Origin of the sequence: Micromonospora sp. DT43 (assembly GCF_049841645.1) — a bacterium.
Lineage (GTDB): Bacteria > Actinomycetota > Actinomycetes > Mycobacteriales > Micromonosporaceae > Micromonospora.
The window spans coordinates 55,354-110,356 of record NZ_JBNCKR010000014.1 but is presented as its reverse complement, the minus strand read 5'-3'; the positions used below and the strand labels follow the sequence as shown (position 1 = coordinate 110,356).

Sequence of the window (55,003 nt, the reverse complement as noted above, 5' to 3'; positions counted from 1 at the left end):
CGCCGCCGTCGTGGAACTGACCCGGTTGATGAAGTAGCCACCGTTCGTCGAGCCCACCATGTCGAAGTTGTAGTAGCCCTTGATGTAGCCGCGCTGGGTGCTGGTGAGCGAGTTCACGTAGAACCGGGAGCCGTTGAGCCCCTGCTCCTCGTCGGTCCACCAGGCGAACCGGACCTTCTTCGTCATTGTCGGGTTCTGCGCGGCGAGGACCAGCGCGTTCTCCAGCAGGGTGGCCGAGCCGGAGGCGTTGTCGTTGATGCCCGGGCCGGCCGAGACGCTGTCCAGGTGGGCGCCGAACATGACCACCTGGTCGGTCGGGCCGCCGGGCCACTCGGCGATGAGGTTGTTCGAGGGGTACGTGCAGCTGGAGCAGGTCTGCTCGCTGACGGTGTAGCCGGCGGCCTGGAGCCTGCTCTTCACGTAGCCGACCGAGGCGGTGTAGCCGGCCGAGCCGGCCCGCCGGTTGCCGCCGTTGCTGCTGGCGATGGAGTTGAACTGGGTCAGGTGCGCCTGGACATTGGTGACGGAGATGTCCGGCGCCGCCAGGACGGCGGCGGACCCGGCGATCGGCCGGGTCGCTGTCGTCGCGGCGGAGGGTGACGCGCTCACCGGCTGGGCGGCCAGCGTCACCGTCATCCCGGCGAACACGGCGAGCGCGATTCCCGCGCTCAGCGTTCTGCCTCTCATGGGGGCTCCTCGGGGGTTGGAGAGATAACCGAGACACTTACAGAGATCTATGTCTGCGGCATCGGACGTTCGTCCCGAACCCCCGACGGTTCGACGGTGGGTACCGGCGTCGGCACAGGTGAGTAGAGGTGCCAGGATGGGTAGGTAACGCCAGCAGGGGTCGTCGGGCCCGGAACGGGGGGCTTGCGATGAGGCCGGGTCGAGCGTGACACGACCCCGCACCGACCTGTTCGACGACGGGGGCGACACCGGTCGACTGATGGCGGAACTGGACTGGGCCGCCACTCCGCTGGGCGCGGTGTCGAGCTGGCCGCAGAGCCTGCGTTCCGCCGTGCGGGTGGTGCTCTCCTCCCGTTACCCCATGCTCCTGCTCTGGGGAGACCGCCTCTCCCAGCTCTACAACGACGCGTACTCCGCGCTGATCGGCGACAAGCACCCGGCAGCGCTCGGCGACGACGTACGGGTGACCCTGGCCGAGGGCTGGGACGTCCTCGCCCCCCTGATCGAGCAGGCCATGACGACCGGGGTGGCCAGTTGGGTGCCCGCTCTACAACTCCTGCTGGAGCGCGCCGGCTACCGCGAGGAGGCGTACTTCAGCGTCTCGCACGCCCCGGCCCGCGACGACGACGGCAGCACCGTCGGCGTGCTGACGGTGTGCAGCGAGGTCACCGAGCAGGTCGTCGGCGAACGGCGACTGCGACTGCTGCGCGACCTGAGTCTGCGCGGCGACGGGCGCACCGTCGACGTCGACGCCACCTGCGCCCGGCTGATCGACGCGATCGGCGGCCACCCGCTGGACGTGCCGTTCGCCGCGATCTACCTGCGAGACGGCGCGGTGCTGCGTCGGACGGCCCGCACGGGCGGCGACCCCAGGGTGGCCGGGGCGCTGCCGGACGTCGTCGACATGGCCGACCCCAGCCCGGCGGCCCGCGCCTGGGCGCTGGCGGACGCCGCGCAGGGTCGAGCCGTCGACGTGACAGGCGTCGCGGACCGACTGCCCGTGCCCGCCGGCCCGTGGGGCGATCCCACCCGCACCGCGCTGGTGCTACCGCTGCCCTCGGCCGCCGACGACCAGCCGCTCGGCGTCCTGCTGGCCGGCGTGAGCCCCAACCGGGAGCTGGACGAGGCGTACCGCTCCTTCTACCAACTGCTCACCCAGCAGGTCTCCATGGCGGTCCGCAACGCGAAGGAGTACGAGCAGGAGCGGCGCCGGGCCGAGACGTTGGCCGAGCTGGACCGGGTGAAGACCACCTTCTTCACAAACGTCAGCCACGAGTTCCGTACCCCGCTGACCCTCATGCTCGGGCCGCTCGCCGACGCGCTCGCCGACACCGCCGCGCCTCTGGCGCCTGCGCAGCGGGAGCGGGTCGAGACCGCCTGGCGCAACGCCACCCGGTTGTTGACCCTCGTCAACAGCCTGCTCACCTTCTCCAGCCTGGAGGCGGGCCAGGCTCGCAGCGATGCCCGCGAGGTCGACCTCCCCGCGCTCACCGCCGAGTTGGCAAGCGTCTTCCGGGCCGCCGTCGAACGGGCCGGACTGGCTCTGGAGGTCGACTGCCCGCCGCTACCCCGGCCGGTCACCGTCGACCCGGTCAACTGGGAACGCATCGTCACCAACCTGCTGTCCAACGCCCTGAAGTACACGTTCCTCGGCCGCATCCGGATCGCGGTGCACGCCGACCACGACGAGGTACGACTCACCGTCGCCGACACCGGAATCGGGATCTCCGAGGCGGACCTGCCGAAGCTCTTCGAGCGCTTCCACCGGGTGCAGGGGGCACGCTCGCGCAGCCACGAGGGCACCGGCATCGGCCTGGCCCTGGTGCACGAGCTGGCCCGGTTGGAGGGCGGCGAGGTCCGGGTGACCAGCACTGTGGGTGCCGGCACCACCTTCACCGTGGCCCTGCCCTGGTCGGCGGCGCGGCGTACGGCATCGGCCGGGCCAGCGCCGAACGGACATCGAGACATGGCCCGCGCCGCCGTCGCCGAGGCGGTGGGCTGGCTGACCGACCCGGCCGGCGGCGTCGCCGAGCCCGCCGTGGCTCCCGGACCGGCCACCGACGAACTGGCCGGGGCACGGATCCTGGTAGCGGACGACAACAGCGACATGCGCGCGTACCTGAGTCGGCTGCTCGCCGCCGAGGGTTGGCGGGTGCGGTCGGTCACCGACGGCCGGCAGGCCCTCGACGCGATCCACCGGGAGCCGCCGGACCTCGTGCTCACCGACGTGATGATGCCGGTGCTGGACGGCTTCGACCTGGTGCGCCGACTGCGTGCGGACCCGGCGACCCGGGCGCTGCCCGTGTTGGTGCTCTCCGCGCGGGCGGGCGAGGAGGCCAGCGTGGTGGGCCTGAGCCTCGGCGCCGACGACTACCTGGTGAAGCCGTTCGCCGCCGCGGAGCTGATCGCCCGCATCCGGGCCGCCATCCGCCGCGCCCGCACCGACGCGTCCGGCGACGACTCCGCCGCACCTGCCGCCGAGGACAGCCCGGGCGCGGCCGACACCCCGAGGTCGACGCGACCCGCCGGGGTCAGCGCCGTCGCGCCCGCTCCGCCGGTGGCGGAGCCCACCGGGAGCACCCCCGCCGTGCGCTCCGCCGCCGAACCGGTCAACGGGGAAGCGGCCGGCACGGAACCGGCCGGCGCGGGACCGGCCGGCGCGGGACCGGCAGGCGCGTCCGCAGTCGGCACGGCCGACGACGGGCTCGGCGACACCCTGGCGGCGGAATGGACGTACCCGTCGGTGTCCACCTCGGCGTCCGCCATGCGTCACGACGTCCGGCTGGCGATGGACGAGGTGGACGTCCACGCGGACGTGTTGGAGGATCTGCTGCTCGCCGCGTCGGAGGCGATGAACAACGCCGTCGAGCACGCACAACGACCCAGTCGCCCCGAGGTGCGGGTCCGGCTCCAGGTCGGTGGCGAGCGGGTTCGGATCTCGGTGCGCGACTTCGGCACCTGGCGGGACCGCCGGCCGGCCATGGACCGGGGCCGGGGCGCGCTGTTGATGAACGCCTACGGCGACGTACGACTGGTCTCCACAGGCGAGGGGACGACGGTGACCATCGAGCGCCGGCTGACCGATCCGGCCTGAGTCACCGCGGCCGGCGTCTCAGAGTCGACGGCCGTCCGGGGCCCGGGCGATGATGCCGTCCAGTCGCTCCCCCGGCGTGAGCGTGGCCGGGTCGAACCAGAAGATCACCACCTGCTTGTCCACGCTCCAGCGCGCCAGCCGGGCATCTATCTGCCGACCGCCCACCGTGCCGATGATCCGCTCGGCGGGGCCGACGAAGTAGCCGAAGGTGGGCGCCGGCGCGGCCGACGAGCTCTCGTCGTAGCCGATCTGGTGGAAGCCGGGGCTGCGGTCGGCGCCCTCGACGTCGTTGACCAGGATGTCCGTGTCCACCGTGCCGTCGGGGGCACGGCGACCGGCGGCCAACCCGATGGTCACCTTCGGCTGGCCGGGCACGGTGACCCGCACGAAGTAGTAGACCCGCCGATCGCTGCCGTGCTGCACCCCCGTGTCGACCAGCTGGCCCAGGGGCTTCGGACCCCGCAGGTCGCGGGCCATCGTCGGCGGTGGCGTGGCCTCCCGCGACGCCGTCGGCGCGACGGCGGCCGAGGGCGGCGCGACGGCGACAGGTGGTGCGGAACCGGTCGGTGCCGTACCGCCCGGCCCGGACGCGCCGACCGCCACCACGGCGACGGAGGCCAGCCCTGCCACGAGCGTCGCCGCGGCGCCGCCGGCAATCCGCCGACGGATACGCAGCCGCCGCCCCGCCCGCATGACGGTGGCCAGGTCGAGCATGGCGTCGGGGCGCTCCGTCGCACGCATGGCGTGGCGGAGCCGATCCAGCTCGCTCATCGGCGCGCCTCCTCGTCGGCGGTGCGTGGTACGGCGGTACGCAGCTTCTCCAACGCGCGCGAGCTGGTGCTCTTGACGGTGCCGACGGACAGGGCGAGTTCTCGGGCCACCTGCGCCTCCGGCAGGTCGAAGTAGTAGCGCAGCACGACGATGGCCCGCTCCCGAGGACTGAGCGCAGCGAGGATGGTGACCAACCAGCGCCGGGTCGTCACATCGTCGGCCACGTCGCCACGCCGCTGTTCCGGGACCTCCTCGGTCGGGTACTCCCGCATCGGCCGCCGCCACCGATCCACCAGGTGGTTGACCAGGGTGCGACGGGCGTACCCGTAGGCGTCGTCGTCGTGGATCCGCGACCACGACGCGTAGGTGCGAACCAGCGCGGTCTGCGCGGCGTCCTCGGCCTGGTGGTGGTCGCCGGTCAGCAGGAACGCGGCGTGCACCAGTCGCGCGGACGCCGCCCGCGCGAACTCGACGAACTCCGCGTCACCCCGCGCCACCGCGAACCCTCCCCCGTGCCACACCGCTTCAGACGGGTGAGACCCCGCAAAGGTTGAGTCCTCGCGAGCGCAACCTTTTGGCGGTCTCACCCGTCTTCTCTCCCGCGTCGCCGCAGACCGGCGCGCGAGGGGAGAGGAACATGTCGACGAAGGCTACCCGTCGGGGGTACCCAGCCTCAGCGGCGTTGCTGCTGGCCGTGGCGCTGCTCACCGCGTGTGGCCGGCCCGCCTCCGGCAACGGGCCGGCCGGTGGTTCCGGAGCCGGACCGGACCCCACGGGCCTACCCCCGGCGGTCGCGGCGGGACGGCCGGGAACGGCCGGGATCGGCGGCGTCGCGACGGCGGCTCCCACTGTCGTACCGGTCCGCTATCCCGCCACCGGCAGTAACCGCTGGTCGGTGGCGGCTGCCGAGACGACGGGTGGAGGTGGGAGCGAGGGTCAGTTGCTGCGCTACCGGGTCGCCGTGGAGCGCGACATCCGGGGCCTTACGGCGAGCGACATCGCCACGGCCGTCTCCGCGACGTTGAACGACAGCCGCGGATGGACGGCGGACGGGACGTGGCGGCTGCGCCGGGTCGGTGCTACCGAAGCGACGGACTTCACCATCTACCTGGCGACCCCCGGCACCCGTGACACCCTCTGCCAGGACGAGCCGGACGGCTACACGTCGTGCCGCAACGGTGCCCGGGTGGTGCTCAACGTGGCGCGCTGGGTCACCGGGGTGCCGGGCTACGGCGCGAGCCTGGCCACCTATCGGCAGTACATGGTCAACCACGAGGTGGGGCACAAACTCGGATTCGGTCACGAACGCTGCCCGGGTCGGGGCCGGCCGGCGCCGGTGATGCAGCAGCAGACGTTGGGCCTGCACGGGTGCCGCGCCGGGGCCTGGCCGTACCCGAACGGCACGACCCGCTACGACGGGCCGGTCGGGGCGTACGACGACGAGATCCCACGGCGCGAGGGCGCCTATCCGGCGCATTGACCCCGACGACCAGGAGGCCGTACGTCAGGTGCCGCGGCGGCGCTCCTGCTCCAGTCGCTCATCCAGCCGCCCCAGCTCGTAGATGTCGTTGAGGCTGGTCGGCAGGCGACGGACGTTGTCCGGCCCGGGGTCGGGATCCGGCTGTGGAGCGGGATCCGGCTGCGGGTCGGGATTCCGCCGTGGAGCGGGACCCGGTGTGGGAGCGGCGGAGGTGCCGGGCGCGCGGCGACGCAGGAGCAGCAGCGCCAGCACCGCCAGGACGGCCGCGACCAGCAGGTAGGAAACGGGCGGCCAGCCATCGCGGGCGGGGCTGGCGAGCGCCGGCGGGACCTCGGACGCCGGGGTGTCACCGGTGCGCTGGGGCACGGCCGCATCCTGGGCGTCGGTGCCGGAGCCACCGGCCGGGCGGTCGGGGGTGGCCGGACCCCGGGCACCGGCCGACGCCCCGGCGGGAGCGGCGGTCGCACCAGGCGCGGCGGGGTTGGGCTGGCCGGTCACCGGTGGCGGGCTCGGCGTCGACGTCGCGGTGGGGGTGACGCTCGCCGTCGGCGTCGCACTCGGCGTGCCGTGGCCGCCGAGCACACCGTCGACGACGCGGCCGACGCCACCGAGGATGTCGCCGACCGGGCCCGAGGGGGGCGACGGGGACGGCGCGGGCGCGAGGGCGAGGGTCAGCACGAGGGCGGCGACGGCAGGCACAGGCTCACCTCGGAGGTGTCGACTGTCCGGCACAGTACCGCGTGCTTCGACGCCGTGGGTGACCCGGCCACGCCGGGGCTGGGGAGGGTATCCGGACGTCGCGCGCTGCCCTGCGGTCGTCCGCGACCGTCGGCCACTGTTACCCGGCGGTTACGCGACGGCGAAACGCGCGTGCCGCGCGAGGACGACCGTGACGGCTGAGGGTCACCGGCAACGCTGCCGCGACGTGACCCCGGCATCGAGCGGAGAGATCACCATGAGGATCAGGAGCACACTCACCGCGTTGGCGGTAGTCGTCGCCGGTCTGGTCGCCAGCGCGGGCAGCAGCACCGCGGCAGGCAGCATGACCGGGTCGGCGTACTGCGGGATCACCTGGGGCAGCGCCGAGAAGTCGGCCGGCGCGCTGAGCGACGCCCCGCTGGTCGGCGTGCGGACCGGGCGGCAGGACTGCTACGACCGGGTGGTGTTCGAGTTCGCCGGCCTGGTCGACGGTTACGCCGTCGGCTACGGCGAGACGTGGACCGAGGGCGAAGGGCTGGCGCTGTCGCCGTACACCGCCGGGGACGCGCTGCTGCGGGTCTCGCTGCGGGCCCCGGCGTACGACGACGACCACCAGGGCACCGTGCCCTACGCGGTGGGCGAGCACGTCGCGAACGTGCTGCCCTGTTCGACGCTGCGCGATGTCGTCTTCGGCGGCAGCTTCGAGGGCTACAGCACCTTCGCGGTCGGCGTACGGGCCCGGTTGCCGTTCCGCACGTTCACGCTCGCCGGCCCCGGCGCGCACAGCCGGATCGTGCTGGACGTCGCCCACCAGTGGTGAGCGGAACCGCCCACTAGTCATGGTGGGGGCGGCGGGCCGTGCTGAACCGTCGTTGGTAGGCGGCGGGGCTGATCGACAGCTTCCTGGCGAAGACCCGCCGCATGCTCTCGTAACTGGGGAACCCGGCGAGGGTCGCGGCCTGCGTCGCCGTGTGGCCCTGGTCGAGGAACGCCCGGGCCAGGTCGAATCGGATGTTCTCCACGTAGCGGGCCGGTGTCGTGGACAGCTCGTCGTGGAAGAGCCGGGTGAGGTGCCGGGTGCTCACGTTGAGGTGTTTGGCGAGCTCACCGAGCGAGTAATCCCCGCGGGGGTTCGCGGTCACCACGTCGGCGATCCGCCGCAGCGCCGGCGAGCGGGGCGGCGGGCCCTGCAGCGGCGCGGAGAACTGGGACTGGCCGCCCGCCCGCTGCATGTACACCACCAGGGCGCGTGCGACGTCGCGCGCCACGTCGGGCCCGTGGTCCTCTTCGACGAGAGCGAGGGCCAGGTCGATACCGGCCGTCACCCCTGCCGAGGTGTACGTGCTGCCGTCGCGCACGTAGATCGCGTCGGGCTCGACGCGGCAGGTCGGATGCCTGGCGGCCAGCTCGTGCGCGACCTGCCAGTGCGTGGTGGCGCGCTTGCCGTCGAGGACGCCGGCAGCGGCGAGGACGAACGCCCCGGTGCAGATCGATGCGACCCTTCCGGCCACCGCCGCCGGTCCCCGTGCGGCCTCGGCCAGGTCGGCGGGGACGTGGGCGCGCGGATAGTGGTCGGACCCGGCAACCAGCAGCGTGTCGAAGGCCGGCTCGGAGGAGACGGCGCCGTCGACAGCCATCCGGACGCCGAGACTCGACGTGACGTCCGCGCCCGTCGGCGACAGCAGCACGATCTGGTAGTCGGCGCCGAAGCGGTTCGCCTCCTTGAACACCTCCGCCGGACCTGCGACATCCAGCAACGTCACTCCGTCATAGACGAAGATCGCGACGCGGTGGGGCGGCGTGGACACCGGGTATTGGTAGCACGCCACCACCGGAGATGACGGTGATCCTCAGGGAGCCGTCGTCCACCTCACGACTTGCCGTCCGAATGTGAGTGGTTCCTGGCCGGATGAGGGCGGCAGCGTACGACGATCGGTGGGCAGCATGGGGGCCACCAGGACGTTCGCATCGTGCGCCGGGAAGGTCGGAGGGCATGTCAGAGGTCATCGCGGGGTTGGAGATTCCCGATACGGCGGCGGTCGCCGAAGCGACCAGGCACATTCGGGAGACGACCAGACCGCTCATCTATCACCACTCCCGACGGGTCTTTCTCTTCGGCCTGACGCACGCGCACCGGCTCGGTGTGAACCCGGATCCCGAGCTGCTCTATCTGGCGTCGATGTTCCACGACAGCGGTCTCCTGACTCCGTTCTCCGACGTCGAACAGCGCTTCGAGGTCGACGGCGCCGACCACGCGCGCAAGTTCCTGCTGGACCGGGGCTTCTCGACGGTCGCCGCCGAGACCGTCTGGACCGCGGTCGCGCTGCACACCACACCGGGCATCCCCGACCGGATGGGCCCGGAGATCGCCACCACCTACCTCGGCGTGCTGACCGACGTGCTCGGCCTAGGCCTGGACGGGCTGGAAGCCGATCAACTGGACGAGATCCTCGCCGTTCATCCCCGCGGGGACTTCAAGAACGAGTTCCTGCGGGCCCACCTCGATGGGCTGCGGAACCGCCCGGACACCACGAACGGCACCGTGAACTCCGACATCCTGCAACACTTCATTCCCGATCTCGATCGCGTGACGACTGTCGAGCGCATCGTCGGCTCACCCTGGCCGAGCTGACCGGACACGGGCTCGCGCGGTCGGCGTCAGGCGTCGGCCAGCCACGGGGCCGCACCGCCGGGCCACGCCGACGAATCCTCCGAAAGGACTTGAGCATGCAAGCGATCACCGTGCGCGACCGCGACGCGGGTGTCGGCGGGCTCGCCCTCACCGACATGCCGTACCCGCACGCCGCGGAGAACGACGTCATCGTGCGCGTGCACGCCGCGGGCTTCACCCCCGGCGAGCTCGACTGGCCGGCGACGTGGACCGATCGTGCCGGCCGGGACCGGACACCCAGCATTCCCGGGCACGAGGTGTCCGGAGTCGTGGTCGAGCTGGGCTACGGAACCACAGGCCTCACCGTGGGCCAGCGGGTGTTCGGACTGACCGACTGGGCGCGCAACGGATCCCTTGCCGAATACACCGCGGTGGAGGCTCGCAACCTCGCTCCGCTCGCCGCCGACATCGACCACACCGTGGCCGCGGCGCTGCCCATCTCCGGACTGACGGCGTGGCAGGCGCTGTTCGACCACGCCCACCTCACGACGGGCCAGACCGTCCTCGTCCACGGCGTCGCGGGCGGCGTCGGCTCGATCGCCGTCCAACTCGCCCGGGAGGTGGGCGCCCACGTGATCGGCACCGGCCGAGCCGACGACCGCGAGCTGGCACTCACCCTCGGCGCGCAGACCTTCGTCGACCTGGACGCCGACGGCCTGGAGCACGTCGGCGAGGTGGACGTGGTGCTCGACGTCATCGGCGGCAACATCCTCCGGCGGTCGACCGAACTGGTACGCCCGGGCGGCACCCTCGTCACCATCGCCACGCCGCCCACCGTCCAGCCGAGGGACGGTCGCGCCATCTTCTTCGTCGTCGAACCCGATCGCGCCCGGCTGGCCGACCTCGCCCACCGCGTGCGGACCGGGCGGCTCAAGCCCGTCGTCAGCGCCGTGCTGCCGCTCTCCGAAGCGACCTCAGCCTTCGTCCGACACCGCCGCACCCCCGGCAAGACGATCATCCGGATCGCGGAGGAACACGGCACGGCGTACCCCATCACGGACAACGGGGCAGCGCAGCCAGATCGTCAGTAGTTCACGTAGGCGGTGAGGGTCGGTGCTGGGAGTACTCGCCGCCGGCCATGGACGACGTGACTGTCGCGACGTCGCTGAAGCCGGCGATCTCGGCGACGATGGCACTGGCGACCACCAAGATCGTCCCCACCATGCGGAACATCGTCGACGGATGCCTGTACGCGCCACCGGCCGTGAGCCGCCGGACCGGGAGGGTTGGCCCACTCTCCCGGTCCGGCTCTGCGCGGCGAGCTTCGACGCAGTTGGTCAGCGGGCCGTCGGGGAGTGCGACCAGGTGCCGATCGTGCCGGCCGGAACGGCGTCCGCGTCTGTCACGTCGGAGACCCCGATGAGGAGGGTGCCGACGACACCGCCGACCGCGTGCACAGCCACGACGTCGAGCGAGTCGTCGTAGCCGAACCGGTCCTTCAGGCTGACGGCCCCGGCGCAGCCGACGCCGGCGACGACGCCGATGGCGATCGCACCCCAGGGGCCGGTGCCTCAGGCGAGGTCGGCCGCCTCCAGTGCGGTGCAGCAGGTGTCGACGATGAGCCGGGTGACGGTGTACGGGTCGACGTTGGCGTTGGGCCGACGGTCTTCGATGTAGCCCTTCTTGTCGATCTCCACCTGCCACGGGATGCGGACGGAGGCGCCACGGTCGGAGACGCCGTAGCTGTACTCGCTCCAGGGCGCCGTCTCGTGGGCACCGGTAAGGCGGGCCTCGACGCCTGCGCCGTAGCTGCGGATGTGCTTCAGGGGCTTGTCGCCCCGGCCGAGGGACTCGCAGGCCTCGATGATCGCCGCGTAGTTCTCGCGCATCGCCCCGGTGGAGAAGTTGGTGTGGGCGCCGGCGCCGTTCCAGTCACCCCGCGCGGGCTTGGGTTCGAGGGTGGCCGAGATGCCGTAGTCCTCGGCCGTGCGGTGCAGCAGCCAACGGGCGATCCAGAGCTGGTCGGCGACCTCCAGCGGCGACAGGGGGCCGACCTGGAACTCCCACTGACCGGGCATGACCTCGGCGTTGATGCCGGAGATGGTCAGGCCGGCGGCCAGGCAGTTGTCCAGGTGCTTCTCGACCACGCCGCGGCCATAGATCTCGTCCGCGCCGACACCGCAGTAGTAGCCACCCTGCGGGGCCGGGTAGCCACCGTCGGGGAAGCCCAGGGGGCGGGAGCCCTGGAAGAACGTGTACTCCTGCTCGATGCCGAACAGGGGCTGCTGAGCCGCGAACCGGTCGGCCACCGGGCGCAGCAGGGCCCGGGCGTTCGACTCGTGCGGGGTGCCGTCGATGTTGAACACCTCGCACAGCACCAGCAGGTGCGCCCCACCCCGGATCGGGTCGGGGTAGGTGGCGACCGGCTCCAGGACCCGGTCGGAGCTGCGGCCCTCGGCCTGGTTGGTGCTGGAGCCGTCGAAGCCCCAGGTACCCGGCTCGACGCCGTCGGCGATGATCTTCGTCTTCGTCCGCAGCTTCGCGGTCGGCTCGGTGCCGTCGATCCAGATGTATTCAGCCTTGTACGCCATGTGTCTCTTTCTCCTGTGCTGGGCCGGATGGCCAGTCGAAATCGTGATCGGACGAGTGCGTGGCTCAGACCGCCGCGAGCGGCGCGTCCGTTCGCACGAGGTGGGTGTCCGCTGCCGGACTCGCAGCGCGCAGCGCCGACGTGAGCACCGTGACGACGCGGTCGTGTGCGCCTCGCTCGGCGTCGTAGAGCGGGGTGCCTCCCCAGCGGTCCCGCAGAGTTGGGTCGGCCCCGCGGTCCAGGAGGTACTGGACCACGTCGAGGTTCCCCTCGGAGGCGGCCAGATGAAGCGCCGTACGTCTGTCGTAGTCGGCGGAGTTGGGGTCCTTCCCGGCGGCCAGCGCGAGCCGGACGTACTCCAGGTCACCGTGGCTGGCGGCCCACAGCAACCGCGTGGTCGACGCCACCTCCTCCTCGTTCCGCCCGCGCCGCGGGTCGCGTTTGCCGGAGTCCTCGCCGGTGGCCAGGGAGTCGTAGACGTGGAAGTTGAACCTGTTGACGAGGGCCTCGCAGAAGGCGACCCCTCGGACGGAGTTGCCCAGCGCGTCGAGGCGCGGCGACCAGACGCAGATGCCCAGCACGCCGGGAACCACGATCATGAGTCCGCCGGAGACGCCGCTCTTCGCCGGCAGACCGATCGTGAAGGCGAACTCCCCGGAGTAGTCGTACATCCCGCAGGACGACATCAGCGACAGGCACTTGCGTACGGTGTCGGCCGAGAAGATCCGCTCCCTGGTGAGCGGATTGACGCCGCCGTTGGCAAGCGAGGCGGCGACAACCGACAGCGACCGTGCGTCGACCTCGATCGAGCAGCACTGGAAGTAGAACTCCAGCGTCTCGGTGAGGTCCGTCCCGTCCGGGAAGGCACGGTGCTCACGCATGAAGTAGCCGAGGGCGAAGTTCCGGTCGGCCGTGCGGCGTTCCGAGAGGTAGACGGCGTTGTTGAACCCGACCGCTCCGCCGCCGGCCAACCTGCGCCACGTCTCGGCAACGTGGTCGAAGCGGTCGGCCATCTCCCAGGTGGGGCGCAGCAGCGAGCAACACATGATGGCCCCGGAATTGATCATCGGATTATGCGGGAGCCCCTCGCTGTTCAGCGTCAGCTCGTTGAACCCGCGACCGCTGGGCTCCCGCCCCACATGCCTGTGGACCTGCTCGGCGCCGTGCTGTTCCAGCGCGAGACAGTAGTTGACGGGTTTGCAGACCGACTGGACGCAGAAGACGCTCTCGGCGTCTCCCAGCGCCAGGCGCTGCCCATCGGTGGTGCACAACGCGATCCCGAACTTCTCCGGATCGACGCGGCCCAGTTGCGGGATGTAGTCGGCGACCTGGCCCTCGTCGACACCCCGGAGCCCTTCGTAGATCGCGAAGATCTCCGCTCGGAGCGCGGCGAAGTCCGGAATGACGAGATCCCCGCGAAGCGACTTCTCGATGACGCCGCCGCCCGCCCTGCACAGTGCGATGAAGCGGGTCAGGTCGATGCGTGCTGGTCCCTCGGCGCCCACGGCGGGACGCAGCTCGCCCCAGACCTGGGCCAGACGCGGATCAGCCTCCGAGATCCCCGCCGCGCGCAGCCGGTTGGCAAGGTCGGTCAACGAGACAGTGCCCTGTGGGTCGACGGCGAAGGAGGCGAACAGTTTCCCGTATTCACCGGCTCCCGAATCGTCGGTGGATGGCATTTTGTCGGGGCTGCCCGACCACGCCTGCTCGATGCGACGCGCCGCGGTTCGGGGTTTCTTGATCGTGGGCATGACGTGGCTCGACCGCTCCGTAGAAAGTTTGCGTCAATGCGGCCACCGGCCTGGTTACTCGCGCCTCAAAGCATTCGGCCGGCCAGCCTCGCACATTCGAAAGGCTACGTGGGGCCAGTGCACATTCGCTTTATTCCGACTGACCAACGGCAGGTCAGAGGGTACGCATCGACATCGGTGCCGGGCCTTGCCTCTTGTCAACTATTCGTCAACCGCGGCCACGTACAACTACCAGGCCGTGACGGGCCTCATCCTCGGCCCAGGAATGTTCACGGCGAACCAGGGCACGTGAGAGTCAACTGATGAGGCAAGGAGTGGACATGACACGGGTACTGATGGTGTTGACCTCGCACGACAAGTTGGGCGACACCGGGCACAAGACCGGCTTCTGGCTCGAGGAACTGGCCGCGCCCTACTACCGGTTCCGCGACGCGGGGTGGGACGTCACGCTCGCCTCGCCCCGGGGCGGCCGGGCACCCCTGGACCCGAAGAGCGACGAGCCGGACTTCCAGACCGACCAGACCCGCCGGTTCACGGCGGACGCCGAGGCGCAACGCCAGCTCGAGACGACGGTACGGCTCGACTCGGTGTCCGTCGACGACTTCGACACCGTCTTCTACCCGGGCGGCCACGGCCCTCTCTGGGACCTCGCCGAGGACAACGACTCGATCAGACTGATCGAGCAGGTCGTCGCGGCGGGCAAGCCGATCGCGCTGGTGTGCCACGCGCCGGGCGCGTTGCGGCACTGCGCGACGTCCGAGGGCGAGCCCCTGGTCGCCGGGAAGCGGGTCACCGGGTTCACCGACAGCGAGGAGGAGTACATGGGCCTGACCAAGGTCGTGCCGTTCCTCGTCGAGGACGAGTTGGTCGCCAAGGGTGCCGAGTTCTCCAAGGCGGGTAACTTCGAGTCCTACGTGGTGAGCGACGGGCTGCTCATCACCGGCCAGAACCCTGCTTCCTCGGGTCCGGCGGCGGATCAGCTGATCTCGCTGGTGAGCCGGGCCGGCGCGTAACCTCGATCGTCGCCGTCCGGCGGGACCACCGTGCGGGCCCGCCGGACGGCCGACACCGATCGGAGACCAAGCTCAGCTGGCCCGTACGGCGTGCACCGCGGAGACCGCGGCGGCGCCTTCACCGACAGACCTGCTGCCCGGTGAGGAGACTCAGTTCGCCGAGGAACTCGCCCGGTCCGCGCCGGTAGATGAGACGCTCAGGCTCCAGCGCCGTCGCGTCGCGGACCGCCTCCGCGGTGGCCGTCCGCAACAGGAAGAAGTCGTAGGAGTTGTCGCCCGTGGCGTACAGATCCTGTCCCGGCTGGACTTCTTCCTCGGTGCCGTAGCTGGCGAGGCGGTCGAACTGCTCCGCGTCGAGGACAGGGCCGTCGGCGTCGCCGGTGCTCATGCTCGAACGATAGGTCTCGCATGTTGACGACAAGTGGATCGCGCCACTGATCACCTGGGACGGGCTGCCTCGGCAGCGGCTGCGCCAGCAGCAAACCTAGCCGCGGGAGCCCGGCTGGGGCTGATCGGGTGCCTCCGCACCCGACTCGTCGGCCAGGTGCCAGACCTCCCGCATCGGGGCCCACCAGTCTCCCGAACCGGGTTCGGCGACCGACTCCTGACACGGGTCGGTCAGCTTCCACCACTCCTGCGTCTGCGGGTCGGCGGCGATGTACCGCAGGTCGGCCTCGTAGTCGTCGCCGACGTACTCGTAGTAGCCGAAGAGCAGGTCGTCGTGGAGGAAGATGGTGTAGTTGCGGAAGTTCGCCTCGCGCAGCGTCTTCTCGACGCTCGGCCAGACCTCGGCGTGTAGGCGCAGGTAGGTCTCCCGGTGCTCCGGACGAAGCCGGATGACGCAGCCATGACGTTGCACGTCGTGTCCTCTCGGGTGAACTGGTCACGCGGTGGCGACGGTCCGGGGCGGGTCGGCCATCGCTGTTGGCGACCCGATGGTAGCCGTTGCCAAGATCGAGGAGCACCCCCCGGAGGTCGAGGACCGCCGTTCCGGTGCCACGGCCCCGACCGGCCGTCGACACCGACCGTTTCGCCAGGGCTGCGCAGCGACGCGGCGGGTCTACCCTCAGGTCGTGGAGGGCCGCGTACTGGTGGTCGAGGACGACGCCTCCATCCGGGAGGTCACCGCCCTCGGTCTGCGTCGCGCCGGTTTCCGGGTCGACACCGCCATCGACGGGCGGCAGGCGCTGCTGACCTGGCGAGCCCATCCGGTCGACGCGATCGTGCTCGACGTCATGCTGCCCGGTCTGGACGGTCTGGAGGTCTGCCGGGAGATCCGGCGGACGAGCCAGGTGCCGATCCTCATGCTGACCGCCCGCACGGACACGCTCGACGTGGTGGTCGGCCTCGAGTGCGGCGCCGACGACTACCTGCGCAAACCCTTCGACCTGCCCGAGCTGGTGGCCCGGGTCCGCTCGGTGCTGCGGCGGGCAAGCGTGCCTGTCGGTTCGCACACCATCGCCGTCGGCGACCTGGAGATCGATCCGGGTGGCTTCGTCGTACGCCGCGACGGTCGGGAGGTGACCCTGACCGCCACCGAGTTCCGTCTGCTGCTGGAGCTGGCCCGTCGCCCCGGCCAGGTCTTCACCCGGGAACTGCTGCTGGACCTGGTCTGGGACCACCGTTTCCTGGGCGACTCGCGACTCGTCGACGTGGCGGTGCAGCGGCTGCGCGCCAAGGTCGAGGACGACCCGGCGCACCCACGGCGCATCCGCACCGTGCGCGGCGTCGGCTACAAGCTGTCCACGGGCTGACGGGAGGTCGGCGATGGCCGGACGAGCGGTGGCACCGGGCCGCCTGCGGCGCCGGCTGACGATCGCGTTCGTGCTGGTCGCCGGGGTGTCCGCCGGCCTGCTCGCCGGTGGGGCCGGGCTGCTGCTGCGGCAGTCCTGGTTGGACGCCTCGCTGCACCAGGCCGCCGCCGACGCCCGCTACCAGCTCCTGCTCGCCGGTGAGTTCCTGCCCCTGACCGAGCAGCGCGGCACCGACCTGCTCACCAGCTTCGAGGGCAGTGGCCGGCACGTTCTCCTGGTCGACGGCCCCGTCCGCCCCTCCCACCCGGCGTACGCCCCCGCCCTGGGCACGCGGCTGCGGGCGGCGGTCGCCGACGGGCAGCTCGCCTACCAGCGTTCGACGCCGGCGCAGCGCCCTCGACTGCTGGTGGTCGGCGGACGCATCCCCGGCTCGACCGCGGAGCTGTACGTGATCACCGTGGAGGACGACATCGCCGCCGACCTGGGTCAGGTGCGCACCGCGCTGCTGGCCGGCTGGGTGCTCGTCGTGCTGGTGGCCGCCGGGGTGGGTCACCTCCTGGCTCGGCGCACCCTGGAGCCGGTGGGCCGGGCCAGCCGGGCCGCCCGGTCACTCACCGAAGGGCTGCTAGCCACCCGTCTGCCGGTACGCGGGCGCGACGAGTTCAGCGTCTGGGCGGCGTCGTTCAACGAGATGGCCGAGGCGCTGGAGTCGAAGATCGCCGCCCTGTCGGCCGCGCAGGCCCGGGAGCGGCGGTTCACCGCCGACGTCGCGCACGAGCTGCGTACCCCGGTGACCGCCCTGGTGGTCGCGGCCTCGCTGCTGGGCGAGCAGCTGGACCGGCTACCCGACGACGCCCGGCCGGCGGCGCGGCTGCTGGTGGGCGACGTGGCCCGGCTGCGCCGCCTGGTCGAGGACCTCATGGAGATCTCGCGGCTGGACGCCGGGCGGGAACGGCCGAGCGTCGAGCCGGTGGACGCGCCGGCGCTGCTGCGCGAGATCGTCGCGGCGCGCGGCTGGTCGGACCGTGTGCTGGTCGTCGGCGACCCGGTGGCGCTGCGCACGGACCCTCGCCGCCTGGAGCGTGTCCTCGCCAACCTGGTGGTCAACGCGGTCGAGCACGGCGGCGGCGAGATCCGGGCGACCGTGACCGGGGCCGGCGCGCTCGTCGTCGTCGAGGTCACCGACCAGGGGCCGGGCATTCCCGCCGAGCACCTGCCGCACGTGTTCGACAGGTTCCACAAGGTCGACGCGTCGCGGTCCGCGCCGGGCAGCGGGCTCGGCCTGGCCATCGCCCGGGAACACACAGCCCTCCTCGGCGGGGTGCTGAGCGTCCGCAGCGCGCCGGGCACCGGCACTCGTTTCCGTCTGGAGCTGCCGGCGCTCGGCACGGGCGGGCCGCCCACCGGCGTACCACGCCCGGCGGGGAACCCCGACGAGAGCAGCGAGGCGGCGCCCGCCGGCCCGCCGGGCGGTGTGGCGTGAGCGGGCACGGCCCGGTCGGGGTGGGCCGGCGCGGCGGGTGGCGCGCGGTGGGCGTGCCGGTGCTCGTCGCCGCGCTCCTGCTCGGCGCGTGCGGCACCCCCCGCTCCGGTGTCCTGGGCGCGGCGCCCACCGCGCCGCCGCTGATCGTCCCGCCCACCTCGACCGCCGCGTCCGCCCCGCCGAGCGGGCCGCCGACCGGGCCACCGCCGTCAGCGGCGGCCACCCGCACCGCGCCGCGTCCGCCGGCACCGACGTCCGTCGGCACCCGCCGGCCCGAGCCGGTGACGATCGAGCTGTGGTACGTGCGATCCGGCCTGCTCGTTCCCACCCGGCGCACCCGGCCGGCCACCGTCACCACGTCCCGGCTCGCGCTTACCGAACTGGCCGCCGGGCCCACGCCGGCCGAGGCCGCCACCGGCATGGTCACCCTGCTGCCGGCAGGTGTCGAGGTCACCCGGATCGCCGACGGCGTGGCGACGCTCGGTCCCGTCCCGTCCGGCGACGATCCGGCGGAGCGTCGGCGACTGCGCGAGGCGCAGGTGGTGTGGACGCTCACCCAGTTCCCCACCGTCCGGCAGGTCCGCTTTCCCGGCGGCGTGCCGGTCGGCCGGGCCGACTATCCGGACCTGCTCGCGCCGATCGTGGTCACCGCCCCGAGCGTCGGCGACCGGGTCACCGCGCCGCTCACCGTGACCGGCACCGCCGACGTGTTCGAGGCCACGGTGAGCATCCGGGTGCTGGACGCCGCCGGCCGGGAGGTGGCCACCGGCTTCGGCGCCGCCAGCTGCGGCAGCGGCTGCCGGGGCGCCTACCGGCTGGTGGTCGGCTGGCACACGGCCCGGGAGCAGCACGGCACGATCGAGGTGTACGAGGTGTCCGCGCGCGACGGCTCCCGGAGCAACAGGGTGGCGGTGCCGGTGATCCTCGCGCCGAGCGGCGGCTGACCGCCCCGTCTCAACGCCGTACGAAAACGTGACCGTTTCGTCTACCGGGTGCGACGCACCTCATAAAAGCCTGCGGAAACGGCCAGCAGCGAACTAGGGTCAGTACGACATCGTTTCACGGGGGGTCAACGAGTGTTGGATGGTCGACAGGTGAGCGCGGGTGCCGGGGTGCCGGCCGCCCGGGCCGCGCGGTGCACCGCCGACGACCTGTTCGCCGTGGTGATCGACCTGTTGCGTGAGGTCGGCTACGACCGGATGACCATCGACGCCGTCGCCGCCCGGGCCCACATCAGCAAGGCCACCATCTACCGGCGCTTCGACGGCAAGGCCGAGCTGGTCGTCGCCGCCCTGAGCGACCGCCAGGTCGGCGTGCACAACCCGCCCGACACCGGCTCGCTGCGGGGCGACCTGATCGAGCTGCTGCGCGCCACCGCCGCCATCTGCGTCGCCGACTGCGACCTGATGCAGGCGCTGACCTTCGCCATGCGGACCAGCCCGGAACTCGAACGCCTGGTGCGCCACCAGGTGCTGCCCGCCGGGCGGGTGGCCAGCACCGCCGTCCTCGTCCGCGCCGCCGCCCGCGGGGAGATCCCCCCGGACGCCGGCGAACGGGAGCTGTTCCACGACCTGGCGCCCGCCCTCACCATGTCCCGCGTCCTCGCGCACGGCCTGCCCGCCGACGACGCGTTCCTCACCCAGGTCGTCGACCAGGTGCTGATCCCGGTGCTCCGCTACCAGCACGACCGCCCGTCCCAGGCCTGATCCATCGACATCCGCACCACGGAAGGCTTCACCATGTCCGGAACCACCTCGACCTCCCCCGGCGCACCCGGCGCCGGAACGTCGACAGGCACGCCGCACCCGCGGCGCTGGATCGCGCTGGCGGTCATCGCGGTCTCCCAACTGATGGTCGTCCTGGACGCCACCATCGTGAACATCGCGCTCCCGCAGGCACAGGCCGACCTGGGGATCACCGACGCGAACCGGCAGTGGGTGATCACGGCGTACACGCTGGCCTTCGGTGGTCTGCTTCTGCTCGGCGGCCGGATCGCCGACTACTGGGGCCGCAAGCGCACCTTCATCGTCGGCATGGTCGGCTTCGCGTTGGCGTCCGCGCTGGGCGGCCTGGCCACCAGCGGCGAGATGCTCTTCGCCGCCCGCGCGTTGCAGGGGGCCTTCGGCGCGCTGCTCGCCCCGGCCGCGTTGGCGCTGCTCACGGTGCTGTTCACCGAGGCCACGGAGCGAGCCAAGGCGTTCGCCGTGTACGGCGCGATCGCCGGCGGCGGATCCGCGGTCGGGCTGCTGCTCGGCGGCGTGCTGACCGAGTACGCCGACTGGCGCTGGTGCCTGCTTGTCAACATTCCGGTCGCCGCCATCGCGATCGCCTTCGCGATCCCGCTGGTGCCGGAGAGCCGGGCGCACGGCAACACCCGCTACGACGTGCCCGGCGCGGTGGTCGTCACCGCCGGCCTGGTCTCCCTGGTGTACGGCTTCACGAAGGCCGCCGAGGACGGTTGGGACGCCACAGCCACGCTCGGCTTCATCGCCGCCGGTGTGGTGCTGCTCGCCGCCTTCGTGATGATCGAGCTGCGCTCCAACCACCCGTTGCTGCCGCTGCGGATCATCCTGGACCGCAACCGGGGCGGGGCGTACCTCGCCTCCACGCTGATCGGCGCCGGCCTGTTCGGGGCGTTCCTCTTCCTCACCTTCTACTTCCAGGTGGTGTTGCAGTACAAGCCGCTCGAGGCCGGTCTCGCGTCGCTGCCGGTCACCGCGGGTGTGTTGATCGCCGCGGGTGGCGCCAGCCAGCTCATGCCGAAGCTGGGCGCCAAGCCGCTGATGGTCGGCGGCGCGGTGCTCGCCGCCGTGGCCATGCTGACGCTCACCCAGATCGACGTGGACACCTCGTTCCTCACCCTCCTGCTGCCCGCCCAGGTCGTCCTCGGCATGGGCCTCGGCTTCACCTTCGTGCCGCTGTCCAGCCTGGCCCTGGTCGGGGTGCCGGAGCACGACGCCGGTGCGGCAAGCGCGACGCTGAACGCGACGCAGCAGATCGGTGGCTCGTTGGGCACCGCGCTGCTGAACACCTTCTACACCAGCGCGGTCGCCGCGTACCTGGTCGGTCGGGCCCCGAACCCGGTCACCCAGGTCGAGGCGCTCGTGCACGGCTACCGCGTGGCGTTCGCCTGGGGCGCGGCCCTGATCGTGCTCGCCGGGGTGGTCACCCTGCTCCTGGTGAAGGTTCGCAAGGAGGACATCCCCGCCGGCAACGCCGTGCACATGGGCTGAGCCGGATGACACGGCCGGCCCGCTCCCGACCCGGAGCGGGCCGGCCGCCGTACCCGTACCCGTCCGGTAGCGTCCGGACCATCGTCGAAGATCCGTTGAGGAGACACATGTCCACGGCTGCCGACCAGATCATCAACGCGCTACGCTCCGGCCACGAGGAGCTCGCCGCGCTCGTGCGCGACCTCAAGGAAGACGACCTGCGCCGCCCCTCCGGGGCCAGCGAGTGGCAGGTCTCCCAGGTGCTCAGCCACCTTGGCAGCGGCGCGGAGATCAACCTCGCGGCGCTCACCGCGGCCCGTGAGGGCACCGCCGCGCCCGACGGCGACTTCAACCGCACCGTCTGGGCGCGCTGGGACGCCATGTCCCCCGAGGAGCACGCGGCCGGTTTCCTGGAGTCCAACAAGCGGCTCGTCGAGGCGTACGAGGCGCTGGACGCCGACACCCGCTCGACGCTGCGGATCGACCTCGGCTTCCTGCCGGAGCCGGTCGACGTCGCCACCGCCGCCCGGTTCCGGCTCAGCGAGTTCGCCCTGCACCAGTGGGACGCCGAGGTGGCGTTCAACTCGTTCGCGGCGGTGACGCCGGAGGCGGTGCCGCTGTTGATCGAGCAGATCGGCGGCATGCTGGGCTGGACGAGCCGGCCGCAGGAGCTGGCCGGCCGCCAGGCCACCCTGCTGGTACGGCTGCGGGACCCGGAGCGGACGTTCGGACTGCGGCTGGGCGAGCAGATCGAGCTGACCGACGCGCCGGAGCAGCCCGACGGCGAGCTGTCCCTGCCGGCCGAGACGTGGCTGCGGCTGGTGGTTGGCCGGCTCGGGCCGCAGTACACGCCGGACGGCGTGCAGGTGACCGGCCCGCTGACCCTGGACGACCTGCGCCGGGTCTTCGTCGGCTTCTGACGGGTAACGCGCGGGCCGGGTGCACCGGCCCGCGCGTACCCTCGTCAACCCTTCACGCAGACGACCTGCTTGAGGTGCGCGACCACCTCGACCAGGTCCTCCTGCTGGGCCATCACCTCGGTGATGTCCTTGTACGCGCCGGGGATCTCGTCGACCACCCCGACGTCCTTGCGGCACTCGACGCCGGCGGTCTGCGCGGCCAGATCGTCGGTGCTGAACGTCCGCTTGGCCTGCGCCCGCGACATCCGCCGCCCGGCCCCGTGCGAGGCCGAGCAGTACGCGGCCGGGTTGCCCCGACCCCGCACGATGTACGACCCGGTGCCCATCGACCCGGGGATGATGCCCAGGTCACCCCGGCCGGCCCGGATGGCGCCCTTGCGGGTGACGAGCACCTCCACCCCGTCGTAGCTCTCCTCGGACACGTAGTTGTGGTGACACGAGATCGGCTCGTCGTAGCCGACGTGCGGGAAGTGCTCGCGCACCACGCCGCAGAGCAGCGCCAGCATGACCGCCCGGTTGCGCCGCGCGTACTCCTGCGCCCACCACAGGTCCCGCCGGTACGCGTCCATCTCGGGTGTTCCGGCGAGGAACACCGCCAGGTCCCGATCGGGCAGGTCGACGTTGTGCGGCAGCCGCCGGGCCACGCCGATGTGCCGCTCAGCCAGCTCCTTACCGATGTTGCGCGACCCGGAGTGCAGCATCAGCCACACCCGACCCTCGTCGTCTCCGCCCTGCTCCAGGCAGACCTCGATGAAGTGGTTGCCGCCGCCGAGCGTCCCGAGCTGCCGCTGGGCCCGGGTCTCCAGTTGCGCCACCCGCCGGTCCAGGCCGGCGAACCGGCTCCAGAAGTCGTCCCAGCCGCCCTGTTCCAGACCACGGATCCGGCGCGGGTTGACCGCCTCCTGCCGCTGGTTGAAGCCGACCGGGATGGTGGCCTCGATCGCCGAGCGCAGCCCGGCCAGGTCGTCCGGCAGGTCGGCGGCGGTCAGCGACGTCCGCACCGCCGACATGCCACAGCCGATGTCGACGCCGACCGCGGCCGGCGAGACGGCCTGCCGCATGGCGATCACCGAGCCGACCGTGGCGCCCTTGCCGAAGTGCACGTCGGGCATGACGGCGACACCCTGCACCCAGGGCAGCGCGCCGATGTTGCGCAGTTGCTTCGCGGCCTGCGGCTCGATGGCGTACGGGTCGGTCCAGACCCGGACCGGTGCCCGGGTACCGGCGAGAGGGGTGAATCCCATCGTGGTCTCCTCGTGTCGTGCCGACACCAGCGCTACCTGGTGACCGTAAATGATCGTGCGCCGGGGTGGAGCCGGCGGCACGCTCGTCGGAAAGGAAAACGGCCGCCGACCCCTCCCGGGGTGGGCGGCCGCGCTCGACGCGCGTGGCGTCAGCGAGGTCGCCGCCCCTGATACCGGCCCTGATTGCGGCCCTGCACGGGCTGACCGAGACACCGGCGCGACGCGCCGGACAGCAGAGCGGCACCGGCACCCGACGCGCGCCAGGTGGCGTTGGTGGCTGTGCGTTGCGACATGGCGTGCTCCCCCCGGGTGTGCTCGGTCGGCCGTACTCCGCATCACGGTAGGTGTGTCAGAAGCTGTCCGCAAAGGATATTGCGTCAGGCCCGGCGAGGCCGCGATTCGGACCCGGCGGGCCGCGCCGGCTCAGGTGTCGTAGCAACCGTCCCAGGGCGGGTCGAAGCCCAGGTCGTCGGGGAGAAACTCGGCGTGGTCCGCGCCGTCGTACTCCGCGGACCAGTCGACCAGCCCGAAGACGTGCCCGTCGACCTCGACCTGGAACAGTCCGATGGCGATGTCGCCGAAGACCCGGCCGGGGAGGCCGTCGAGCCAGTCGAGGAGGCGAGCCTCGGCACGGGTGATCGAGGCTTCCTCGTCCTCGCTGGTGCCGGCGAACCAGATGTCCGAGTCGGTGTGCACGCCGTCGTCGTCGAAGCGGTGCAGCACCGCGTACCACCGCTTGTGTCGGTACCAGTCGTCTTCGGCTCCGGCACCGTCGGCAAGTGTCGCGGTGACGGAGCCGAAGAACTGGCCCTTGTCGTACCGGCCGATGTGGCGGGTGCGGTAGTCGGACTCGTACGCGATGGGCACGCGATCGGGGATGGCCATGCGCGGACGCTACCGTCCGCGATCTAGGACTGCGGCACCAGGCGGAAGGACTGCGCGGCAGTGCCGTTGCAGGTGTACTGGATGAGCTGGACGCTGTCCGCCGTGGACGCTCCCGGCACGTCGAGGCACTTGCCGCTGCTGCGGTTGACCAGCCGGTAGTAACCGCCGCCCTCGGACTCGGCCCGCCACTGCTGGTTGTTGCCGCCACTGTAGGACCAGAGCTGGATGGGCGCCGAGTCGGCGGTCGACCGGTCCGTCACGTCGAGCACCTGGGCGCTGTTGCCGCGGTTGTTGACCCGCAGGTAGCCGCCGTTGGTCGGCGCGAACTGGTACTGCTGGGCGGCACTGCTGTTGCAGGCGTACTGCTGGATGGCGGTGCCGTTGACGGTGCCGGCGGCGCGGGCGTCCACGCACTTGCCGCTGGCCCGGTTGACGACCGTGTGCCAGGCGGTAGGCGAGATCGGGCCGGCGGTGCCCGTCGGGGTGGGCGTCGGGGTGGGCGACGTGCCGGCACCGGCGAGCCAGTGCAGGCCGTCGATCAGCAGCTTGTTCTGCTGCGGGCTGTCGAAGGTCGAGGACAGGCCGGTGTTGGTGCTGTAGTTCATCGCGTTGTGCCCGAAGTTGGCGTACAGCATCTTGTAGCGCTTGTTGCTCCACACCAGCGGGTAGTAGCCGCCGTACCAGGACTGGTTGGGGTCCGTGCCGACCGGGAAGCTGGACTGGTCGACGGAGGCCAGGATGTCGATGTCCGGGTTCTGGCGCAGGTCGTTGCTCCAGGAGTACCACTCGCTTATCGACGACGCGAAGGTCGCCGGGAGCGCCTGGGTGGCCGGGTGGGTGCGGTTGTCGGCGCGCATCGTGACGCGGGTCGGCCCCCAGGTGTTGGTCTGGAAGGAGCCGGAACCGAGGAACGTGTTGTAGTACCAGCTCCAGCTCGACGGGTTGTCGGTCCAGGCGCTGACGTGGAAGCCCAGCCACGCCCCGCCGTTGCGCATGTACTGCTCGAACGCGGGCCGCTGCGCGGCGGGCGGCGCGTCGTCGAGGAACATGACGACCTTGTACTGGGCCAGGTTTGCCGTGTTCAGCAGGCCCCAGTTGGTGGTGGCCTCCCAGGAGAAGCCGTACTGGGCGGCGGCCTGCGGGAACCAGGCGCGGGCGTCCCGGTCGAAGTCGATGTGCGCGGCGTCCCAGGTGCCGTTGTAGAAGGCCAGGACCTTGAACGTCGGCGCGGCCTGCGCGCTGCGCGTGACGTCGAGGCCGAGCCCGGCACTCACGGCGACGACGAGGGCGACGAACACCGACAGGATCCTTCGGGTACGGGAGGGAAGTTCTGCGATCACCTGATCGTCCCTTCGGTCGGGACGCGCGCCGACGCGTCGACGTGAACTATCTGTTCACAAGGTTTACAGATAGACGAAAGGTTATGCGGTGCCGACCGGTGCGTCAATCGCGGACCGGCCGATCGGGTGGGATTCCTGCGGCAGCGGGTACCCCGGCCCGATGACCAGCCCGGACGCCGTCGACGTCGACGAGCCGCTCGCCGTGGACGTGCCCGCCGCGCCGCACGACGCCAGCGGCGAGCGGGTGCCGACCCGTGACCTGGCCGGGCTCGCCCCGGCGGCGAGACCGGCACGCCGCTGGACCCCGAGCCGGGTGGTGGCCACCCCGGCCGCCCTGGACCACCCGCACGGGCAGCGGATCGTCGAGCGGGTGCGGGCGCTGGGCATCGAGGTGGAACGGCTGCGGTCCAACCGGCTCACCGGCGTACGCGGGCAGACCGACCGGGAGACGTACGCCCGCGCCAAGGCGACATTGGCGATCGTGGTGAGCCCACCCTCGCGGCGTGCCCTGCAACCCATCGCCCCCAGCGCCGACTGGCGCGTCGACCTCGCCGAGGGCTGCCCCGCGCACTGCCAGTACTGCTACCTCGCCGGCTCGCTCTCCGGCCCGCCGGTGACCAGGGTGTACGCGGACCTCGACGACATCCTGGCCGGGCTGGCCGCGTACGCCGGGCGCGGAACGGTGACCAGCCGCAACGCGCGCCGCGCCGACGAGGGCACCACCTTCGAGGCGTCCTGCTACACCGACCCACTCGCCCTCGAGCACCTGACCGGCAGCTGGCGGCGGGCGGTGCAGCACTTCGCCGACTGGGACGCGCCCGTGCAGTTGCGCTGGACCACCAAGTACGCCGACGTGGACACCTTCGTCGGCCTGCCGCACGCCTGCCGCACCCGGGTCCGGTTCAGCGTCAACTGTGCCCCGGTGAGCGAGCGGTTCGAGGGCGGCACCGCGCGGGTGCCCGACCGGCTCGCCGCGCTGCGCCGGCTCGCGCTCGACGGCTACCCCGTCGGGCTGGCCATCGCCCCGATCATGCCCCTGCCGGACTGGCGCGAACGTTACGGCGAGCTGCTCGACCAGGTCCGCGCGGCTGTCGACGGAGTTCCCGAGCTGGACCTGACCGCCGAGCTGATCACGCACCGGTTCACGCCGGGCAGCAAGGAGGTGCTGCTCGGCTGGTATCCGCACACCCGGCTGGAGATGGACGAGGAGTCCCGCAGCCGCAAACACGGCAGGTTCGGCGCGGTGAAGTACGTCTACCCCCGCGACACGATGGCGGAGCTGCGCGGCTGGTTCACCGCCGAGCTGGCCGCCCGCGTACCGGCCTGCCGCATCCTCTACTGGACCTGACGTTCCGGTCAGACGCCGACGGTGCCGTCGACGCCTTCGCGCAGGAGGTCGGCGTGGCCGTTGTGCCGGGCGTACTCGTGGATCAGGTGCAGCATCACCAGCCGCAGCGACACGGTCTCGCCGGAGCGGGCGTTGTGACCGGTCACGTCGAGCGACGCGGCCGCCCGCTCGATCCGCCGGGCGTGTTCGACCTCGCGCTCCCAGGCGTCGAACGCTTCGGCCCGGGTGGCCGCGCCGGCGTCGTACGCCTGCTGGAAGTCGCCGGTCTCCGACCAGACCAGGGGGATGTCCTCGCCGTCGATGACCCGCCGGAACCACGCACGTTCCACCTCCGCCATGTGCCGTACCAGGCCCAGCAGGGACAGCGTGGAGGGCGGCATGGACTGCCGGCGCAGCTCCTCGTCGGTGAGGCCGGCGCACTTGAGGGCCAGCGTCGCCCGGTGGAAGTCGAGGAAGGCGCGCAGCGTCTCTCGCTCGTCGCCGGTGAGCGGGGGGCCGATCCGTTCAGTGGTCATTGACGTGATCATTCCGGACGGCATCGCCGGCGCTGGTGCCGGGCCCCACCTCAGCCGACCGAGGAGCGGGCCACCGGCGCGGCGAAGAAGGTGTCCGGGTACGGCTCCTCGCGGAGGCTGTAGTGCCACCACTCGCGGTCGTAGTTGACGAACCCGGCGTCGGTCATCAGCCGCCGCAGCAACTGCCGGTTCTCCCGTGCCGTGCCGGTGATGCGCGCGTCGGCGGTGTGCGCCCGGGCGTCGAAGCAGTCGAACCCGGTGCCCATGTCGATGCTGTTGTCGGCGAAGCGCTGCCCCGGCGGGGCGGTGCAGGCGACGAGACGCTGCCCGGGCACGTACGCGGGTTGGCTGGCGGGTGGCTCGTCGACGAGGGTCAGGTCCAGCGTGCTGCCCCGGCTGTGCGCGGTCGGCGCGCCGATGTACCCGTCGGCGAAGAGCCGGTCCTTGGCCAGTTCCGGATAGAACTCGGCCTTGGTCTGCTGCTCGCCGGGGCGCTTCGACCAGGCGACGAAGTCGTCCACCGCCGGCTGCGGGCGGTAGCAGTCGTACACCTTGAGGCTGTGGCCGCCGCTGAGCGCGGCGTCCTGGACCCGGCGCAGCGCCTCGGCGGCCTGCCTGGTGAGCAGGCACAGCGGTTCGCGGTAGCCGACGATCGGCCGGCCCACGAAGTTGTGCGCCGTGGCGTAGCGGATGTCGGCGTGGATGCGCGGGTCGAGGTCGGTAAGCACCACGAAACCGGGCAACCCACCGCTCGGCGACGGGATCGGCGTCGGGGTCGGGGTCGCCGGGCTCGCGGGCATCGACGCCGGAGGCGCCACCGGGGCGGGCGGACGCGGACGGGGCTGCGGATGGGAGCAGCCGCCGAGCACCGCGACGAGCGCGAGCGCGACGCCGCCACCAACCCGCCCTGACCAGCGCACACCTCCTGTCTATCAGCAGCGGTCCGGGTTACGCGCCGGATCGGCGCTCGGCCGCCGCGAGCCCGTTCAACCGCCGGCCGTCAGCGGAGCCGGAGCCGCGTTACGGGATTCCACCAGGTGCGTGTCGAGGAAGCGCAGGGCCGCCTCGTCGTCGTCGATCCCACCGGCCTCGTGGCCGTTGTAGCGCCACACCGACAGTTCGGTCGGTCCGGCGTGCGCGTTGTGGGCGGCGTAGACCCCCGACGGCGGCACGATGTCGTCCATCAACGCCACCGAGTACCGGGCCGGCCGGCGGCAGCGTCGGGCGAAGTTGACGCCGTCGACGTACGACAGGGTGCTCAGCACCCGATCCTCGGCGTCCCGGTGGATCGCCAGGTAGTCGCGGATCTCCCGGTACGGGTGGGCGTCGGTGATCACCACGGCTCGCGGGATGTCGCAGAGGAACGGCACGAGGGCGACAACGGCGCGCACACCGCGTGCCAACGCACCGGCCGCGAGAGCGAGGGCGCCACCCTGGCTGTGCCCGAGCACCGCCACCCGGGTCGGGTCGACCATCGGCAGAGTCCGGGCCGCGTCCACCGCCCGCACCGCATCGGTGATCAGCCGTCGGTAGTAGTAGGTGCGGGGGTCGGTGATGCCCCGCGTCGCCACGCCGGGCGCCTCCGGGCCGGCCGCGCCCGGGTCCGCGGTGACGCCCCGGCTCCAGCCCGAGCCCTGCCCCCGGGTGTCCATCTGCAGGTGGGCGAACCCGGCCGACGCCCAGAGCAGGTTCTCCAACGCGTGCCCGCGCCCGCCGCCGTAGCCCACGTACTGCACGACTGTCGGCAGCGCCGTGCCGGCCCCGTGCGGCACCCGCAGCCAGGCCCGGACGGGCTGGCCGGCGAACCCGGGGAACGTCACGTCGTACACGTCGATGGCGGTCAGACCTGTCACCACGGGTTCGAGCCGGACCGGCCAGTTGGCGTCGCGGGCCTGCGCCAGGGTGCCGGCCCAGAACTCGTCGAAGTCAGCGGGGTCCGGCACCACGCCGCGGTACTCGCGCAGCTGCGCCTCGGGCAGATCCGTGTGCATGGCGCCCCTTGTCTGTCGCGTGGCACTGAACAGGGTGCGTTCACGGCGTGGCCGACGCCGGCAGCCGGGCGGCGGAGACGGGACCGTACGCCGATACGTATCCGACAAATTACCGGAACATTTCCGCAACTCAGCCGAACGCTAGAACCGACCTGGCGTGTCGTCAACCCCCGTCCGTGAGGCAAGATGGCGCGAGGGGCGGGCGTGCCGTTCCGGGACACTGGACGGACGACGCTCGTGGTCGTCCCTCCGGAGCGGTGAAGGAGACGCGGGTGGACGCGGACGACGGACGCAGGGTGACCATCACCGCGATCGCACGGGAGGCCGGGGTCTCGGTGCCGACCGTGTCACGGGTGCTCAACGGTCGGTCCGATGTGGCCCCCGGCACCCGGGAACGTGTCGAGGAACTCTTGCGCCACCACGGCTACCGGCGCCGCACCAGCCGCAGCGTCCGCCGCGCGGGCCTCGTCGACCTCGTCTTCAACGACCTGGACAGCCCCTGGGCCGTGGAGATCATCCGGGGCGTGGAGGACGTCGGGCACGGCGCCGGGGTGGGCACCGTGGTCTCCGCGATCCACCGGCAGCCCACGGCGGCCCGGCAGTGGCTGCAGAACCTGCGCACCCGCGCCACCGACGGCGTCATCTTCGTGACGTCGCACCTGAGCCCGCCGCTGCACGCGCAACTGCGCCGCCTCAACGTGCCGGTGGTGGTCGTCGACCCGGCCGGCGTACCGGCCATGGACGTCCCGACTATCGGCGCCACGAACTGGGCCGGCGGGCTGGCCGCGACCGAGCACCTGCTGGCCGTCGGGCACCGGCGGATCGGGTTCGTGGCCGGGCCGACGCACCTGCTGTGCAGCCGGGCCCGCCTCGACGGCTACCGCGCCGGGTTGGAGGCCGCCGGCGTGCCGGTGGACGACGCGCTCATCTACCCCGGCGACTTCTACCACGCCTCCGGCTTCGCCGGCGGCACGGCGCTGCTCGATCTGGCCGACCCGCCGACAGGCATCTTCGCGGCCAGCGACCAGATGGCGTTCGGCGTCTACGAGGCCATCCGCCGCCGCGGCCTGCGGGTTCCCGACGACGTCAGCGTGGTCGGCTTCGACGACCTGCCGGAAGCCCGCTGGGCGTCGCCGCCGCTGACCACCGTCCGGCAGCCCCTGGTCGAGATGGGCCGACTGGCGGTGCGGACGGTGCTGCGACTGGCCCAGGGCGAGGGCATCGACTCGCCCCGGGTGGAGCTGGCCACCGAGCTGGTCGTCCGGGACAGCACCGCCGTCCCGCCGACCGGCTGACCCCCTCCCTCCGACGGCCCGAACCGGGTCGGATTCCGGTTCCACCTGTTCCGGTCCAGTTACGAAAATTCCGGTCCGCCGCACCTTCCGGCCCGCCGGTCCGCCGGCCCGCCGGTCCGCCCGTCCGCCGCGCGGGTCACGGCGACAGGCGTGGACGCCTCGCGGCGCGGTGGACGACCCGGGGGCCGTCCACCACGCCGAGCGGCTCAGTGGTGGTGGTGTGCGCGGACGGCACGCCGGATGGTCACCGGCTGCGCGGGCGCGCCGTCGACAGGCGCCGGGTCCTCGGCCGTCGGCGCGATTCCCAGGGCGGCGATCCGGTCCAGGGTGGCGAGCCCGGCGGCGTCGACCGTGCCGAAGATCGTGTAGTTGGGGCGCAGCGCCGAGTCGGCGTACACCAGGAAGAACTGGCTGCCGTTGGTGTCCGGCCCGGCGTTCGCCATGGCCAGCACGCCCCGGGCGTAGAGCCGGCGTACGCCGGTCGGGTCGCTGGGGGCCGGCGGCAGGTCGGTGGGCAGCTCGTCGCGGTACCGGTAGCCGGGACCGCCCTCGCCGGTGCCGGACGGGTCGCCGCACTGCAACACGCTCAACGTCGGGTACGCGGTGAGCCGGTGACACGGGGTGCGGTCGTAGAAGCGCTTGCCGACCAGGTGCAGGAAGCTCTGGACCGTGCACGGCGCGGCGGCCCGGTCCAGGGTCAACCCGATCGGCCCCTGGTTGGTGGAGAGGGTCACCCGGACGCTGCCCCGGTCCGGCGTGCGGCGCGGGTCGGGCGGCAGCGGCACCGGCCGGGCGGCCGGCTCGTCGGGCGTCTCGGTGTACGCGCACGGGCCGTGGGTGGTACGCGGCGGTCGGGCATCTGCGGCGGCGCTCACCGCGTCGTCAGCCGGAACCGGCGCGGCCACCGCGGCAGCCGACACGCCGACGATGAGCGTTGCGGCGAACGCCGTCACACCCGCGAGACGGGTCAGCGCACGCACCGACCGGCGGGGTGCCGCCGCGCCGGACGGCGTTTCGAGTTCACTCGACACAGGGATCCTCCTGGGCTCGTGCTGGCCAGAAAGACCGGAGTCTATGGATGCCGAGCGCCGTTGTCGATCTGACCGGGCAACCGGCGGCGGCGGTGCCACAGCAACCCGCCCAGCAGCGCCAGCACTCCCGCGCCACTCAGTGCGACCACCCACCACAGCCATCCGGAGCCGGTACGCGCCGGGCCGCTGGCCGCCGCCGGACGCGGCGCACCGGGCGCGGCCAGCGCGGACGGCACGGCCGACGGCGTGGCGGTCAACTCGCCCGGCTCGACCAGGCGGCCGACGCTGGCGTCACGCGGCAGCGAGAAGCCCCAGTCCAGCAGGGCCGCCCCCTGCTCCCAGCCACGCGTCGGGGCCGGCTCGGCGCCCAGCAGCGTCACCACCAACCGACGGCCGTCCCGTTCCGCCGCACCGACGTAGGTGTGCCGTGCCAGGTCGGTGAAGCCCGTCTTGCCGCCCAACGCGCCCGGGTACCGGTAGATGAGCTGGTTCTCGTTCTGGATCTGGAAACCCTTGGTGCGCTGCGCCGGCTGGGCCGGAATCGTCGCCTGCCGGGTGAGCGCGTACCGCCGGAAGGTCGGCTGGGCGAAGCAGGCCCGGGCGATGAGCGCCAGGTCGTACGCGCTTGTGAACTGGCCCCTGCCGTCCAGGCCGGACGGTGTGACGGCGTGCGTCTGGAGCGCGCCGAGGTGGTGCGCCTGCTCGTTCATGGCGCGGACTCCCCCGGCCGCTCCGTCGGGCCCGCCGCCGAGGCGGGCCAGCGCGTTCGCCGCCTCGTTTCCGGAGTTGAGCAGCAGCCCCAGCCAGATCGTCTCGATCGTGTAGCGGCCGCCCTCGACCAGGCCCACGGCGGAGGAGCCGGGCTCGATGTTCATGTCCGCCTCTGTCACGGTCACCGTCTGGGCGGGGTCGAGCCGGGGCATCATCGTGGCCGCCAGCAGCAGCTTCTGGACGCTGGCCGGGGTGCCGTACTCGTGCGGGCCGCAGCCCCCGAGCACCTGGCCGGAGTCCAGGTCCGCGACGATCCACGACGTGGCGGTGATCGCCGGTGGCGCGCCCGCGCCGGCCGGCACGACCAGACCGCCGGTGGCCAGCGCGGCACCGCCGACCACCCGCGCCTGCGCCACGGCGGGCGGGGGCGAGGGCCGTGGCGGGCGGGACACCGCCGGCGCCGCCACCCGTGGGCACCGCACGGCCCGCGCGGCGGCGCTGCCCGGCGTGGCGGTGACCCCCGTGCCGGTGCTGCCCCCCGGGGCGGTGGCCTCCGGGGCGGCGGTCGGCGTGGGGGCTGCCGCGGCGGCCGGGACCGGCGCGGGAGCGAGCAGGACGGCGGACGCCGTGACCGCCAGCAGCGCAGCTCTCATGTGCCCGACCCTAGTCAACAAGATCGCCCGGTGGGAGCGGTTGTCGGCTGGACCATCCGGCGGCGGCCCGCTCCACCAGGTAGTCGTGCAGCGCGGCGCTGCCCCGCAACCGGCGCAGGCTGCGGGCGTGCAGGTCCTGCTCACGGCGGGCCAGCTCGGCGCGCACCCGCTGGGCGCTGCCCGTGGTGCGCAACTCGTCCAGCACCGCCTCGATGATCTCGAACGGGTAGGCGCCCCGGCGCAGGAGCGCGACGACCTGCGCGGCACGCAACTCGGTCTCGTCGTACACCCGGTAGTTGGTGCCGGGCGCGCGGCCCGGCCGCAGCAGGTCGCGCGCCTCCCACAGGCGCAGCTGCGAGGTCCGGACCCCGACCAGGGCTGCGACCTCGCCGATGCGGGCGCCGCGGCGCGGCGCCGGCCGGGTCGCCGGCGGGTCGGCCAGCACGGTCGCGAAGGCGCCGAGCACGCGGCGGATGTCGGCGCGTTCCCGGTCCAGTTCGGCATGGCCGCCGTCGAGCGCCGCCAGGGCCGCCGGCACGTCACCCCGGTGCACCGCCGCCATGATCTCCCGGGTACGGCCCCAGCCGTGCCCCTCGGCCAGCCGCCGGGCCACGGTCAGCGCGCGGGCGTGCGCGGTCGTGAAGATCCGGTAGCCGCTCTCGGTGCGCCGCACCGGTGGCAGCACGCCCTCGTCGACGTAGTTGCGGACCTGCTGCACCGAGATCCCGACGGTGGCGGCGAGGTCCACGGCCCGCAGGCGATCGTTCGGCACGGCGTCCACGCCGCCACCGTACCGGTTGACACGTGATTTGAGACTTTCCTACTTCTTTCGCCGCGGCCTCCGCTGCACTTTCGGCAAAAGGCTCTACGGAAGGACGAATGAGACAATGTAATCCACCAGTCCGGCGGGAGACCTCCCGCCACGACCTCGTGAAGGGTTCGCATGTCGCAGCCAACAAGGTCCGCCGCCGACAGCCACGACATGATCGAGGTACGCGGTGCGCGGGAGAACAACCTCGCCGCCGTCTCGGTCGACATCCCCAAGCGCCGGTTGACCGTCTTCACGGGCGTCTCCGGCTCCGGCAAGTCGTCGCTCGTCTTCGGCACCATCGCCGCCGAGTCCCAGCGCCTGATCAACGAGACCTACAGCGCGTTCCTCCAGTCGTTCATGCCGAACCTCAACCGGCCGGACGTCGACTCGCTGCGTAACCTCGGCGCCGCCATCGTCGTCGACCAGGAGCGGATGGGCGTCAACTCCCGCTCCACAGTCGGCACGGCCACCGACGCGTACGCCATGCTGCGGATCCTCTTCAGCCGCCTCGGTGAGCCGTCGGTCGGCGGCGCCGGCGCGTTCAGCTTCAACCTGCCCGAGGGCATGTGCCTCACCTGCGAAGGGCTGGGCCGCGTCTCCGACCTCGACGTCAACGAGCTGGTGGACGTCGAGCGCTCGCTCAACGACGGCGCGATCACCGTGCCCAACTTCGCTGTCGACTCCTGGTACTGGCAGACCATCGTCGGCTCCGGGCTGTTCGACCCGGACGTCAAACTGCAGGACTACACGCCACAGCAGTGGGAGGACTTCCTCCACAAGCCGGCCACGAAGATCAAAATGGGCAGCAACAACTGGACGTACGAGGGCCTGGCGGTCAAGGTCAAGCGGCTCTACCTGGCCAAGGACCGCGATTCGATGCAAGCGCACATCCGCGCCTTCGTCGACCGGGCGGTCACCTTCACCACCTGCCCCACCTGCGACGGCACCCGGCTCAACGCCGCGGCCCTGTCGTCGCTGATCGCCGGACGCAGCATCGCCCAGTGCTCCGCCATGCAGATCAGCGACCTGGCCGCGTTCGTGCGGAGCATCGACGACCCCGGGGTGGCGCCGCTTGTCGGCAACCTGCGTGACCTGCTCGACTCGCTTGTGGAGATCGGGTTGGGCTACCTCAGCCTGGACCGGGAGTCCGCGACCCTCTCCGGCGGCGAGGCGCAGCGGGTGAAGATGGTCCGGCACCTCGGCTCCAGCCTCTCCGACGTCACGTACGTCTTCGACGAGCCCACCGTCGGCCTGCACCCGCACGACATCGCCCGGATGAACGACCTGCTGCTGCGCCTGCGCGACAAGGGCAACACAGTCCTGGTGGTGGAGCACAAACCGGAGACCATCGCCATCGCCGACCACGTCGTCGACCTGGGGCCGGGCGCGGGCAGCGCCGGCGGGCAGATCTGCTTCACCGGTGACGTCCCCGGCCTGCGCCGCTCCGACACGCTCACCGGGCGGCACCTGGACCACCGGGTGACACTGCGCGACGAGGTACGCCCACCGACCGGCCAGCTCACCATCCGCCACGCCGACCTGCACAACCTGCGCGACGTGGACGTGGACATCCCGCTCGGCGTCCTCACCGTGGTCACCGGCGTGGCCGGCTCCGGCAAGAGCTCACTGATCCACGGCTCGCTGCGCGGCCGGTCCGGTGTGGTGATCGTGGACCAGTCCCCGATCCGCGGGTCGCGACGCAGCAACCCGGCCACCTACAGCGGGCTGCTCGACCCGATCCGTACCGCCTTCGCCAAGGCCAACGGCGTCAAGGCGGCGCTGTTCAGCGCGAACTCCGAGGGCGCCTGCCCGGCCTGCAAGGGCATCGGGCTGATCTACACGGACCTGGCCATGATGGCCGGCGTGGCGAGCGTCTGCGAGCGGTGCGAGGGGCGGCGGTTCACCGACGAGGTCCTCACGTACACGCTGCGCGGCAGGAACATCGGCGAGGTGCTGGCCATGTCGGTCACCGAGGCGTACGAGTACTTCCCGCACGCCATCCTCCGCCGGCTGGTCGACGTCGGGCTCGGCTACCTCAGCCTCGGCCAGCCACTGACCACCCTGTCCGGCGGGGAGCGGCAACGACTCAAGCTCGCCATCCACCTGGCGGAGAAGCGCAGCACGTACGTCCTCGACGAGCCCACCACCGGCCTGCACCTGGCCGACGTGGACCAGCTGCTGGCCCTGCTGGACCGCATGGTCGACGCCGGCAACACGGTCATCGTCATCGAGCACCACCAGGCCGTGATGGCCCACGCCGACTGGCTCATCGACCTGGGCCCGGGCGCCGGGCACGACGGCGGGCGCGTCGTCTTCACCGGCACTCCGGCCGACCTGGTCGCCCACGGGGACACCCTCACCGCCACCCACCTGCGCGAGTACGTCCACCGGCCAGCGGCGCCGCCCCGGGGTTGAGGGGTCGGCGGAGGCGGTCGCCGCGGACTCGACCGCCCGACGTCCGCCGGTGTGAGGCGTACTTGCCGGCGGACGCGGCGGCGTGGCGGGGCAGCCGCGAGGCGGCGTGCGGTGGCCGGTGGTCAGGCGACGTGGCGCAGCCAGCGCCGCTGCCAGGGTGTCTCGACCGCCTTCGGGTGGTAGCCCGCCCGGACAAAGCTCACCGCCCGCTCGGCCGGCAGGCCGTCGAGGATCGCCAGCGCCGCCAACGCCGTTCCCGTCCGGCCGACCCCGCCCCGGCACGCCACCTCGACGCGTTCGCCGTCGTGTGCCCTCCGCAGCGCCGCGCGCAACGCGTCGAGTGCGTCCGCCCGGTCGAGCGGCACCCAGAAGTCAGGCCACCTGATCCGCCGATGCGGCCAGGCCGGATCCGGGCACGGCGCCAACAGCAGCGCGAAGTCGGCCGGTGAGGCGGTCGCCGCTACACGGCGTCCGCGCACCAACGCCCCGCTGGGCAGTACGAGCAACCCCGACTGCTCCGACCAGTTCCCAGCGACAGTCACCGGGCCATTGTGCCGCGACCACGGGCCGGTCATCGTGCCCGGTCGGCACAGACAGCGCCGCCCCCGGCCGGTTGGGCCGAGGGCGGCGCTGGTGTCGGTGCGCAGGTCGCCTCTCGGCGAGTGGCGCGACGCGGCTCCAGCCGAACGGTATTCCGCGAAGGCATTGAGGTGAGGCCCGGGGACACTGGATCACACCGACACAGCTTCACAACCAGCCAACCCCTCCCGATGTTCCCGCCCCGCTCAGATCTTGGACAGTTTCCGATGGCGGCGGGGTATGCCGATGGCCGGCACCCCCGCGTTCGGGATGCCGGCCAGTCGGTCGGGTCATGCGGTGGGTCAGCTGTTCCAGTACTGGCCGACCAGGTCAGCGGCCTGCTGCTCCCACTGGGCGTACGCGTCCGGGTACGCCGACACCTGCACGGTCTGCGCGGCCTCGGTCAGCGGCATGTCCTGCCAGCCGTCGACCTGACGCAGGCCCTTGAGGAACGCGGTCGTCGAGTACTCCGGGTTGGTGATCTGCTCCGGCGTACCCCAACCACTGGACGGACGCTGCTGGAACAGACCCAGCGAATCGTGGTCGTTCATGTCGCCGAGGTGACCCAGGTTCTCCAGCTTCGACTCCTGCAGGCTCGTCGCGATCGAGATGACCGCGGCCCGCTCGGGCAGGCCGGCCTTCTTCGTGGCGGCGATGATCGCCTTGGCGTTGGCCGTCTGCTCGTCGTTCAGGTCGATGTGCGACTGGTCGCCCTGGGTGCCGTGCGGGATCAGCTTGCTCGTGTCGGGCTTGTCGGCCTGCACCACGGCCACCGGCCGGGCGTCCGTGCTCGGGGCGGCGACATGGGCGATCGGGCCGGCGAAGACACCACCGGCGAACGCGAGGCCGGCAACCGACAGCATGCTCTTACGGAAGATCGTGTTCATGGGGGTAGCTCCTTCGGGGGTAGGAACACCCGCATCACCAGGGGGGCGGTGGCGCGGGTGTGAGCACCTCGTCCGGCGCTGCACAAGAAGGGGGAAAGTGGCGGCCAGCGAGCCGAGGCTTGCGGCGCCTGGGGGCCCGGCGAGCGAAGAGCTCGTGGCGCCGGGACCGTGTGTAACGACCACCGGAGCGGGGTCATTCCCGGGCTCCAGCAGCCGTATCCGGCGGCGGGCCCACTGTCGTTCGGGGGTCTGCAACGACCCGGCCGGGCCTGTCATTCCCACCCTCATGAACGGGGGCTGGGGCCCGTGGTCCTGCGATCGTCAGGGGGTGTAACGACTCCCGGCCGGCCATGATTCCGGCCCGGGGATGCACCAGGTCACATACCAAACCGCCTGGAACCCGACAATACGCCCCAGGCCCGTCACCCCTGAGGGGCGAACCGGGCCACCAGGTGGCGATCCCCGCCGCCTGGTCGATACCGGATGACCCGAGCGACCGGACACGCCGACCCCGCGAGCCGGTGCCGAGCCCCGGGAGCGATCCGATTCCGAGCCCCGGGAGCGATCCGGCGCCGCGCCCTAGGAGGGGGTGCCCAGATAGCGCAGGACCGCGAGGATGCGGCGGCTGTAACCGGTCGTGTGGGCGAGGCCGAGCTTGTCGAAGATGGCGTTGACGTGCTTCTCCACGGCACTCTGCGACACGTGCAACCGCTCGGCCACAGCGGAGTTCGTGTACCCCTGGGCCATCTCGTGCAGGACGTCCCGTTCACGCGGGGTGAGTCGGCCGAACGGGTCGGGTCGATCCGTTCCGGCCACCACCTGACGGACCACCTCCGGGTCGAGCGCGGTGCCGTTCGCGGCGACCCGGTCGAGGGCGTCGAGGAAGTCGTCCACCTGCGCGACCCGGTCCTTGAGCAGGTAGCCGACTCCTTCCGGACGGTCCGCTAACAGCCGGGCGGCGTAGCGCCGCTCGACGTACTGCGACAGCACGAGGACGCCCGTGTCGGGCCAGCGTCGGCGGATCTCCAGCGCGGCACGCAACCCGTCATCGGTGTGGGTGGGCGGCATCCGGACGTCGGTGACGACCACGTCGGGACGGGACCGGCCGACCGCCTCGACGAGTTCGTCAGCGGTGCCGACCGCCTCGGCCACCTCGTGGTCCTCCTCGATGAGCAGCCGCGTGAGGCCTTCCCGCAGCAGCGTCGAGTCTTCGGCGAGAACTAGCCGCACGGCAGCTCCGCGAGCACTGTGGTCGGGCCGCCGGCCGGGCTCGTCACGGCCAGCCGGCCGTCCAGCGCGGCGACCCGGCGGGCCAGCCCGGACAGGCCGTGCCCGGTGAGATCCGCGCCGCCGACGCCGTCGTCGTGCACGCACATCCGGACCCACCCCTCCCGTACGCCGATCTCGACCGTGACCAGGGTAGCGGCGGCGTGTTTCGCGGCGTTGGTGAGCGCCTCGCAGGCCACGAAGTAGAGCACCGTCTCGATCTGCCGTTCGGGGCGCTGCGGCAGGTCGCAGCGGATCCGCACCGGCACCTCGGAGCGGCGGGCGACCATCGCCAGCACCTCGCCCAGGTCGCTGCCGTCCAACGCGGACGGGTAGACCCGCCACGCCACCTCGCGCAACTCCTCGACGGCCCGCTGCACGTCCTCGTGGGCCTGGGCGACCAGGGCTTTGGCGCGGTCGCTGTCGTGGGCGCGGCGGGCCCGGCCGAGCAGCATGCCGAGGGCGACCAGCCGCTGCTGGAGGCCGTCGTGCAGGTCGCGTTCGATGCGCTGCCGTTCGGCGTCGACCGCCGCGATGACCGCCGCCCGGCTGGTGGTCAGCTCCTGCACCCGCCGGGTCAGCTCCGCCCGGCTCCCCGGACGCAGCAGCCGCCGAGCCAGCCGGACGTCCAGAGCGGCGATGCTGGCGAGGGCCTGAATGTTGAGCAGGAGCAGCACCGCCCCGACGGCGACCTGGGACAGCGCGTCGAGGATGCTCAGCTCGCCTCGTACCGCCGCGCGCAGCACGATCCCGGCCAGCACCAGCCCGATGCCCAGCACGGCGTACGCCAGCAGGCCGAGCGTGCCGGGCAGCAGCCGGGCGGCCAGGTAACCGACCTGCCGCCGCGTCGCCACCTCGGGCGACGGCGACGGCGCGGCGAGCAGACCGGCGAGGCGGCGACGTTCCAGGGCTACGAGCTGTCCCGCGTACCGTCCGGTCAGGTCGGTGACCCGGCGGCTGGCCGCGGGCGCGAGCGCGGACACGGCGAGCGCGACCGCCGCGACGGTCAGGAAGCCGAGCTCGACGGCGGCCATCGCGCTCCCGGCGGCGACCCCGACCGGCAGCCGCAGCCGAGCCCACCACCGGCGGGTGCGCCGCTCCCCTGCCATGCCGCTCCCCTCGCTCGGTCAGCGTTCGTCCGAGGCCCAGGAGCCGCCCCGGTAGAGGGTGCCCCGACCGTCCGGGTCGGGCATCCCCGACGCCTGCGCACCGGGCCGGGAGGGACCGGCGGGGTCGGCGGGGTCGGGGTTTCGCGCGGCGCGGCGGGCCCGCAGCACCCGCGACCCGACGAACCAGGCGACGGCCGCGACGCAGGCGACGATCACGACGTTCTGGAGTGTGCCGACGTAGCCCTCGACGAGGTGCCAGTTGTCGCCGAGCAGGTAGCCGGCGAGCACGAAGGTGGTGTTCCAGATCAGACTGCCCAGCGTCGTGTAGAGCAGGAAGGTCCGCACCGGCATGCGCTCCACCCCGGCCGGGATGGAGATCAGGCTCCGGAAGATCGGGATCATCCGACCGAAGAACACCGCCTTCACGCCGTGCCGCAGGAACCACGCCTCGGTCCGGTCCACGTCGCTGAGCTTCACCAGCGGCAGTCGGGCGACGATGCCGCGCATCCGCTCCCGGCCCAGGGACGCGCCGATCAGGTAGAGCGCCAGCGCGCCCAGCACCGAGCCCAGCGTGGTCCAGAAGATCGCGCCGACCAGGCTCATCCGACCCTGCGCGGCCACGAACCCGGCCAGCGGCAGGATGACCTCGCTGGGGATCGGCGGGAACAGGTTCTCCAGCGCCACCGCCAGACCGGCGCCCGGCCCGCCGAGCCGTTCCACCAGATCGCTGACGTAGCCGACGATCCCGCCCTCGGGCGGTTCGGCCGCGGCGACGGGGGTTCCGCTGGCGAGGACGGCGTGCGACGTTCGAATCATGTCCCCACGCTACGAACCGATCCTGAGAATCGACCATGAGGCGAACCGCCCGGTCCCGCGGGTCGCCCCCACCGGCGGGGGTGCGGAAAACCGCACCCCGCTGCGGCTCGCGGTGGCGCAGCCGCCGTGCGTACCCCTGGATGTCGCGCAGAACGCGCGGGCGCACGCCGACGCGGTCCGCGCGGCGCGCGCCCGGGTGGTGGTCTTCCCGGAGCTGTCACTGACGGGGTACGAGTGGGACGGCCCGGCCGTGCCGGTGGACGACAGCCGGTTGACGCCGCTGGTGCGGGCGTGCGCCGAGGAGGGCACGCTGGCGCTGGTCGGCGCGCCGGTGGCCGGTGACCACATCCGCCCGGGTCGGCACGGCGCCGGGCGAGGTGACCCCGACGACCATCCACTGAACGCGCCGCTGTGGACGGCCGGCACACGCGGGCCCCGGGGAGCGCCGACGTGTCGTACCACTGCGGCAGGATCGGACCATGAGCGCGATCCCCTCCCGACTGTCGGTGGTCACCCTGGGCGTCCGCGACATGGGCCTGCTGCGGTCGTTCTACCGATCCCTGGGCTGGCCGGAGCTGCCGACGAGCGACGACGGCTGGTCGGCGTTCCTGCTCGGTGGCGTTCTGCTCGCCCTCTTTCCGCTGCCGGAGTTGGCCGCCGAGGCGGCGCCCGGCGTGCCCGAGCCCGTCGGCGGCTGGTCCGGTGTGACTCTGGCCTGCAACGTCGACAGCCGAGCGGAGGTCGACACGGCCTTCGCCGCGGCCGTCGCGGCGGGGGCGACGGTGGTGGCGGAGCCGACCGACAGGCCCTGGGGTGGGCGCTCGGGCTACGTCGCCGACCCCGAGGGCAACCGTTGGGAGATCGCCTGGGCGGGCACGGCCGTCTTCGACGAGCGCGGCGCTCTCGTGTCCTTCGGTTGAGCGTGCCGTGGTTGCTCGTGGGCGAGGGCCTTTGAGATGCTTCGGTCCATGGCCGTTTTCCCGCCGACGTTCGCCGCCGATGTCGTCGAACGGCCGGCCCGGGCGCAGTTCGAGGCGTTCATCGACGAGCACCGCGCAGCGCTCAACGGCTGCCTGGACGGGCTGACCGAGGAGCAGGCACGCCGCTCCCTGGTGCCGTCGCGGACGACCCTGCTGGGTCTGGTGAAGCACGCGACGTTCGTCGAGAAGGTGTGGTTCGACGAGGCCGTGACGGGTCGGTCGCGCACCGAGATCGGTCTCCCGGCGACGCCTGACGAGTCGTTCGTCCTCGACGACGGCGACACCATCGACAGCATCCGGTCGGCCCATCGGGAGGCGTGCGAGGCGTCCCGCCGCGCGACGACTTCCCTGGGCCTCGATGACGTGCTGCGCGGTAACCGGCGCGGTCCGTTGCCGCTGCGCTGGGTCTACCTGCACGTGCTGCGCGAGCTGGCCCAGCACTGTGGGCACGCGGAGATCCTTCGCGAGCAGATCCTGAGCGACTGACGCGCACGGCGTTACTGGATCACGCTCTGGCCACCCCGGTGGTGTCCCCGAAGCGGCGCAGGGTCCAGCGCGCCGGCGGCCAACCGCCGGTGTCGTGGTCGGTGACCCATTCGGTGATCGAGGCGGGCGCCACGTCCAGGTCGAACGCCCGGAAGATCGGCTGCGCGGCGAGGGCGTGGAAGGCGCCCTCGACGGTCTCGCTGTGGCCGACCAGGACCACTGTTTCGCCCCGGTGCCGGTGCGCGATCTCCATGATCGCGCGGCTGACGCGTACCACCAGTTCGGCCCAGCTCTCGTTGCCGTCCTCGAACGGCCGGAACACGCCCCCACCGGCCACCGCGTGTTCCGTCCGGAAGCGGGCGACCGCCATCCCGTCGGCGTACGGCGGGGTGTGCCACGTGCACAGACCGCAGTCCGCGAGGGGGCGGATGCCGAACGCCGCGGCGATGGGCTGCGCGGTCTCGACGGCACGGCGCAGCACGGACGAGTACACCGCGGCCGGTGGCTCGGCGGCGTAGTCGTCGGCGAGCCGCCGGGCCAACCGCTGTGCCTGGTCGTGGCCGAGCGCGGTCAGGCCGGTGCAGCCGTGCGGGCCACCCACGACTCCGTCGACCTGGTGGACCGACTCGCCGTGCCGCACGAAGATCAGCCGTGTTCGCATCGGCCCATCATGCCAGCGACGCGGGCGGATGGATCACCGTCCGTACGGCCGGTGGCGAAGATCGCGGTCAGTCGGCGTCCAGCACCTCGCGCAGCCGTACGGCGAACTCCTCGGGCTTGCCCGCGTAACCGTATTCCCCGCCGAGGAAGCCGCCGTGGTGACTCGGGAACACCACGGCCTCCTGGCCGAGCAGCGCCGCCGTGCCGAGGGCAGTACGCGCGGTGTACGTGCCCGTCGACTCCTCCCCGACCGCGATCACGATCCGGGTCGACGCCGCGGTGAGCACGCTCGCGTCGGGGCGGTAGTCGGTGACCGCCCACGAGTTCTTCGACAGCAGCGGGTCGTCGCGGCTGCCGTCGTCCTCGGTGGGCATGCCGACGGATGCCGGGTCGGGCGCGGGCTGGGCGAAGTAGGCGTCGGTGAACTCGCCCTGCCACGACGTCATCGCGATGAACGCGGCCATGCCGGCCCCGAAGCCCTTCGCCTCGTACGCCTCGTTGAAGCCGGCCCGCGCGCGCTCGGCGGCGGCGGCATCGGGGAGCACCGCGTTGATCGGCGGTTCGTGGGCCACGAGCGTGGCGACGTCATCGGGGTGGGTGGCGACGAGTTCGAGGGCTGTCACCGCGCCGCCGCTGCTGGCGAAGATGTCCACCGGGCCGACGCCGAGCGCGTCGACAAGCAGGTGCAGGTCGGCCGCCTGCTGCTGGGGAGTGTTGTCGGACCGGCCGTCGGTGCGGGTGCTGCGCCCGAGGCCGCGCGGGTCGTAGGTGACGACTGTGCGGTCCGTGACGTGCGTGGCGAGCGCGTGGAAGCCCTCCGCCGTCATCGGTTGGGCGATCATGAGCAGCACCCGATGCCCGTCGGAGGGGGGCAGCGGTCCGCGAACGTCGTAGACCAGATCGACGCCGGGTACGGCGAGGGTGTGCGTCTGCGGTGTCGTCATCCGGTGAGACTACGACCGACGGTGGCCGGTGAGCGACCGCGCCATGCGCTCAGTCGTCGGCGCGGTCGGTGGACAGCTCACCGGCGTGGCTGAGCAGGGCGTCGAGTTGGTCGCCCGTCTGCCGTGGCAACCGGCCACGGTCCACCAACTCGCCGATGGTGTCCCGCAGGTCGGCGATGCGCCGGTTGCGGTCCTTGGAGCGCCGGTTCACGTCCGCGAGGTCGTCGCGGAGGTCCTCGGCGGTCCTCCGGTCGACGTCGCCGCGGGCCACAGCCGCGGCGAGCACCTCCCCGAACTGGTCGCTCACCTGGCGGAAGCTGACCGGCACCTGCTGCCCGACGGTCGAGGGGGCGGGGCCGCTGGTGGCCGGCGGAGACGTGGAGGCCGACGCCGTCGGCTGCGGTGACCGGGTGCTGGGCGCGGGTGCCGGGGCAGAGGCCGACGGCGGGGAGGCGGTCGGCGCGGAGCCGGAGGTGTCGGGATTGCCGTGGCCCTGGGTGAGCAGCGCGCCGAGGCCGACCAGCACCGCGAGACCGGCCGCCACGAGGAGGGCGAGGGGCCGGCGCGGTCGGCGGCGGGCCGGCGGGGCCGCGACCGGCGCCGGGCGGGCGACGGCTGAGCGGTCGATCAGGGTCGGCGGGTGGGCCGCCGAGGCCGGCGGCAGGATGCGCAGCAGCTCGGTGGGCGGCTCGACCGGTTGGCCGGCACCGAAGCGGCGGGCCAGCTGCGCGGCGCTCGGCCGGCGGGCCGGGTCGGCGGCGAGGCAGGCGAGGGCCAGTTCGGCGATGTCGGCGGGCAGGCCGTCCACCCGCAGCGGCGGCACCGGAGTGCCCCGCCGGTGCACCTCCAGCGCGTCCTCCCAGCTCTGGATGGGCAGGGGCGCCTGGCCGGTGAGCGTGCGGTAGAGCAGCGCGCCGAGGGCGTACACGTCGCTGGCCGGGTCGGGCGGGCCGGCGGCGAGGCGCTCGGGGGCGAAGTACGCGGGAGTGCCCATCAACGGCTCGCCGGACTGGCTGTCGAGACCGCCGAGCGCGGCGATGCCGAAGTCGAGGACCTTGGCGCCGGTGTCGGTCAACATGACGTTGCCCGGCTTGACGTCGCGGTGCACCACCCCGATGCGGTGCGCGGCGGCCAGCGCGGCGGCGATGTGCCCGGCCACGCGGACCGCCTCCGGCCAGGGCAGTGGGCCACCACGCAGCCGGTCGGCAAGGTTGTGCCCCTCGACCAGCTCCATCACCAGGTACGGGACGACGACACCGCCGGCCAGGGTCGCCTCGGCGTAGTCGTACACCTGGGTGACGTGTGGATGGGTCAGCCGGGCGGCCGCGCGGGCCTCACGCTGGATGGTGGCCCGCAGTTGCGGGTCGGCGGCGAGTTGCCCGGCGAGCACCTTGATCGCGACCGGGCGGCCGAGCACCTCGTCGTCGGCCCGCCACACCTCGGACATGCCACCGAGACCGATCCGCTCGTGCAGCACGTAGCGGTCGTGGAGGCGGAGGGTGGGCGTGAAGGGTGACATGGCCTCACCAGTCTGCCTGGCGAGTTGCCGGTCGACCACCCTGCGTGCCCGGCACGGTGCTGTTCGTCCCGCGCGTGCCGAAATGGGGTCAGGAGCAGCGGGTCACGGTGGGCAACGGTCGGGGCTGGATCCGGTCGGCGAGCCGGCGCAGGGCGACGGCGGTCACCTGCCGGGTGGGGGCGAGCAGCGTCCGGCGGGCGCGCTCGACCTGGACTGGGGCGTCCGGTCGGGCCGAGTTGACGTGGCGGTGCATGGCGTCGAGAGCGGTGACGTAGCCGGTCGGGAATTCCATGGTCAACTCCTCGGGACAGGTCCGGTGGAGGCCCGGACGACGAGTGCGGTGGGCAGCAGCACATGACCGGCCGCCGCGTCCGCGGGTGGGTCGAGCAGCAGTTCGGCGGCGATGCGGCCCTTGTCCTCGGCCGGCTGCCGAACGGTGGTGAGGCCGGCGGCGGCGGCCTCGGGAACGTCGTCGAAGCCGGTCACCGAGACCGGCGGGTGGGTGCCCCCCGGTCGCTGGGCCAGCGCGTCGAGCACGCCGAGGGCGAGCACGTCGGAGCCGGCCAGCACGGCGGTCGGCGGTGCGGGCCCGTCGAACAACCCGGCGACGGCGGCGACGGCGGCCGGACGGCTGTTGCCCAGCGCGTTGACCACCGTCAGGTCCGCCCAGCCGACGCCGACCTCACCGAACGCGTCGGCGAAGCCGGTGAGCCGGCCACGGGTGGTGGGGTGCCGCACCTCGTGCACCCCGGAGAGGGTGAGGGGGCCGGCCGGCGCGTCGGGCAGCACGGAGTCGGCGAGCAGGGCCACCCGGCGGTGGCCGAGACCGGCGACGTGCGCGGCGACGCTGCGGGCCGCGGCGCGCTCGTCGATGCCGACGTACCGCTCGTCCGAGCCCGCGTCGTCGCGGGCAGCCGTGCTGACGTACGGCAGTCCACGGGCGCGGATCACGTCCAACGCCCACTCCTCGTCGGCCACGCAGTAGACGCAGAAGCCGTCGACGGCGGCGTTCTCCACCGCCTGGCGGGCGTCGGTCTGTCCCGGCGGCAGCGGCACCAGCAGCATGCTGGTGCCGTGCCGCTCGGCGGCGGCGCTCACCCCGGTGAGGAAGCGGACCGCGAAGGGGTCGGTGAAGGCGTACGACAACTGTGACGTGAACAGGACCCCGATCGAGCCGACGAAGCCGCGGCGCAACGATCGGGCGGTGGGGTTGGGCCCCGGGTAGCCGAGTTGGCGGGCGGCGTCGAGGATCCGCTCACGCAGCGCTGTGGAGAGCTGGTCGGGGCGGCTGTAGGCGTTGGACACGGTGCTGCGGGAGACGCCGACGGCGTCCGCCACGGCTTGCAGTGTTGGCTTCACCCGGCACCTCTCTGTATCGATTCAGACTGGATCGATACAGAGACTAACCCGACGAGTTCGCGACGGTCAATACGCCGACCCGGTCAGGGCACCAGCACGAGGCGACCGCGCAGGCCCCCGGCAGCCAGGCGCTCGTGCGCCGCAGCCACCTCGGTCAGTGGGAGCCGGTCGGCCAGACGCAGACCGAGCTGGCCGCCGTCGACGAGCGAGGACAGCTCCGTCAGTCGTGCGCCGTCGGCGCGGACCTCCTGCACGACGACCCGGGTGGCCCGCAACGGCGGCGGCGCGAACGGCGCCACCAGCGCGACGAAGGTGCCCCCGCCCCGCAGCGCCTCGTGCGCGCCGACCCCGACAACCGCCGCGTCGACCACCGCGTCCACCCCGCCCGGGACCACCGCGCGCACCGCCGCGCCCAGCCGGTCGGTACGCGCCACGAACCAGTCCGCCCCCCACCCCCGTACCAGCTCCTCGTCCCGGGGATCGGCCACCGCGACGGTCCGGATGCCGCGCAACGCCGCCAGTTCGAGCAGCAGACCGCCCACCCCGCCGGCCGCGCCTGTGACAAGCAACGTGCCCCCGACGCCCAGACCGGTGAGGGCCAACGACCGGGCCGCGGTCAGCCCGATCAGCGGCAACGTGGCCGCCACCTCCGGGGCGACGGTACGCGGCGCGGGAGCGACCGCGTCCTCGTCCAGCACTACCCACTCGGCCTGGGCGCCCGGCGCGGAGAGCAGGTCTCGCAGCCCGATCACCTTCTCGCCCACCGCGAACCGCCGCACACTCGGCCCGACCGCGTCCACCTCCCCCGCGACGTCCCAGCCCAGCGCCACGACGGGCAGCGGTGGCAGCAGACCCGCCGCACTCAACGCGCCGCTGCGGGTGGACAGGTCGATCCGGTTGACGGCGGCAGCGGCGACGCGCACCCGTAGTTGTCCGACTCCCGGCTCCGGCACGGGCAGGTCGGCGATCTCCAGGACCTCGGGGCCGCCGAACCGGCGGACGATCACAGCTCTCATACCGCCGACGCTAGGAGCGCTAGTCTGCGGCGGGAAGGAGGCACCTTCGGGTGCCCTGGGCACCCGGGAGGTTCACGATGGCCACCATGACCGCCGACGAGCGCCGCGAGCGGGAACGCCGCCGGTACAACGCCTTCCTGGCCGAGTGCCCGGGGCACGAGCTGCTTGCGACCCTCAGCGACAAGTGGCTGACGCTCGTGGTGAGCGCGCTTGCCGACGGGCCGCTGCGGCACAGCGAGCTGGCGCGCACCGTCGCCGGGGCCAGTCAGAAGATGCTCACCCAGACGCTGCGCAAGCTGGAACGCGACGGCCTGGTCGACCGGTCGGTGACCGCGAGCGTGCCGGTCCGGGTCGACTACCGGCTGACGCCGCTGGGCGAGAGCCTGCTGCCGGTGCAGCGCGCCATCAAGGCGTGGGCCGAGACGCACATCGGCGAGGTGCACTCCGCCCGCGACCGGTACGACGCCTCGGGCGCCTGACCGGGCGCTCACCTCACGGCAGGCGGGCGACACCGCCGTACATGCTCACCTCGACCACCGACGGCCGCGGCTGCGGCTCGCTCTCGGCCCGCCACTCGGCAACCGACGTGATGCCCGGCTCGACCACGTCCAGCCCGGAGAAGAAGCGTGTGAACTCGGCGCGCGTCCGCAGGTTGATCAGGCCGTGTGGACCGCCACCCCGGGCCGCCGCCCGGGCCTCCTCGGCGATCGCGGGCGGCAGGTATTCGTGTGTGGCGTGCGACGCGGCCAGGTAACTGCCGGCCGGAAGGGCGTCGAGCAGCCGTCGCACCAGCGCGTACGGGTCGTCGTCGTCGGGCACGAAGTGCAGCACCGCCACCAGCATCAGCCCGACGGGCTGCGACAGGTCGATGGTGCGCAGCAGCTCCGGATGACGCAGGATCCGCTCCGGGTCGCGCAGGTCGGCGTCGATGTACGCGGTGACGCCCTCGGGAGTGCTGCTCAACAGCGCGCGGGCGTGCGCGAGCACGATCGGGTCATTGTCGACGTAGACCACCCGGGACTCGGGCGCGACGCCCTGGGCGACCTCATGGGTGTTGTTGGCGGTCGGGATGCCGGTGCCGATGTCGAGGAACTGCCGGATGCCTGTCTCGCGGGCCAGATAGCCCACCGCCCGCTGCAGGAACCGGCGGTTCTCCAGAGCGGCGGTGCGGATGGTCGGAAAGGAGGCCGCTATCGTGTCGCCGGACTCCCGGTCGGCCTGGAAGTTGTCCTTACCGCCGAGCCAGTAGTTGTAGCGGCGGGCGGGGTGTGCCACCGAGGTGTCGATCCGGTCACTCGGCGCATTGCCGGCCGTGTCGCGAGCATCGGTGGTCACTGTCGCCTCCACGCGTCGGTCCACTGTGGGCGGTCGCCGACCATGCTAATGCCACCTCGGGTGCGACCGCCGCCCCGACGGGGGTCGCTACGGGTAGAGCTCCTCCAGCAGCTGAGAAAGGATCTCCGGCGTACGCTCCGGCGGCTCGGCCTCGACACACAGCCGCTCCATGGCCACGGCGTAGTAGTCGAGGTCGTCGCGCTTGTCGAGGTAGATCGCGCTGGTGAGCTGTTCGATGTAGACGATGTCGGGCAGCTCCTGGTCGCCGAAGCGCAGGATGGTGAAGGCCCCACCGGCGGCCGCGTGGCCACCGGCGGCGAACGGGATGACCTGGAGCCGGATGCCTGGCGACTTGGTCGCCTCGATGAGCGCGGTGAGCTGGCCGCGCATGACCTCGGCGCCGCCGATCGGACGGCGCAGCGCCGCCTCGTCCACCACGGCCCAGAGCTGCGGCGGGTTGTCCCGGTGGAGCAGTTGCTGGCGCTGCATCCGCAACGCCACCCGGCGATCGATCTCCCCGGCGCCCGCCCCGCCGTGCCCGAGGAGCACGACCGCGCGAGCGTACTCCCGGGTCTGTAGAAGGCCGGGGACGAACTGCACCTCGTAGCTGCGGATCAGCGCGGCCGCGGCCTCCAGGCCCAGGTACGACTGGAACCAGCTGGGCAGCACGTCGCCGTAGCGGTGCCACCAGCCGGGGCTGTTGGCGTCCCGGGCGAGCTTCAGCAGCGCCTCGCGCTCGCCCTCGTCGCTGACGCCGTAGAGGGTGAGCAGGTCGGACACGTCGCGCTCCTTGAAGCCGACCCGTCCCAGCTCCATCCGACTGATCTTCGACTCGGAGGAGCGGATCTCCCACCCGGCGCCCTCCCGGGTCACCCCGCTGGACTCCCGCAGGCGGCGCAGTTGGGCGCCGAGCAGCATGCGCAGCACGGTGGGCCCGGTTGTCGGGCCGCCCTCGGCGGGAACCATCGTCACGTGCGGACCTCCGGATACCGACCATGCGGTCGGGCACCCAGCCCGGCCGACGTGTAAGCATGCCATGGACCGACAGTGAGGTGAACTCCTCCGGACCGGCGATTCAGTCCCGTCGCCGGGACGACCTCCGGCGGCCGGTCAGTTGATCAGGTGATCGAAGTCGCCGTCGCGCGCGCCGAGCACGAAGGCCGCGATCTCGTCCACTGTGTAGATCAGTGCGGGCCCCTCGGGGTGGCGCGAGTTGCGAACGGCGATGCCGGCGCCCCCGGGCAGTTCGGCGAGTTCGACACAGTTGCCGCTCGGGTTGCTGCGGCGACTCTTCTGCCAGGTCAGCGGGGGCAACTGAGGAATCGGAACGCCATTGGGTGGCTGTTGCATGAGAGGCGTCTTTCTGCTCACGAGCCCGCCGGTGCCCGTGGGGAGGAGCGGTGACGGCGAGGGTGCGGTATCGACATCGGACGGTTATGCACGTGCATCTGCTATTGCATCTGCACCGGACGGCGAGCATGATAACGCACGTGATCGGTGCTTATCCGTTCACTTTGCGTTACCCCGACGGGGGCAACCACCAGGGAAAACTGACCCGACGCGGCACCGCGCCGCGCAGACCGACGGCGGGAGGCGGTCGCGGCGATGGGAGGTCTCGTGCCGGATCCGATGAGCGTCGCCTCCGGCCTCTGTGCGGCGGGGGCGCTCCTCTCCTCCTGGCAGATGCGCCGACGGGCCCTGCAGGCCGAGGCCGAGATCGGGCACCTCCAGGCCGAGTTGGCCGCCGAGCGGCACGCCGCCAGCCACGACCCGCTCACCGGGCTGCCCAACCGACGCGCCTTCTACCGCCTCGCGGCCGCCCTGCTCACCAACGCCGACGGCCAGCCGCTGATCGCCATCGTGCTCGACCTCGACGACTTCAAGCAGATCAACGACAGGTACGGGCACGCCGCCGGCGACCAGGTGCTGATCAGCGTGGCCGAACGCCTGGCCGGTTTCGCCGGGGACAACCTCGTCGCCCGCCTCGGCGGCGACGAGTTCGCGGGCCTGCTCGCCAGCCCGACCGTCGACAGGCGCTGGATCGAGCACGCCACCCGACGCCTCAGCGAGACCGTCGCCGCGCCCATCCGGCTCAGTGGGTGCAGCGTCCGGGTCACCGCGTCGGTCGGGCTCTCCCCGGTCACCGGTCCGGCCCAGCTCACCGACGCGCTCAGCCGCGCCGACGCGGCCATGTACCAGGCGAAGAGCCTCTCCGGCCCGCGGGCCCCCCGCGAACTCGTCGACAGCACCCGACTCGCGGAGCGGTGACCGCTCAGCTGGCGGGTGCGCCGAACCACCGGGGCAGGTGGTCCTCCAGATCGGCCTGATCGTCACCGGCCCACGCCACGTGGCCGTCCGGCCGCAGCAGCACGGCGGGTACGTCCAGCTCGTCGCCGACGTCGACGACGTGGTCGACCCGGTCGGCCCACCCGGCGACCGAGAGCCGACCGGTCTGGTCGAGCAGCAGCCCACGACCGGCGCGCATCAGCTCGTAGAGGCGTCCCCGCCTGAGCCGCACGTCCCGCAGGTGCCGACCGAGCAGCTCGTGGCCCGCGCCGAAGTCGTAGCGGACCCCGAGCGCGGTGACCTTCTCGATCAGGTACCTGTTGACGTCCTCGAAGTCCATCAGCTCCGCCAGCAGGTGGCGTACCGCCTGCGGCCCCGGCTCGGGTGACAGCAGGAACATCTGCGCGCGGGTGTTGACGAGCACGTCGGCAGCGACCGGGTGCCGCTCGGCCTGGTAGGTGTCCAGCAGCCCTTCGGGCGCCCAGCCGGTGACCTCGGCGGCCAGTTTCCAGCCGAGGTTGACCGCGTCCTGAATGCCGAGGTTGAGCCCCTGACCGCCGGTCGGCGGGTGGATGTGCGCGGCGTCGCCGGCCAGCAGCACCCGGCCGACCCGGTAGCGCTCGGCCAACCGGGTGGCGTCACCGAAGCGGGAGAGCCAGCGGGGCGAGTGCACGCCGAAGTCGGTGCCCGCGTACGCCCGCAGTTGGTGTTGGAACTCCTCGATGGTCGGCGGGACCGAGCGATCCTCGGCCACCCCGTCGGCGGGAACGAGGACCCGGTAGACGCCGTCCCCGAGCGGCCCGAGGCCGAACCGCAGATGGGTCTTGCGCACCTCGGCCACCACGTCGGTCACCGTCTGCGCGGGCACACCCACCTCCATCTCACCCAGCAGTGAATCGACCCGGCTGGGTTCGCCGGGAAAGCCGACGCCGAGCAGCCGACGCACAGTGCTCCGGCCGCCGTCGCAGCCGACGAGGTACCGCGAGCGCAGCCGCGTGCCGTCGGCCAACTCCGCCGTGACCCCGTCGTCGTCCTGACTCAGCCCGATCAGCTCGCGGCCGCGCCGGATCTCGACGCCTACGTTGACGGCGTGTTCGGCAAGCAGGCGGTCGGTGACGGTCTGCGGGATACCGAGGACGTACGCGTGCGCGGTGTCGAGACCGCGCGGCGGCGGCTTGGGAATCGCGGCGAAGTAACCACCGAGCGGATGCCGCGTGCCCAGAGCGAGAAAACGCTCCAGCAGACCGCGCTGGTCCATCACCTCGATGCTGCGCGCGTGCAGGCCGAGCGAACGGACGTAGCGGGTCGGCTCGCTGTCCTTCTCCAGCACGAGCGCGTGCACGCCGTGCAGTCGCAACTCGCTGGCCAGCATGAGACCTGTCGGTCCGCCGCCGGCAATGATCACGTCGATCATGAAATCCCCCGATTTTCCCACTTGTGGGCTTCGGGTGCAGATTCTGCGACACCACGGGGGTCTTGCCGCAAGACCCCCGGTGCGATATACGTTAGAAGTGGCAGGGAGTTCGATCTCCTTGCCTTTTCAGTTTCTTCTCCGGGTTTCCCGCTCAGTGCCGTCCGTCGAGGTCACGCAGCGCCGTGTCGGCCAGGGTGACCAGGCCGACCGGCGACACGAGGCCCCGCACGATCCGGGCAGCCGTCGCGCGATCGTCGGGGCTGCCGATGCGGTCCAGCGCCTGACGGGTCCAGTCGCTGAGGTCGTCGAGCGCGCGAACGGCGAGGAACCAGGCCAGCCGTGCCGGCTCGATGTCGAGAGCGCCGTACCCGGCGCGCACGGCCCTCTCCTGCGCGGGGGTGATCGGCGCGAAGGCGAGCACGCCGCCCACGACGAACATCAGGTCACACTCGGGCGGGGCGAGCACCGCGTCGTCCCAGTCGACCAACCAGACCTGGCCATCTGGGCCGAGCAGCAGATTGCCCAGGTGGGGATCGCCGTGGCAGACCACCGCCGGACCCGACCGGCCGGCGGCCAGCCGTTCGACCCCCCGGATCAGACTGGCCACCCGGTCCGCGACGGACGCCCAGGTGGCCGCCAGCTCGGCGACCAACGGATCGCCGGGGTCGACCCGGTCGCGCAGCCGCCCGGCCATGTCGCGGGTCGCGGCCACGATCGAGGGGTACCCGTCACCGCCGGCCGGCAGCGCACGGGCCAGCTCGCCGGTCACCGGCACCGCGTGCACGGCGGCCAACACCTCGCCGTAGGCGCGCCAGTGCGCCTCGGTCATCGGGCCGTCGAGTGCCCGCTGGTCGGATACCCAGGGCACCACGGAGAGCCGCCGCCCGTCGCGGTCACCGTACAGACGCCCGTCGCGGGTACGCAGCGGCGCCGCGATCCCCGGCACGCCCTGCGCCGCCAGGTGCGCGGTCACGATCAGACCGGCGGGCGTGCCGCCACCGCTCAGCTTGACCGCGTACCGTGCGCCGTCGGGCGACCGGGCCCGCCACAGGCGGGCGTACTCGTCCGCACCGTGGTTCACCTCGTCCAGGACGGTCAGGTCGATACCGAAGTCCGCACGGACCCACGCGGCCACCTGACGCGACACGTCGACCATCATGCGTGCACCCTGCCACCGGCCCCGGGATGTGGCGCCTCCTTTGTTGGCGTGATTCGGGCCGGTGCCCGGGTATGAGGTGGCAGATCAGCGCTCTGCCCGACGGCCGGAAGGAACAGACATGGCGAGCATCCGCGCGCTCGTACTCAACTGCACCCTGAAACCGTCACCGGCCCCGTCCAGCTCGGAACAGCTCGGCCGGGAGGTGCTGGCCGAGCTGGCCGCACAGGGGGTGGACGGCGAACTGGTCCGGGTCGTCGACCACGACGTGCGCTTCGGCGTGTCGACCGACGAGGGACACGGCGACGGATGGCCCATGATCCGTGCCAAGCTGCTGGCGGCCCAGGTGCTCATCATCGCCACACCGATCTGGCTCGGCCAGCCGGCGAGTGTCTGCAAGATGGTCCTCGAACGCCTCGACGCCGAACTCTCCGAGACCGACGCCGAGGGCCGACTCCTGACCTACGGCAAGGTGGCCGGGGTCGCGGTCGTCGGCAACGAGGACGGCGCCCACCACACCATCGGTCAGGTGCAGCAGGCGCTCAACGAGGTCGGTTTCACCTGCGCCGCCGCCGCTGCCACCTACTGGGTCGGCGAGGCGCTGCACACCGTGGACTACCGCGACGTCGGCCCCAAGCCGGACACCACCGGCCGCACCACCAAAGCCCTGGCGCTCAACAGCGCGCACCTGGCCCGGCTGCTCGCCGAGCAGCCGTACCCCCCGCCGGACGCACGCAGCGCCGCCGTCGGCCCGAGCCGCGAACCGGCCTGACCGTCGGCGTGGCAGGCGTACGGTCAGCGCCAGCCGTAGTTGGCGCGCAGCGCCTGCCCGACCCGGTCGAAGCGGGGCCGGTCAAGCACGGCGCCCTCGCGGCGGATGCTGTCCT

At 72.3% G+C, this 55,003-nt stretch carries 56 protein-coding genes and 2 pseudogenes (2 of these 58 running past the window's edge); 21 read left to right on the top strand and 37 right to left on the bottom strand.

Annotated elements, in window-relative coordinates; translation table 11 throughout:
- On the bottom strand, positions 1-687 hold the 5' portion of the coding sequence (locus ACLQ26_RS27095) for a M28 family peptidase (RefSeq protein WP_425747146.1). The gene continues 1,071 nt to the left of window position 1, outside the view; 687 of the gene's 1,758 nt are visible here — the first part of the coding sequence; it begins with the start codon at positions 685-687; the stop codon falls past the left edge of the window.
- A 205-nt stretch (positions 688-892) separates the two neighbouring features.
- On the opposite strand from ACLQ26_RS27095, the gene ACLQ26_RS27090 reads away from it, so the two are divergent.
- Positions 893-3,781, top strand: coding sequence for an ATP-binding protein (locus ACLQ26_RS27090; protein WP_425747145.1), 2,889 nt, complete (start codon positions 893-895; stop codon positions 3,779-3,781).
- A gap of 18 nt (positions 3,782-3,799) precedes the next feature.
- On the opposite strand, the gene ACLQ26_RS27085 is transcribed toward ACLQ26_RS27090, so the two are convergent.
- Both ACLQ26_RS27085 and ACLQ26_RS27080 read right to left on the bottom strand, forming a co-directional pair.
- Positions 3,800-4,552 carry a hypothetical protein gene (locus tag ACLQ26_RS27085; RefSeq protein ID WP_425747144.1) on the bottom strand — a complete coding sequence of 251 codons (753 nt, stop codon included), beginning with the start codon at positions 4,550-4,552 and terminating at the stop codon, positions 3,800-3,802.
- A complete protein-coding gene (locus tag ACLQ26_RS27080; protein WP_425747142.1) occupies positions 4,549-5,049 on the bottom strand; it encodes a SigE family RNA polymerase sigma factor in 501 nt (166 codons plus the stop codon). Before ACLQ26_RS27080 ends, ACLQ26_RS27085 begins: the two co-directional genes overlap by 4 nt.
- 140 nt (positions 5,050-5,189) lie before the next feature.
- On the opposite strand from ACLQ26_RS27080, the gene ACLQ26_RS27075 reads away from it, so the two are divergent.
- Positions 5,190-6,032 (top strand): DUF3152 domain-containing protein, encoded by an 843-nt coding sequence (locus ACLQ26_RS27075; RefSeq protein ID WP_425747141.1) that lies wholly within the window; start codon positions 5,190-5,192, stop codon positions 6,030-6,032.
- Between the two features lie 24 nt (positions 6,033-6,056).
- Here ACLQ26_RS27075 and ACLQ26_RS27070 read toward each other — a convergent pair whose 3' ends face one another.
- Positions 6,057-6,731, bottom strand: a complete 675-nt coding sequence (locus tag ACLQ26_RS27070) for a hypothetical protein (RefSeq protein WP_425747140.1) — start codon at positions 6,729-6,731, stop codon at positions 6,057-6,059.
- Positions 6,732-6,987: 256 nt separating this feature from the next.
- Between ACLQ26_RS27070 and ACLQ26_RS27065 the strand changes: the two genes are divergently transcribed.
- A complete protein-coding gene (locus ACLQ26_RS27065) occupies positions 6,988-7,551 on the top strand; it encodes an AMIN-like domain-containing (lipo)protein (RefSeq protein WP_425747139.1) in 564 nt (187 codons plus the stop codon).
- A 13-nt stretch (positions 7,552-7,564) separates the two neighbouring features.
- Here the strand turns inward: ACLQ26_RS27065 and ACLQ26_RS27060 are convergent, their stop codons facing one another.
- Positions 7,565-8,539: a GlxA family transcriptional regulator gene (locus ACLQ26_RS27060; RefSeq protein WP_425747138.1), complete on the bottom strand. Its 975-nt coding sequence runs from the start codon at positions 8,537-8,539 to the stop codon at positions 7,565-7,567.
- Positions 8,540-8,724: 185 nt separating this feature from the next.
- Here ACLQ26_RS27060 and ACLQ26_RS27055 point away from each other — a divergent pair, with 185 nt between their 5' ends.
- Both ACLQ26_RS27055 and ACLQ26_RS27050 read left to right on the top strand, forming a co-directional pair.
- Complete coding sequence (locus ACLQ26_RS27055; RefSeq protein ID WP_425747137.1) at positions 8,725-9,363, top strand: HD domain-containing protein; 639 nt, start codon at positions 8,725-8,727, stop codon at positions 9,361-9,363.
- A gap of 95 nt (positions 9,364-9,458) precedes the next feature.
- Positions 9,459-10,433 (top strand): NADP-dependent oxidoreductase, encoded by a 975-nt coding sequence (locus ACLQ26_RS27050; protein WP_425747136.1) that lies wholly within the window; start codon positions 9,459-9,461, stop codon positions 10,431-10,433.
- 1 nt (position 10,434) lies between these two features.
- On the opposite strand, the gene ACLQ26_RS27045 is transcribed toward ACLQ26_RS27050, so the two are convergent.
- The 4 genes and pseudogenes from ACLQ26_RS27045 to glsA form a co-directional block, all read right to left on the bottom strand.
- Positions 10,435-10,566 carry a hypothetical protein gene (locus ACLQ26_RS27045; protein ID WP_425747135.1) on the bottom strand — a complete coding sequence of 44 codons (132 nt, stop codon included), beginning with the start codon at positions 10,564-10,566 and terminating at the stop codon, positions 10,435-10,437.
- A 188-nt stretch (positions 10,567-10,754) separates the two neighbouring features.
- Positions 10,755-10,904, bottom strand: a pseudogene (locus ACLQ26_RS27040) (ammonium transporter); the annotation flags it as partial.
- Positions 10,905-10,913: 9 nt separating this feature from the next.
- Positions 10,914-11,933, bottom strand: coding sequence for a glutamine synthetase (gene glnII / locus ACLQ26_RS27035; RefSeq protein ID WP_425747134.1), 1,020 nt, complete (start codon positions 11,931-11,933; stop codon positions 10,914-10,916).
- A 64-nt stretch (positions 11,934-11,997) separates the two neighbouring features.
- Positions 11,998-13,611 carry a glutaminase A gene (glsA, locus tag ACLQ26_RS27030; RefSeq protein ID WP_425747133.1) on the bottom strand — a complete coding sequence of 538 codons (1,614 nt, stop codon included), beginning with the start codon at positions 13,609-13,611 and terminating at the stop codon, positions 11,998-12,000.
- 392 nt (positions 13,612-14,003) lie between these two features.
- On the opposite strand from glsA, the gene ACLQ26_RS27025 reads away from it, so the two are divergent.
- On the top strand, positions 14,004-14,696 hold the full coding sequence (locus ACLQ26_RS27025; protein WP_425747132.1) for a type 1 glutamine amidotransferase domain-containing protein: 693 nt from the start codon (positions 14,004-14,006) through the stop codon (positions 14,694-14,696).
- Positions 14,697-14,814: 118 nt separating this feature from the next.
- Here ACLQ26_RS27025 and ACLQ26_RS27020 read toward each other — a convergent pair whose 3' ends face one another.
- Both ACLQ26_RS27020 and ACLQ26_RS27015 read right to left on the bottom strand, forming a co-directional pair.
- Entirely contained in the window at positions 14,815-15,084 is a 270-nt protein-coding gene (locus ACLQ26_RS27020; protein WP_425747131.1) for a cyclic nucleotide-binding domain-containing protein, read from the bottom strand.
- A 96-nt stretch (positions 15,085-15,180) separates the two neighbouring features.
- Complete coding sequence (locus ACLQ26_RS27015) at positions 15,181-15,555, bottom strand: L-rhamnose mutarotase (RefSeq protein ID WP_425747130.1); 375 nt, start codon at positions 15,553-15,555, stop codon at positions 15,181-15,183.
- Positions 15,556-15,769: 214 nt separating this feature from the next.
- Between ACLQ26_RS27015 and ACLQ26_RS27010 the strand changes: the two genes are divergently transcribed.
- The 6 genes from ACLQ26_RS27010 (at position 15,770) to ACLQ26_RS26985 (ending at position 22,065) form a co-directional block, all read left to right on the top strand.
- Positions 15,770-16,450, top strand: a complete 681-nt coding sequence (locus ACLQ26_RS27010) for a response regulator (RefSeq protein WP_425747129.1) — start codon at positions 15,770-15,772, stop codon at positions 16,448-16,450.
- 13 nt (positions 16,451-16,463) lie between these two features.
- Entirely contained in the window at positions 16,464-17,933 is a 1,470-nt protein-coding gene (locus tag ACLQ26_RS27005) for an ATP-binding protein (RefSeq protein ID WP_425747128.1), read from the top strand.
- Entirely contained in the window at positions 17,930-18,877 is a 948-nt protein-coding gene (locus tag ACLQ26_RS27000) for a Gmad2 immunoglobulin-like domain-containing protein (protein ID WP_425747127.1), read from the top strand. Before ACLQ26_RS27005 ends, ACLQ26_RS27000 begins: the two co-directional genes overlap by 4 nt.
- 150 nt (positions 18,878-19,027) lie before the next feature.
- Positions 19,028-19,639, top strand: coding sequence for a TetR/AcrR family transcriptional regulator (locus tag ACLQ26_RS26995; protein WP_363685347.1), 612 nt, complete (start codon positions 19,028-19,030; stop codon positions 19,637-19,639).
- A 33-nt stretch (positions 19,640-19,672) separates the two neighbouring features.
- Entirely contained in the window at positions 19,673-21,166 is a 1,494-nt protein-coding gene (locus tag ACLQ26_RS26990; RefSeq protein ID WP_425747126.1) for an MFS transporter, read from the top strand.
- 107 nt (positions 21,167-21,273) lie between these two features.
- Complete coding sequence (locus tag ACLQ26_RS26985; RefSeq protein ID WP_425747125.1) at positions 21,274-22,065, top strand: maleylpyruvate isomerase family mycothiol-dependent enzyme; 792 nt, start codon at positions 21,274-21,276, stop codon at positions 22,063-22,065.
- A 44-nt stretch (positions 22,066-22,109) separates the two neighbouring features.
- On the opposite strand, the gene ACLQ26_RS26980 is transcribed toward ACLQ26_RS26985, so the two are convergent.
- The 3 genes from ACLQ26_RS26980 to ACLQ26_RS26970 all read right to left on the bottom strand — a co-directional run bounded on the left by ACLQ26_RS26980 (position 22,110) and on the right by ACLQ26_RS26970 (position 25,534).
- Entirely contained in the window at positions 22,110-23,309 is a 1,200-nt protein-coding gene (locus tag ACLQ26_RS26980; protein WP_425747124.1) for an RtcB family protein, read from the bottom strand.
- A 423-nt stretch (positions 23,310-23,732) separates the two neighbouring features.
- Complete coding sequence (locus ACLQ26_RS26975; protein ID WP_425747123.1) at positions 23,733-24,194, bottom strand: hypothetical protein; 462 nt, start codon at positions 24,192-24,194, stop codon at positions 23,733-23,735.
- 23 nt (positions 24,195-24,217) lie between these two features.
- Positions 24,218-25,534, bottom strand: coding sequence for an RICIN domain-containing protein (locus ACLQ26_RS26970; protein WP_425747122.1), 1,317 nt, complete (start codon positions 25,532-25,534; stop codon positions 24,218-24,220).
- Positions 25,535-25,694: 160 nt separating this feature from the next.
- Here ACLQ26_RS26970 and ACLQ26_RS26965 point away from each other — a divergent pair, with 160 nt between their 5' ends.
- Entirely contained in the window at positions 25,695-26,882 is a 1,188-nt protein-coding gene (locus ACLQ26_RS26965; RefSeq protein WP_425747121.1) for a spore photoproduct lyase family protein, read from the top strand.
- Positions 26,883-26,890: 8 nt separating this feature from the next.
- On the opposite strand, the gene ACLQ26_RS26960 is transcribed toward ACLQ26_RS26965, so the two are convergent.
- From ACLQ26_RS26960 to ACLQ26_RS26950, 3 genes are all read right to left on the bottom strand, one after another.
- On the bottom strand, positions 26,891-27,397 hold the full coding sequence (locus tag ACLQ26_RS26960) for a DinB family protein (RefSeq protein ID WP_425747120.1): 507 nt from the start codon (positions 27,395-27,397) through the stop codon (positions 26,891-26,893).
- A gap of 50 nt (positions 27,398-27,447) precedes the next feature.
- On the bottom strand, positions 27,448-28,317 hold the full coding sequence (locus ACLQ26_RS26955; protein ID WP_425747119.1) for a M15 family metallopeptidase: 870 nt from the start codon (positions 28,315-28,317) through the stop codon (positions 27,448-27,450).
- Positions 28,318-28,383: 66 nt separating this feature from the next.
- Positions 28,384-29,388, bottom strand: coding sequence for an acetylxylan esterase (locus tag ACLQ26_RS26950; protein ID WP_425747117.1), 1,005 nt, complete (start codon positions 29,386-29,388; stop codon positions 28,384-28,386).
- Positions 29,389-29,660: 272 nt separating this feature from the next.
- On the opposite strand from ACLQ26_RS26950, the gene ACLQ26_RS26945 reads away from it, so the two are divergent.
- A complete protein-coding gene (locus tag ACLQ26_RS26945; protein WP_363685329.1) occupies positions 29,661-30,683 on the top strand; it encodes a LacI family DNA-binding transcriptional regulator in 1,023 nt (340 codons plus the stop codon).
- A gap of 206 nt (positions 30,684-30,889) precedes the next feature.
- Here the strand turns inward: ACLQ26_RS26945 and ACLQ26_RS26940 are convergent, their stop codons facing one another.
- Genes ACLQ26_RS26940 through ACLQ26_RS26930 form a run of 3 tightly spaced genes read right to left on the bottom strand, consistent with a single transcriptional unit; the run spans position 30,890 to position 33,859 of the window.
- Complete coding sequence (locus ACLQ26_RS26940) at positions 30,890-31,714, bottom strand: peptidylprolyl isomerase (protein ID WP_425747116.1); 825 nt, start codon at positions 31,712-31,714, stop codon at positions 30,890-30,892.
- Positions 31,715-31,755: 41 nt separating this feature from the next.
- Positions 31,756-33,078, bottom strand: a complete 1,323-nt coding sequence (locus tag ACLQ26_RS26935; protein WP_425747115.1) for a D-alanyl-D-alanine carboxypeptidase family protein — start codon at positions 33,076-33,078, stop codon at positions 31,756-31,758.
- Positions 33,079-33,088: 10 nt separating this feature from the next.
- On the bottom strand, positions 33,089-33,859 hold the full coding sequence (locus ACLQ26_RS26930; RefSeq protein WP_425747114.1) for a MerR family transcriptional regulator: 771 nt from the start codon (positions 33,857-33,859) through the stop codon (positions 33,089-33,091).
- Positions 33,860-34,021: 162 nt separating this feature from the next.
- On the opposite strand from ACLQ26_RS26930, the gene ACLQ26_RS26925 reads away from it, so the two are divergent.
- Positions 34,022-36,304, top strand: coding sequence for an ATP-binding cassette domain-containing protein (locus ACLQ26_RS26925; RefSeq protein WP_425747113.1), 2,283 nt, complete (start codon positions 34,022-34,024; stop codon positions 36,302-36,304).
- 122 nt (positions 36,305-36,426) lie between these two features.
- On the opposite strand, the gene ACLQ26_RS26920 is transcribed toward ACLQ26_RS26925, so the two are convergent.
- The 5 genes from ACLQ26_RS26920 to ACLQ26_RS26900 all read right to left on the bottom strand — a co-directional run bounded on the left by ACLQ26_RS26920 (position 36,427) and on the right by ACLQ26_RS26900 (position 40,961).
- A complete protein-coding gene (locus tag ACLQ26_RS26920) occupies positions 36,427-36,846 on the bottom strand; it encodes a protein-tyrosine phosphatase family protein (protein WP_425747112.1) in 420 nt (139 codons plus the stop codon).
- Between the two features lie 339 nt (positions 36,847-37,185).
- Positions 37,186-37,770 carry a hypothetical protein gene (locus ACLQ26_RS26915; protein ID WP_425747111.1) on the bottom strand — a complete coding sequence of 195 codons (585 nt, stop codon included), beginning with the start codon at positions 37,768-37,770 and terminating at the stop codon, positions 37,186-37,188.
- Positions 37,771-38,349: 579 nt separating this feature from the next.
- Complete coding sequence (locus tag ACLQ26_RS26910) at positions 38,350-39,000, bottom strand: response regulator (protein WP_425747110.1); 651 nt, start codon at positions 38,998-39,000, stop codon at positions 38,350-38,352.
- Positions 38,991-40,145, bottom strand: coding sequence for a sensor histidine kinase (locus ACLQ26_RS26905; protein WP_425747109.1), 1,155 nt, complete (start codon positions 40,143-40,145; stop codon positions 38,991-38,993). The genes ACLQ26_RS26910 and ACLQ26_RS26905 overlap by 10 nt, the downstream gene beginning before the upstream one ends.
- An 18-nt stretch (positions 40,146-40,163) precedes the next feature.
- Positions 40,164-40,961, bottom strand: a complete 798-nt coding sequence (locus ACLQ26_RS26900; protein ID WP_425747108.1) for a DedA family protein — start codon at positions 40,959-40,961, stop codon at positions 40,164-40,166.
- A 100-nt stretch (positions 40,962-41,061) separates the two neighbouring features.
- On the opposite strand from ACLQ26_RS26900, the pseudogene ACLQ26_RS26895 reads away from it, so the two are divergent.
- The 3 genes and pseudogenes from ACLQ26_RS26895 to ACLQ26_RS26885 form a co-directional block, all read left to right on the top strand.
- Positions 41,062-41,310, top strand: a pseudogene (locus tag ACLQ26_RS26895) (nitrilase-related carbon-nitrogen hydrolase); the annotation flags it as partial.
- A gap of 130 nt (positions 41,311-41,440) precedes the next feature.
- Positions 41,441-41,881 (top strand): VOC family protein, encoded by a 441-nt coding sequence (locus ACLQ26_RS26890; protein WP_425747107.1) that lies wholly within the window; start codon positions 41,441-41,443, stop codon positions 41,879-41,881.
- 48 nt (positions 41,882-41,929) lie between these two features.
- Positions 41,930-42,427 (top strand): DinB family protein, encoded by a 498-nt coding sequence (locus ACLQ26_RS26885; RefSeq protein ID WP_425747106.1) that lies wholly within the window; start codon positions 41,930-41,932, stop codon positions 42,425-42,427.
- A gap of 19 nt (positions 42,428-42,446) precedes the next feature.
- On the opposite strand, the gene ACLQ26_RS26880 is transcribed toward ACLQ26_RS26885, so the two are convergent.
- The 6 genes from ACLQ26_RS26880 to ACLQ26_RS26855 form a co-directional block, all read right to left on the bottom strand.
- Positions 42,447-43,088, bottom strand: a complete 642-nt coding sequence (locus tag ACLQ26_RS26880) for a histidine phosphatase family protein (RefSeq protein WP_425747105.1) — start codon at positions 43,086-43,088, stop codon at positions 42,447-42,449.
- A gap of 67 nt (positions 43,089-43,155) precedes the next feature.
- On the bottom strand, positions 43,156-44,031 hold the full coding sequence (locus ACLQ26_RS26875; RefSeq protein ID WP_425747104.1) for an alpha/beta fold hydrolase: 876 nt from the start codon (positions 44,029-44,031) through the stop codon (positions 43,156-43,158).
- A gap of 49 nt (positions 44,032-44,080) precedes the next feature.
- Entirely contained in the window at positions 44,081-45,550 is a 1,470-nt protein-coding gene (locus ACLQ26_RS26870) for a protein kinase domain-containing protein (RefSeq protein ID WP_425747103.1), read from the bottom strand.
- An 88-nt stretch (positions 45,551-45,638) separates the two neighbouring features.
- Positions 45,639-45,842, bottom strand: coding sequence for a hypothetical protein (locus tag ACLQ26_RS26865; RefSeq protein WP_425747102.1), 204 nt, complete (start codon positions 45,840-45,842; stop codon positions 45,639-45,641).
- Positions 45,843-45,844: 2 nt separating this feature from the next.
- Positions 45,845-46,888, bottom strand: a complete 1,044-nt coding sequence (locus tag ACLQ26_RS26860; protein ID WP_425747101.1) for a substrate-binding domain-containing protein — start codon at positions 46,886-46,888, stop codon at positions 45,845-45,847.
- 104 nt (positions 46,889-46,992) lie between these two features.
- Positions 46,993-47,925, bottom strand: a complete 933-nt coding sequence (locus tag ACLQ26_RS26855) for an NADP-dependent oxidoreductase (RefSeq protein ID WP_425747100.1) — start codon at positions 47,923-47,925, stop codon at positions 46,993-46,995.
- 77 nt (positions 47,926-48,002) lie between these two features.
- On the opposite strand from ACLQ26_RS26855, the gene ACLQ26_RS26850 reads away from it, so the two are divergent.
- Positions 48,003-48,404, top strand: a complete 402-nt coding sequence (locus ACLQ26_RS26850) for a winged helix-turn-helix transcriptional regulator (protein ID WP_425747099.1) — start codon at positions 48,003-48,005, stop codon at positions 48,402-48,404.
- Between the two features lie 13 nt (positions 48,405-48,417).
- On the opposite strand, the gene ACLQ26_RS26845 is transcribed toward ACLQ26_RS26850, so the two are convergent.
- The 3 genes from ACLQ26_RS26845 to ACLQ26_RS26835 form a co-directional block, all read right to left on the bottom strand.
- A complete protein-coding gene (locus ACLQ26_RS26845; protein WP_425747098.1) occupies positions 48,418-49,260 on the bottom strand; it encodes an SAM-dependent methyltransferase in 843 nt (280 codons plus the stop codon).
- Between the two features lie 87 nt (positions 49,261-49,347).
- Positions 49,348-50,232: a helix-turn-helix domain-containing protein gene (locus tag ACLQ26_RS26840; RefSeq protein ID WP_425747097.1), complete on the bottom strand. Its 885-nt coding sequence runs from the start codon at positions 50,230-50,232 to the stop codon at positions 49,348-49,350.
- Positions 50,233-50,370: 138 nt separating this feature from the next.
- Positions 50,371-50,610 (bottom strand): DUF397 domain-containing protein, encoded by a 240-nt coding sequence (locus ACLQ26_RS26835; RefSeq protein ID WP_266241522.1) that lies wholly within the window; start codon positions 50,608-50,610, stop codon positions 50,371-50,373.
- Between the two features lie 267 nt (positions 50,611-50,877).
- On the opposite strand from ACLQ26_RS26835, the gene ACLQ26_RS26830 reads away from it, so the two are divergent.
- Positions 50,878-51,528 carry a GGDEF domain-containing protein gene (locus ACLQ26_RS26830; protein ID WP_363689902.1) on the top strand — a complete coding sequence of 217 codons (651 nt, stop codon included), beginning with the start codon at positions 50,878-50,880 and terminating at the stop codon, positions 51,526-51,528.
- A 4-nt stretch (positions 51,529-51,532) separates the two neighbouring features.
- On the opposite strand, the gene rox is transcribed toward ACLQ26_RS26830, so the two are convergent.
- Both rox and ACLQ26_RS26820 read right to left on the bottom strand, forming a co-directional pair.
- Positions 51,533-52,960, bottom strand: a complete 1,428-nt coding sequence (gene rox / locus ACLQ26_RS26825) for a rifampin monooxygenase (RefSeq protein ID WP_425747094.1) — start codon at positions 52,958-52,960, stop codon at positions 51,533-51,535.
- Between the two features lie 151 nt (positions 52,961-53,111).
- Positions 53,112-54,119, bottom strand: a complete 1,008-nt coding sequence (locus tag ACLQ26_RS26820) for a phosphotransferase enzyme family protein (protein ID WP_425747093.1) — start codon at positions 54,117-54,119, stop codon at positions 53,112-53,114.
- 118 nt (positions 54,120-54,237) lie between these two features.
- Between ACLQ26_RS26820 and ACLQ26_RS26815 the strand changes: the two genes are divergently transcribed.
- Positions 54,238-54,888, top strand: a complete 651-nt coding sequence (locus ACLQ26_RS26815) for a flavodoxin family protein (RefSeq protein ID WP_425747092.1) — start codon at positions 54,238-54,240, stop codon at positions 54,886-54,888.
- A 23-nt stretch (positions 54,889-54,911) separates the two neighbouring features.
- On the opposite strand, the gene ACLQ26_RS26810 is transcribed toward ACLQ26_RS26815, so the two are convergent.
- Positions 54,912-55,003: the 3' portion of a type II toxin-antitoxin system PemK/MazF family toxin gene (locus ACLQ26_RS26810; RefSeq protein ID WP_393298511.1), read on the bottom strand. 400 nt of this gene lie beyond the right edge of the window; the window shows 92 of its 492 coding nt (coding positions 401-492); its start codon lies off the right edge, out of view; the stop codon is at positions 54,912-54,914.

Excerpts from the sequence above, each read along its gene's own strand:
- ACLQ26_RS26935 (WP_425747115.1), bottom strand. The coding sequence starts at position 33,078 with ATGAGAGCTGCGCTGCTGGCGGTCACGGCGTCCGCCGTCCTGCTCGCT.
- ACLQ26_RS26915 (WP_425747111.1), bottom strand. The coding sequence starts at position 37,770 with ATGAACACGATCTTCCGTAAGAGCATGCTGTCGGTTGCCGGCCTCGCG.
- ACLQ26_RS27005 (WP_425747128.1), top strand. The coding sequence starts at position 16,464 with ATGGCCGGACGAGCGGTGGCACCGGGCCGCCTGCGGCGCCGGCTGACG.
- ACLQ26_RS27045 (WP_425747135.1), bottom strand. The coding sequence starts at position 10,566 with ATGGTGGGGACGATCTTGGTGGTCGCCAGTGCCATCGTCGCCGAGATC.
- ACLQ26_RS26900 (WP_425747108.1), bottom strand. The coding sequence starts at position 40,961 with ATGATTCGAACGTCGCACGCCGTCCTCGCCAGCGGAACCCCCGTCGCC.
- ACLQ26_RS27050 (WP_425747136.1), top strand. The coding sequence starts at position 9,459 with ATGCAAGCGATCACCGTGCGCGACCGCGACGCGGGTGTCGGCGGGCTC.
- ACLQ26_RS26975 (WP_425747123.1), bottom strand. The coding sequence starts at position 24,194 with ATGGCCATCCCCGATCGCGTGCCCATCGCGTACGAGTCCGACTACCGC.
- ACLQ26_RS26950 (WP_425747117.1), bottom strand. The coding sequence starts at position 29,388 with ATGCACACGGATCTGCCCGAGGCGCAGCTGCGCGAGTACCGCGGCGTG.
- ACLQ26_RS26890 (WP_425747107.1), top strand. The coding sequence starts at position 41,441 with ATGAGCGCGATCCCCTCCCGACTGTCGGTGGTCACCCTGGGCGTCCGC.
- glsA (WP_425747133.1), bottom strand. The coding sequence starts at position 13,611 with ATGCCATCCACCGACGATTCGGGAGCCGGTGAATACGGGAAACTGTTC.
- ACLQ26_RS26990 (WP_425747126.1), top strand. The coding sequence starts at position 19,673 with ATGTCCGGAACCACCTCGACCTCCCCCGGCGCACCCGGCGCCGGAACG.
- ACLQ26_RS26850 (WP_425747099.1), top strand. The coding sequence starts at position 48,003 with ATGGCCACCATGACCGCCGACGAGCGCCGCGAGCGGGAACGCCGCCGG.
- ACLQ26_RS26905 (WP_425747109.1), bottom strand. The coding sequence starts at position 40,145 with ATGGCAGGGGAGCGGCGCACCCGCCGGTGGTGGGCTCGGCTGCGGCTG.
- ACLQ26_RS26965 (WP_425747121.1), top strand. The coding sequence starts at position 25,695 with ATGACCAGCCCGGACGCCGTCGACGTCGACGAGCCGCTCGCCGTGGAC.
- ACLQ26_RS26835 (WP_266241522.1), bottom strand. The coding sequence starts at position 50,610 with ATGCAACAGCCACCCAATGGCGTTCCGATTCCTCAGTTGCCCCCGCTG.
- ACLQ26_RS27065 (WP_425747139.1), top strand. The coding sequence starts at position 6,988 with ATGAGGATCAGGAGCACACTCACCGCGTTGGCGGTAGTCGTCGCCGGT.
- ACLQ26_RS27055 (WP_425747137.1), top strand. The coding sequence starts at position 8,725 with ATGTCAGAGGTCATCGCGGGGTTGGAGATTCCCGATACGGCGGCGGTC.
- ACLQ26_RS26960 (WP_425747120.1), bottom strand. The coding sequence starts at position 27,397 with ATGACCACTGAACGGATCGGCCCCCCGCTCACCGGCGACGAGCGAGAG.
- ACLQ26_RS27020 (WP_425747131.1), bottom strand. The coding sequence starts at position 15,084 with ATGAGCACCGGCGACGCCGACGGCCCTGTCCTCGACGCGGAGCAGTTC.
- ACLQ26_RS27025 (WP_425747132.1), top strand. The coding sequence starts at position 14,004 with ATGACACGGGTACTGATGGTGTTGACCTCGCACGACAAGTTGGGCGAC.
- glnII (WP_425747134.1), bottom strand. The coding sequence starts at position 11,933 with ATGGCGTACAAGGCTGAATACATCTGGATCGACGGCACCGAGCCGACC.
- ACLQ26_RS26855 (WP_425747100.1), bottom strand. The coding sequence starts at position 47,925 with ATGAGAGCTGTGATCGTCCGCCGGTTCGGCGGCCCCGAGGTCCTGGAG.
- ACLQ26_RS26880 (WP_425747105.1), bottom strand. The coding sequence starts at position 43,088 with ATGCGAACACGGCTGATCTTCGTGCGGCACGGCGAGTCGGTCCACCAG.
- ACLQ26_RS26815 (WP_425747092.1), top strand. The coding sequence starts at position 54,238 with ATGGCGAGCATCCGCGCGCTCGTACTCAACTGCACCCTGAAACCGTCA.
- ACLQ26_RS26870 (WP_425747103.1), bottom strand. The coding sequence starts at position 45,550 with ATGTCACCCTTCACGCCCACCCTCCGCCTCCACGACCGCTACGTGCTG.
- ACLQ26_RS26980 (WP_425747124.1), bottom strand. The coding sequence starts at position 23,309 with ATGGGATTCACCCCTCTCGCCGGTACCCGGGCACCGGTCCGGGTCTGG.
- ACLQ26_RS26820 (WP_425747093.1), bottom strand. The coding sequence starts at position 54,119 with ATGATGGTCGACGTGTCGCGTCAGGTGGCCGCGTGGGTCCGTGCGGAC.
- ACLQ26_RS27075 (WP_425747141.1), top strand. The coding sequence starts at position 5,190 with ATGTCGACGAAGGCTACCCGTCGGGGGTACCCAGCCTCAGCGGCGTTG.
- ACLQ26_RS26875 (WP_425747104.1), bottom strand. The coding sequence starts at position 44,031 with ATGACGACACCGCAGACGCACACCCTCGCCGTACCCGGCGTCGATCTG.
- ACLQ26_RS27085 (WP_425747144.1), bottom strand. The coding sequence starts at position 4,552 with ATGAGCGAGCTGGATCGGCTCCGCCACGCCATGCGTGCGACGGAGCGC.
- ACLQ26_RS26985 (WP_425747125.1), top strand. The coding sequence starts at position 21,274 with ATGTCCACGGCTGCCGACCAGATCATCAACGCGCTACGCTCCGGCCAC.
- ACLQ26_RS26865 (WP_425747102.1), bottom strand. The coding sequence starts at position 45,842 with ATGGAATTCCCGACCGGCTACGTCACCGCTCTCGACGCCATGCACCGC.
- ACLQ26_RS26925 (WP_425747113.1), top strand. The coding sequence starts at position 34,022 with ATGTCGCAGCCAACAAGGTCCGCCGCCGACAGCCACGACATGATCGAG.
- rox (WP_425747094.1), bottom strand. The coding sequence starts at position 52,960 with ATGATCGACGTGATCATTGCCGGCGGCGGACCGACAGGTCTCATGCTG.
- ACLQ26_RS26885 (WP_425747106.1), top strand. The coding sequence starts at position 41,930 with ATGGCCGTTTTCCCGCCGACGTTCGCCGCCGATGTCGTCGAACGGCCG.